This window comes from Corynebacterium sp. ACRPS, from assembly GCF_022346005.1.
Lineage (GTDB): Bacteria > Actinomycetota > Actinomycetes > Mycobacteriales > Mycobacteriaceae > Corynebacterium.
Map to the genome: position 1 here is coordinate 1 of NZ_JAKRMY010000014.1, position 55,624 is coordinate 55,624.

Annotated in this window: 54 protein-coding genes, 2 tRNA genes and 1 pseudogene; 38 read left to right on the forward strand and 19 right to left on the reverse strand. The window is 56.5% G+C overall.

Translation table 11 applies throughout. The annotated features are described in order from the left end of the window. Positions 1–178 precede the first annotated feature (178 nt). The gene (locus MHX65_RS08940) at positions 179–592 is read right to left on the reverse strand and encodes a hypothetical protein (protein WP_239269751.1); all 414 of its coding nucleotides are present in this window, start codon (positions 590–592) and stop codon (positions 179–181) included. A 795-nt stretch (positions 593–1,387) separates the two neighbouring features. Further along, a complete protein-coding gene (locus tag MHX65_RS08945; RefSeq protein ID WP_239269752.1) occupies positions 1,388–2,182 on the reverse strand; it encodes a serine hydrolase domain-containing protein in 795 nt (264 codons plus the stop codon). A gap of 145 nt (positions 2,183–2,327) precedes the next feature. On the opposite strand from MHX65_RS08945, the gene MHX65_RS08950 reads away from it, so the two are divergent. Continuing rightward, positions 2,328–4,028, forward strand: a complete 1,701-nt coding sequence (locus tag MHX65_RS08950) for an alkaline phosphatase D family protein (protein ID WP_239269753.1) — start codon at positions 2,328–2,330, stop codon at positions 4,026–4,028. Positions 4,029–4,155: 127 nt separating this feature from the next. Here MHX65_RS08950 and MHX65_RS08955 read toward each other — a convergent pair whose 3' ends face one another. Continuing rightward, complete coding sequence (locus MHX65_RS08955; RefSeq protein WP_239269754.1) at positions 4,156–5,244, reverse strand: alkene reductase; 1,089 nt, start codon at positions 5,242–5,244, stop codon at positions 4,156–4,158. A 155-nt stretch (positions 5,245–5,399) separates the two neighbouring features. Here MHX65_RS08955 and MHX65_RS08960 point away from each other — a divergent pair, with 155 nt between their 5' ends. Then, positions 5,400–5,987, forward strand: a complete 588-nt coding sequence (locus MHX65_RS08960; RefSeq protein WP_239269755.1) for a hypothetical protein — start codon at positions 5,400–5,402, stop codon at positions 5,985–5,987. Between the two features lie 3 nt (positions 5,988–5,990). Here the strand turns inward: MHX65_RS08960 and MHX65_RS08965 are convergent, their stop codons facing one another. Then, positions 5,991–7,589, reverse strand: a complete 1,599-nt coding sequence (locus MHX65_RS08965; RefSeq protein WP_239269756.1) for a mechanosensitive ion channel family protein — start codon at positions 7,587–7,589, stop codon at positions 5,991–5,993. A 107-nt stretch (positions 7,590–7,696) separates the two neighbouring features. Further along, positions 7,697–8,752 carry a trimeric intracellular cation channel family protein gene (locus MHX65_RS08970; protein ID WP_239269758.1) on the reverse strand — a complete coding sequence of 352 codons (1,056 nt, stop codon included), beginning with the start codon at positions 8,750–8,752 and terminating at the stop codon, positions 7,697–7,699. 30 nt (positions 8,753–8,782) lie between these two features. Between MHX65_RS08970 and MHX65_RS08975 the strand changes: the two genes are divergently transcribed. Continuing rightward, complete coding sequence (locus tag MHX65_RS08975; RefSeq protein WP_239269759.1) at positions 8,783–9,388, forward strand: hypothetical protein; 606 nt, start codon at positions 8,783–8,785, stop codon at positions 9,386–9,388. 42 nt (positions 9,389–9,430) lie between these two features. On the opposite strand, the gene MHX65_RS08980 is transcribed toward MHX65_RS08975, so the two are convergent. Then, a tRNA-Ile gene (locus MHX65_RS08980) sits at positions 9,431–9,504 on the reverse strand. A 95-nt stretch (positions 9,505–9,599) separates the two neighbouring features. Between MHX65_RS08980 and MHX65_RS08985 the strand changes: the two genes are divergently transcribed. The 8 genes from MHX65_RS08985 to MHX65_RS09020 all read left to right on the forward strand — a co-directional run bounded on the left by MHX65_RS08985 (position 9,600) and on the right by MHX65_RS09020 (position 20,735). Next, positions 9,600–10,541, forward strand: a complete 942-nt coding sequence (locus MHX65_RS08985; protein WP_239269760.1) for a DUF5067 domain-containing protein — start codon at positions 9,600–9,602, stop codon at positions 10,539–10,541. Positions 10,542–10,998: 457 nt separating this feature from the next. Beyond that, complete coding sequence (locus tag MHX65_RS08990; protein WP_239269761.1) at positions 10,999–11,814, forward strand: PTS sugar transporter subunit IIA; 816 nt, start codon at positions 10,999–11,001, stop codon at positions 11,812–11,814. A 10-nt stretch (positions 11,815–11,824) separates the two neighbouring features. After that, the gene (locus tag MHX65_RS08995; protein WP_239269762.1) at positions 11,825–13,414 is read left to right on the forward strand and encodes a PTS ascorbate transporter subunit IIC; all 1,590 of its coding nucleotides are present in this window, start codon (positions 11,825–11,827) and stop codon (positions 13,412–13,414) included. A 153-nt stretch (positions 13,415–13,567) separates the two neighbouring features. Beyond that, on the forward strand, positions 13,568–13,987 hold the full coding sequence (locus MHX65_RS09000) for an organic hydroperoxide resistance protein (RefSeq protein WP_239269763.1): 420 nt from the start codon (positions 13,568–13,570) through the stop codon (positions 13,985–13,987). Positions 13,988–14,122: 135 nt separating this feature from the next. After that, positions 14,123–15,592 carry a DUF3375 domain-containing protein gene (locus MHX65_RS09005; protein WP_239269764.1) on the forward strand — a complete coding sequence of 490 codons (1,470 nt, stop codon included), beginning with the start codon at positions 14,123–14,125 and terminating at the stop codon, positions 15,590–15,592. Continuing rightward, complete coding sequence (locus MHX65_RS09010; protein ID WP_239269766.1) at positions 15,592–16,242, forward strand: DUF4194 domain-containing protein; 651 nt, start codon at positions 15,592–15,594, stop codon at positions 16,240–16,242. The genes MHX65_RS09005 and MHX65_RS09010 overlap by 1 nt, the downstream gene beginning before the upstream one ends. Continuing rightward, entirely contained in the window at positions 16,235–19,606 is a 3,372-nt protein-coding gene (locus MHX65_RS09015; RefSeq protein WP_239269767.1) for an ATP-binding protein, read from the forward strand. Before MHX65_RS09010 ends, MHX65_RS09015 begins: the two co-directional genes overlap by 8 nt. After that, complete coding sequence (locus tag MHX65_RS09020; RefSeq protein WP_239269768.1) at positions 19,593–20,735, forward strand: DUF3322 domain-containing protein; 1,143 nt, start codon at positions 19,593–19,595, stop codon at positions 20,733–20,735. Before MHX65_RS09015 ends, MHX65_RS09020 begins: the two co-directional genes overlap by 14 nt. Before the next feature lie 785 nt (positions 20,736–21,520). Here MHX65_RS09020 and MHX65_RS09025 read toward each other — a convergent pair. The 3 genes from MHX65_RS09025 to MHX65_RS09035 form a co-directional block, all read right to left on the reverse strand. Further along, positions 21,521–21,904: a hypothetical protein gene (locus MHX65_RS09025; RefSeq protein ID WP_239269770.1), complete on the reverse strand. Its 384-nt coding sequence runs from the start codon at positions 21,902–21,904 to the stop codon at positions 21,521–21,523. A gap of 61 nt (positions 21,905–21,965) precedes the next feature. Continuing rightward, positions 21,966–23,135: an aminotransferase class I/II-fold pyridoxal phosphate-dependent enzyme gene (locus MHX65_RS09030; RefSeq protein ID WP_239269771.1), complete on the reverse strand. Its 1,170-nt coding sequence runs from the start codon at positions 23,133–23,135 to the stop codon at positions 21,966–21,968. Further along, positions 23,132–23,848, reverse strand: coding sequence for a 6-carboxyhexanoate--CoA ligase (locus MHX65_RS09035; protein ID WP_239269772.1), 717 nt, complete (start codon positions 23,846–23,848; stop codon positions 23,132–23,134). The genes MHX65_RS09030 and MHX65_RS09035 overlap by 4 nt, the downstream gene beginning before the upstream one ends. 254 nt (positions 23,849–24,102) lie before the next feature. Between MHX65_RS09035 and MHX65_RS09040 the strand changes: the two genes are divergently transcribed. The 21 genes from MHX65_RS09040 to MHX65_RS09135 all read left to right on the forward strand — a co-directional run bounded on the left by MHX65_RS09040 (position 24,103) and on the right by MHX65_RS09135 (position 47,163). After that, positions 24,103–24,175, forward strand: a tRNA-Asn gene (locus tag MHX65_RS09040). A 325-nt stretch (positions 24,176–24,500) separates the two neighbouring features. After that, positions 24,501–24,965, forward strand: coding sequence for a phage terminase small subunit (locus tag MHX65_RS09045; RefSeq protein WP_239269773.1), 465 nt, complete (start codon positions 24,501–24,503; stop codon positions 24,963–24,965). 4 nt (positions 24,966–24,969) lie between these two features. Beyond that, positions 24,970–26,586, forward strand: coding sequence for a hypothetical protein (locus tag MHX65_RS09050; protein WP_239269774.1), 1,617 nt, complete (start codon positions 24,970–24,972; stop codon positions 26,584–26,586). Further along, entirely contained in the window at positions 26,583–28,058 is a 1,476-nt protein-coding gene (locus MHX65_RS09055) for a phage portal protein (RefSeq protein ID WP_239269776.1), read from the forward strand. Before MHX65_RS09050 ends, MHX65_RS09055 begins: the two co-directional genes overlap by 4 nt. Next, positions 28,059–28,784, forward strand: a complete 726-nt coding sequence (locus MHX65_RS09060; RefSeq protein ID WP_239269777.1) for a VG15 protein — start codon at positions 28,059–28,061, stop codon at positions 28,782–28,784. Positions 28,785–28,876: 92 nt separating this feature from the next. Beyond that, the gene (locus tag MHX65_RS09065; protein WP_239269778.1) at positions 28,877–29,413 is read left to right on the forward strand and encodes a hypothetical protein; all 537 of its coding nucleotides are present in this window, start codon (positions 28,877–28,879) and stop codon (positions 29,411–29,413) included. Positions 29,414–29,443: 30 nt separating this feature from the next. Next, entirely contained in the window at positions 29,444–29,869 is a 426-nt protein-coding gene (locus MHX65_RS09070) for a hypothetical protein (protein WP_239269780.1), read from the forward strand. Between the two features lie 2 nt (positions 29,870–29,871). Next, the gene (locus MHX65_RS09075) at positions 29,872–30,930 is read left to right on the forward strand and encodes a major capsid protein (protein WP_239269781.1); all 1,059 of its coding nucleotides are present in this window, start codon (positions 29,872–29,874) and stop codon (positions 30,928–30,930) included. A gap of 18 nt (positions 30,931–30,948) precedes the next feature. Further along, positions 30,949–31,332, forward strand: a complete 384-nt coding sequence (locus MHX65_RS11675; protein ID WP_441303175.1) for a phage head-tail connector protein — start codon at positions 30,949–30,951, stop codon at positions 31,330–31,332. 172 nt (positions 31,333–31,504) lie between these two features. After that, positions 31,505–31,687, forward strand: coding sequence for a hypothetical protein (locus tag MHX65_RS09080; RefSeq protein ID WP_239269782.1), 183 nt, complete (start codon positions 31,505–31,507; stop codon positions 31,685–31,687). Then, positions 31,680–31,970 (forward strand): hypothetical protein, encoded by a 291-nt coding sequence (locus MHX65_RS09085; protein ID WP_239269783.1) that lies wholly within the window; start codon positions 31,680–31,682, stop codon positions 31,968–31,970. The genes MHX65_RS09080 and MHX65_RS09085 overlap by 8 nt, the downstream gene beginning before the upstream one ends. Positions 31,971–31,973: 3 nt before the next feature. Next, positions 31,974–32,351, forward strand: coding sequence for a hypothetical protein (locus MHX65_RS09090; RefSeq protein ID WP_239269784.1), 378 nt, complete (start codon positions 31,974–31,976; stop codon positions 32,349–32,351). Positions 32,352–32,429: 78 nt separating this feature from the next. Then, positions 32,430–33,422, forward strand: coding sequence for a hypothetical protein (locus MHX65_RS09095; RefSeq protein WP_239269785.1), 993 nt, complete (start codon positions 32,430–32,432; stop codon positions 33,420–33,422). Positions 33,423–33,473: 51 nt separating this feature from the next. After that, entirely contained in the window at positions 33,474–34,103 is a 630-nt protein-coding gene (locus tag MHX65_RS09100) for a hypothetical protein (protein WP_239269786.1), read from the forward strand. Beyond that, positions 34,103–35,380, forward strand: a complete 1,278-nt coding sequence (locus tag MHX65_RS09105) for a hypothetical protein (RefSeq protein WP_239269787.1) — start codon at positions 34,103–34,105, stop codon at positions 35,378–35,380. The genes MHX65_RS09100 and MHX65_RS09105 overlap by 1 nt, the downstream gene beginning before the upstream one ends. A gap of 368 nt (positions 35,381–35,748) precedes the next feature. Continuing rightward, on the forward strand, positions 35,749–40,575 hold the full coding sequence (locus MHX65_RS09110; protein WP_239269788.1) for a hypothetical protein: 4,827 nt from the start codon (positions 35,749–35,751) through the stop codon (positions 40,573–40,575). A 94-nt stretch (positions 40,576–40,669) separates the two neighbouring features. Continuing rightward, on the forward strand, positions 40,670–40,963 hold the full coding sequence (locus MHX65_RS09115) for a hypothetical protein (protein ID WP_239269790.1): 294 nt from the start codon (positions 40,670–40,672) through the stop codon (positions 40,961–40,963). A gap of 55 nt (positions 40,964–41,018) precedes the next feature. Beyond that, the gene (locus MHX65_RS09120) at positions 41,019–41,384 is read left to right on the forward strand and encodes a hypothetical protein (RefSeq protein WP_239269791.1); all 366 of its coding nucleotides are present in this window, start codon (positions 41,019–41,021) and stop codon (positions 41,382–41,384) included. A gap of 3 nt (positions 41,385–41,387) precedes the next feature. Continuing rightward, entirely contained in the window at positions 41,388–45,125 is a 3,738-nt protein-coding gene (locus tag MHX65_RS09125; RefSeq protein ID WP_239269793.1) for a tape measure protein, read from the forward strand. Positions 45,126–45,140: 15 nt separating this feature from the next. Continuing rightward, positions 45,141–46,013, forward strand: a complete 873-nt coding sequence (locus tag MHX65_RS09130) for a hypothetical protein (protein ID WP_239269795.1) — start codon at positions 45,141–45,143, stop codon at positions 46,011–46,013. Continuing rightward, a complete protein-coding gene (locus tag MHX65_RS09135; protein ID WP_239269797.1) occupies positions 46,006–47,163 on the forward strand; it encodes a Gp37-like protein in 1,158 nt (385 codons plus the stop codon). Before MHX65_RS09130 ends, MHX65_RS09135 begins: the two co-directional genes overlap by 8 nt. Here the strand turns inward: MHX65_RS09135 and MHX65_RS09140 are convergent. Continuing rightward, a protein-coding gene (locus MHX65_RS09140) for an IS3 family transposase (RefSeq protein ID WP_370657798.1) occupies positions 47,070–48,262 on the reverse strand; the annotation gives its coding sequence in 2 pieces (ribosomal slippage) (positions 47,070–47,980 and positions 47,980–48,262; 1,194 coding nt in all). The genes MHX65_RS09135 and MHX65_RS09140 overlap by 94 nt on opposite strands. A 396-nt stretch (positions 48,263–48,658) precedes the next feature. Between MHX65_RS09140 and MHX65_RS09145 the strand changes: the two genes are divergently transcribed. The 6 genes from MHX65_RS09145 to MHX65_RS09165 all read left to right on the forward strand — a co-directional run bounded on the left by MHX65_RS09145 (position 48,659) and on the right by MHX65_RS09165 (position 51,320). Beyond that, entirely contained in the window at positions 48,659–48,835 is a 177-nt protein-coding gene (locus MHX65_RS09145) for a hypothetical protein (protein ID WP_239269800.1), read from the forward strand. 238 nt (positions 48,836–49,073) lie between these two features. Next, positions 49,074–49,736, forward strand: coding sequence for a glycoside hydrolase family 25 protein (locus MHX65_RS09150; RefSeq protein WP_239269802.1), 663 nt, complete (start codon positions 49,074–49,076; stop codon positions 49,734–49,736). Between the two features lie 36 nt (positions 49,737–49,772). Next, on the forward strand, positions 49,773–50,153 hold the full coding sequence (locus MHX65_RS09155) for a hypothetical protein (protein ID WP_239269804.1): 381 nt from the start codon (positions 49,773–49,775) through the stop codon (positions 50,151–50,153). 28 nt (positions 50,154–50,181) lie between these two features. After that, positions 50,182–50,529, forward strand: coding sequence for an MbeD family mobilization/exclusion protein (locus tag MHX65_RS09160; protein WP_239269805.1), 348 nt, complete (start codon positions 50,182–50,184; stop codon positions 50,527–50,529). Between the two features lie 6 nt (positions 50,530–50,535). Further along, positions 50,536–50,814, forward strand: a complete 279-nt coding sequence (locus MHX65_RS11630) for an HNH endonuclease (RefSeq protein ID WP_370657799.1) — start codon at positions 50,536–50,538, stop codon at positions 50,812–50,814. 347 nt (positions 50,815–51,161) lie between these two features. Then, positions 51,162–51,320: a hypothetical protein gene (locus tag MHX65_RS09165; protein WP_239269807.1), complete on the forward strand. Its 159-nt coding sequence runs from the start codon at positions 51,162–51,164 to the stop codon at positions 51,318–51,320. Between the two features lie 270 nt (positions 51,321–51,590). Here the strand turns inward: MHX65_RS09165 and MHX65_RS09170 are convergent, their stop codons facing one another. From MHX65_RS09170 to MHX65_RS09210, 9 genes and pseudogenes are all read right to left on the reverse strand, one after another. Further along, on the reverse strand, positions 51,591–52,217 hold the full coding sequence (locus MHX65_RS09170; protein WP_239269808.1) for a DUF2335 domain-containing protein: 627 nt from the start codon (positions 52,215–52,217) through the stop codon (positions 51,591–51,593). A gap of 39 nt (positions 52,218–52,256) precedes the next feature. Continuing rightward, a complete protein-coding gene (locus tag MHX65_RS09175; protein ID WP_239269809.1) occupies positions 52,257–52,469 on the reverse strand; it encodes a hypothetical protein in 213 nt (70 codons plus the stop codon). Further along, on the reverse strand, positions 52,466–52,708 hold the full coding sequence (locus MHX65_RS09180) for a hypothetical protein (RefSeq protein WP_239269810.1): 243 nt from the start codon (positions 52,706–52,708) through the stop codon (positions 52,466–52,468). The genes MHX65_RS09175 and MHX65_RS09180 overlap by 4 nt, the downstream gene beginning before the upstream one ends. Next, positions 52,705–53,142: a hypothetical protein gene (locus tag MHX65_RS09185; RefSeq protein WP_239269811.1), complete on the reverse strand. Its 438-nt coding sequence runs from the start codon at positions 53,140–53,142 to the stop codon at positions 52,705–52,707. Before MHX65_RS09185 ends, MHX65_RS09180 begins: the two co-directional genes overlap by 4 nt. Beyond that, positions 53,135–53,416, reverse strand: a complete 282-nt coding sequence (locus tag MHX65_RS09190) for a hypothetical protein (RefSeq protein ID WP_239269812.1) — start codon at positions 53,414–53,416, stop codon at positions 53,135–53,137. The genes MHX65_RS09185 and MHX65_RS09190 overlap by 8 nt, the downstream gene beginning before the upstream one ends. Continuing rightward, complete coding sequence (locus MHX65_RS09195; protein ID WP_239269813.1) at positions 53,416–53,793, reverse strand: hypothetical protein; 378 nt, start codon at positions 53,791–53,793, stop codon at positions 53,416–53,418. Before MHX65_RS09195 ends, MHX65_RS09190 begins: the two co-directional genes overlap by 1 nt. 165 nt (positions 53,794–53,958) lie before the next feature. After that, complete coding sequence (locus tag MHX65_RS09200; protein ID WP_239269814.1) at positions 53,959–54,111, reverse strand: hypothetical protein; 153 nt, start codon at positions 54,109–54,111, stop codon at positions 53,959–53,961. 695 nt (positions 54,112–54,806) lie between these two features. Further along, positions 54,807–55,178, reverse strand: coding sequence for a putative PDDEXK endonuclease (locus MHX65_RS09205; RefSeq protein WP_239269815.1), 372 nt, complete (start codon positions 55,176–55,178; stop codon positions 54,807–54,809). Further along, positions 55,175–55,624 (reverse strand): annotated as a pseudogene (locus MHX65_RS09210) (hypothetical protein); the annotation flags it as partial. The gene MHX65_RS09205 and the pseudogene MHX65_RS09210, both read right to left, overlap by 4 nt.

The window sequence follows — 55,624 nt, forward strand, 5'->3', positions numbered from 1 at the left end:
CCCCGAAACCCACCCCCTTAGCGCACACTTTCCACCCGTAGTAGCCATGAATCTGCTGGTCTACGTGTCAATATGCAATACCTCACAGCAAAAAGGCCCAAGTCGGGTAAGTCGTGCGGCCGGAGCACGTGCGGATTCGCTCGAGCCGATTCCATTCGAGCCAACTAACTCGTACGTTTTAGCTAGAACACACGGTGGCACTAAACCCATAGCGCCGGGCAAGGTAGCCTACCGCGCTGTCCAACGCCGCAAGCTCCACCTCAGTTCCAGTAAGGACCTGACGGCAGCCGATGCCAACGCTTTCCGCACCCACGCCCGCGGCTTCACCATATACGAGCGCCTCCATAGAGATCTCGTCGCGGTACCACCGAGTACACCACTGGGCGGTCAGCGGGTCATCGCCTGGGACGATGAACTCCGATTCGGTGCGAATGCACCGATCCATGGCGCGTTCTACCTCTGGGCGCAACGCACGCGGCATCCCAGAAATTTTCAGCACACCAGTGACCACGACGGCCGCACCATTGCGGCTGGGCCACGTGTAGTTGGAGGCCGGTTGATCAACCGGCACTGGATTGACGCAAGTATTCATAGCCGATATCTCCCTCGACAAATCACCACTGCTATCCACACGCGTGGCGTGCGGCGCAGTGCAAGACGAGCTTCGTCTTCCCCAACGAACTGTCTTTTGCGTCTGCACCCAATTTTCCTGCGCCACACCACCCTCTACAACCCTCAACTTTCACTTCAACCCCCAAGATCTAAACCTCAACACAAAGTCCAGACTGTGATTAAAGTGACTAAAGAAATTGAAGTTACAACAGTGAAATTTGCCCCTTGAACCGCTTTCCCTAAAACAACGTCCCGGTACGAGTCGCTCACAAGGCAGTTAGCTGCGGAAACACTTGCCCAATAGCGCTCACCCCTAGGGCCTCGGCCGAAAACTACCCCAGTCCCCCTAGGGGCTAAGCTCTCCAAAAAGTCCCAAGTGGTAAACCCACGGCGGGGGTAGCCAGGCGCCAACCCCACTCTCATCCCCTGATTTGAAAAAGAGACGCACGCCCCCATCAGTAGAGCGGTCGATATTCATTTATTTTGTGTTAAAAACAGTTTGACACGATCCACGCACTCTGCTTATGCTGAGATAAATTCAAACAATCCCGTTTGAATTCTCCCTATTGAAAGGAACCCCCTATGTTTGATCTTTCTTCTGCTCTCGGATTCCAGATTCTCTCCCTCGTTGACGGCATCTTCACCCAGTTCGCCATGTTCCTCGAAGGCCTCGGTCTGCAGGTGTTCTAAAAAGAGCAGCTTTAAGCTCCCCACTCCACTGGAATGGGGAGCTTTTCTCGTTTTTCCTATTAAGGAAAATCTGCGACGGAGCCCCTTACAGCGCCTTCCAGATCTTTGTATTGGTTTCATTCCACAGTGGCTTTGCCCAATCACCAAAATCTCGGTCTGTCAATGCCACCATGGCGTAGTCGCCGGCCAGCCAGAGGTAGGTTCCGGACATGCCGAAGTGCCCGGTGGCATCGGCAGGCAGGGCTCCCATCCAGTGGTCTTTCTCACCGCGGATCTCAAATCCAAGTCCCCAGGTGCAATCCTTAAAGCTCCCATACCCGGGCACAATGCCGCGCAAACCAGGAAAGTGAACGCGGCGCATATCGGCCACAGTGCTGACATGCAAGATCTGCGGGTTTTGGATCTCGGCTGCAAATGCCGCGAGATCCTGCGCGGTAGAAACCAAGCCGTGCCCAGCCGAACCCTCTAAGTGGGTGTAGGACATGCCCAGCGGCTCACACGCACCTTCACGCAGGTACTCTGCAAATTCGATGCCAGTGGCATCTTCAACGATCTCTGCAGCCCACTCATAACCGGCAGAGGAATAGATGCGCCGCTCGCCCACTGGTTTTTGTTGTTCACGCGAATCGAACTTCACGCCCGAGGCGTGCGCGAGCAGATGCTCGAGGGTCGAACCCTCCGGACCGGCGGGCTGCTTCAAATCCACCGCGCCTTCCTCCACGGCCATCATCACCGCGTATGCCGACACCAGCTTGGTAACGGAGGCAACCGGAAATTGGCGCGATGTATCGCCTACCGTGTCTATCACCTCACCGCTGTGGATCAATGCTCCGGCCACGGTATCTACGGGCCATTGACTTATCTGCTGCAACTCGCTCATATCTTCCAGCCTACTGTGCTCTCGACCTCTGAATAAGGCGTGCCGATCGGTACGGAGGTAAACCCGTGGTTACTGATAAAGGAATTTTTGGTGTAATGCGGTCTGAGCGGTTGCAGGCCCTTTCAATCTTAGAAAACTTATGAATATGACAAGCAGAAACCACAGCACGCAATCAGAGATGTCTCATGTCAACCGCCGCAAATTCCTCCAAACCAGCGGCACAGTCGGCGCAGCCTTGGCGCTGACCACCACTGCCAGCACGGCCAACGCCAGCACTGCTCATGCACAAAGCAGCCTCTCCTCGCGCCCAGAACCGCACATGGTAGAGCCCACACTCGGTGAACGCCCCTTCCTGCACGGGGTAGCCTCGGGAGATCCCATTCCAGATTCTGTTGTCTTGTGGACGCGCGTGACCCCAGATGCAGATGCGATGCCTGGCTCCGGTGCAGGCGCGCCTACCACCGTGGAATGGGAGATTGCGCGGGATGAGGAGTTTAGGGACATCGTCAAGCGCGGCGAAGTCACCACCAATCCCGCACAAGACCACACGGTCCACGTGGATCCTCACGGCCTCGAACCAGAAACCGTGTATTACTTCCGCTTTCGTGCCCAAGATAGAATCTCCCCCGTGGGTCGTACCAAAACCGCACCGGCGGTTACGGCATCCCCAGAAGAACTAACCTTCGGTGTAGCCAGCTGTGCCAACTGGGAGTCCGGCTTCTTTCAAGCCTATGGCGATATCGCACAGCGCGGACGAGCCGGGCAACTAGATTATATGGTCTTTCTGGGAGACTATATTTACGAATACCCACAGCGCGAGTACGCCGGTTTCGGTCCAGTACGCCTGCACCACCCCGCGCACGAGATTACGACACTGGAAGATTATCGCACGCGCCTCGGCCGCTACCGCACCGATGAAAATCTCCAAGCAGCACATGCTGCCCTGCCGTGGATCGCGGTCTGGGACGACCACGAAACCGCAGACAATTCTTGGAGGGACGGCGCCCATAACCACACGGAGGGAAAGGAAGGCGCTTGGATCGATCGCCGCAATGCCGCGATGCAGGCCTACTTTGAATGGATGCCGGTACGGGCAAGCAATCCATCCGATAATGGCCATCTCTACCGGTGTTTGACCTTTGGCGATCTCGTGGAACTGACCATGATGGATCTGCGCACATACCGCGATAAGCAAATTCTCTTTGGCCCTGCCAGGATGGCCGCCGAGGGGCGAAGCATGCTCGGTTCGGAGCAGTACGACTGGCTGGTCAACAAGATCGACACCTCCGCCGCCGCGTGGAATATGCTGGGCAACTCCGTCATGTTCTCCCCCATGAACCTGGCTACCCTGCAGCGCGACGACAAACTGGCACCCGTATCGTCCTCACTGTCATCCAATATCACCGGCATTCCCGTCAACGGCGACCAATGGGATGGCTATTCGGCAGAACGCCGGATGCTTATCGATGCCCTTGCCAAGCACGACTCCCACGCCCTCTTTGTTACCGGGGATATTCACTCCGAATGGGCACACAATATCAGCAAGGATGGGCGCATCTTCGGAGCCGAAATGGTGTGCTCCTCTGTCTCCGCCCCCAATGTCAACGAACAGCTCCATCTTCCCGAGGACAACGAGCTTTCCAAGTTGGCAGAGCGCTACCTTTTGGAGGCAAACCCCCATACACGCCACGTAAACCTCGATCACCACGGATATAGCTATGTCACCATCCGCCCGGATTCTGCGGAAATGCACTGGCTGCGCGTTGAGGATCTACTCAACCCCACCGCAGCAGTAAACGAAGCCGTCACGCTGACATGGCGCCCGGATGAGGGATTTAGTTCTTAATATTAAGCGGGCAGTTGTTAACGCTCGCTAGGTTCACGTTCGATATAGAGAGTGAAAGATCCTCTCTGGGATATTTCACTCTCTATCACTCGCGCTCTCCCCCCCCCTACCTGCCGCGGACTACGCGTTAGTCCGCGGCAGTTTCATAATCAATGTAGCCGCGCTCGCCGCCGACGTAGAACGTGGCCTGATCTGGCTCATTAAGGGCCAGGCCTTCTTCCCACCGGCGTACCAAGTCCGGGTTAGCAATGAGCTGACGGCCCACGACAACGGCATCCACGTGGTCCAACTTCAGCTCGCGCTCGGCATCTTCCTTGGTGGTGACAGTGCCGAAACCATCATTCATCAGGACCTTGGTTTCGCCATTGGCACGAGCCTTCTTTGCCAAGGCCGAGATGAGCTCGCCTTCCGGCTCGGCGTGCAGGAAGGAGACATAAGCCAGGTTCAGCGGGGCAATGGCGTCCAAAAGTCCGCCGTAGGTGGCCAACATATCCGCCTCGTCATCTTCAACAATGCCTTGTACAACGTGGGCCGGGGAGAAACGCACGCCCACGCGGTCAGCACCAATTTCATCTACGACAGCACGAATGACCATCTCTGGCAGGCGCCACCGGTTTTCTGGGCTGCCACCAAATTCATCGTCGCGCTGGTTGGCAGACGGTGCCATGAATTCGTGCAGCAGGTAGCCATTCGCGTTGTGAATCTCTACACCATCAACGCCCGCGTCGACGGCCCGGCGTGCGGCGGCCCGGAATTCCTCAACGATGCGCGGGAGCTCATCGGCTTCTAGTGCGCGCGGTACCGGTGCATCCATCTTGCCGGCAAAGCCGCGAACCTGGCCGTCCCAATCCAGCGCGCTGGGGGCTTCTGCTTGGGCGCCATCAATAAGATCCGGGTGGCTGGTGCGGCCGCCGTGCATGATCTGCATGAACAAGACGCCGCCCTTGTCGTGCACTTCGTTGGCTACCTCGCGCCAACCGGCCGCCTGCTCATCATCGACGATTCCCGCCTGACCCGGGAACGCGCGGTTGGTCCATGCGGGGAAGGTTCCCTCCGTCACCACGAGACCAGCGCTAGCGCGCTGGGAATAATACTTTTTGTGCAACTCGCCGGGCACACCGCTGTGACCTGCACGCTGACGAGTCAGCGGTGCCATGGTCACGCGGTTATTCAACGTATAACGGCCAAGTTCCAAAGGTGTAAATAATGATGTCATGTCTACTGAAACAGCCCGGGTATCAAATTTGTTCCACCCTGTGGCCTGCTTTCTATAAATCCACAGCTAGATGCTGGTTTAAGTGCTAAAGTTTTCACCGTTCACACCGCCGATTTTTACCCGTTCTTATGATGTTGAAACGCCACACTTCCTTAATGCTTGCCGCCTTGTCCCTTACCATGCTGAGCGCCTGCGGTACCTCCGATGATTCCGATTCTGCCGAACCCGAACCTGCTTTTGTGCCGAGCGAGGCTTCCACGGCCCCTACGACCGTGACGGAAACCATGGAGAATTCTCCAGACTCCACCGCGGAAAAAGGCGATAAAGAAGGCGCCGAACATGGCGATGCCGGCTCGAATGATGACGCTCCCCCAGCTGGAAATCACACGCTTTACGCTGGGAAAATTGGCGGCGACTGCGGATATACCAACCAGGGAGACACCATCGAAGCCGGCGAGCATACATCCTGCGAATTTACCGGTGCTATTTTCGATGAAGCGATCAAGCACTCCTATCCATTCCGGCAGTCCGATCCGAAGGCCAACGGCGCGTATAGCTCCGAGATTTCCGTCGCCAGCCCCACCACCGGTAAGACCTATGATCTTCACTGTTTTATTGGATCAGATGGTCGCGCACTCATATGCGGAAAAGACGGAGACAATAGCTTAAGAGTCACCTACCAAGACGAGAAGAACGATCGCCGTTGGCCCGACCGCCTCGAGGTATACGGCGGTTTGCACTAGCGACTAGTGGGGTTCTGAAGGAATCGCGGTCTGTTGGCTATTTGCGGCCCCGCTATTTCCGTCTGCGCCCGAGTCTCCGTCTCCATTCCCTTCGCCATCGCCAGAATCGCCGTTCGAGTCAGCCGGCCCGTCTTGATTGCTGCCGTGCCCGTCTCCGGAATTAGGAGTCGAATTGGGGTCCTGGCTGGGGTAGCTAGGAACGGTCGGCGTATTGGTGGTCGTCGGTGTTGACTCAGCATCCGTCGGCTCGGTTGGGGTGCCGGTAGTAACAGGTTTTTCCGAGGGCAGATTCTCTTCAGATTCCGTCGGCGCCTCGGAAGAAGATTGCGTATCCCTTTCCTTCCAATACTCTGGCGATAGCCAACCTGCATCCGCGTCCTCTGGGTTGCTTGCCGCGAGGATGAGCAGCCCAACGACGAGAAGGGCCGCCACAAGGCCTGTGGTGGAGGCGCGCACGCGCCCGCCGATGGTGGCGATCTTCTGGAATCGCGTATTTGTCTGAATCGAGCGCCAGATCTTCCGGCGCGATGTCGCCTCGTCTTCTGCGGCATCTTCGCCCGCTTCATCCGTGACTGCCTGCTCATCGAGCTTGGTCTCAGCAAGCTCAACTTCCTCTGGGGCCAGTTCCTCTTCCACCGTGGGGTCATCCACTGGCGTATTGGGGCGGGATCCTTCCCCGGCATCCAAGGCGTCCTTGGCCGATTGCGCCGCGGCATGCTTTGGTTCTGCCGAATGCTTCTTTTTCTGTTCCTGCAGCTCATCAAAGTCGATGGCGGAACCGTAGTGGTCCCAGAATTCCGAAAGCAACGCCGAGCGGATAGCGCGCTCCACGGACCACTGGCGGGCGGGATTCACAGTCACCATGATGCGGTAGCCCACCTGCCACGGCTGACCGGCAACCTGCGGGCTGACCAATTGCGTAGCGGGAAGAACCGTGAGCTCGCCGGCGACATCGACAGAGATATCTGGGGCTTCAATAGCGTGCTCAGAAATCTCTTTGACACGGCTCGTAATCTCCGGCAAAGATTCGCCCTCGTGCACGGGGACGTTGATATTAACCACCGCACGGGACCATTCCTTGGAATAGTTGGTCACCACACCGGCAGAACTATTGGGGATGGTCACCAGCTCACCAGTTGGGGTGCGCACCTTCGTGGTGCGCAGGGTCAGCGTCACCACATCGCCTTCCACCCCAGGAATGCCAGCAAAGGAGACGTAGTCACCCACGCCGAATTGCTTTTCCGTGAGGATGAAAAATCCGGAGAGGAAATCCGAAATCACGGACTGGGCGCCGAAACCAACTGCGGCGGAAACTATCGTCGCAGGCACCGCAGCGCCCAGCGCCGGAACGCCGAGGTTAGTCAGCGCGGCGGCGACCAATAGGAAGTACGCAACCGCCTGGACGATGTAGACCAATGCTCCGGTCAGCGCCAGCCGTGCCTTCGTGGACTCTTCTTGCTCATCCAAATTATGTTCAATGATCCGGATGGCTAGGCGGCCCATGCGGGGCAGAAGAATGCCGATTATCACAAATGCGATGAGCGGCAAGCCATGGTCAACAATGAGGCCCCACAGCTCAAAAAAGAAATACCTCAAGTTCATGGTTCAAGGATATGGCACCTAGCTGAGAAATTGATGCCAGTTTTCTGCCAGAAGTAAGAAGGCAGGAGTGGGAAGATGGGGGCATCGGCAAGCAGATGCCCCGGGGCCTAGTCGCGCGATTGGTAGCGGTCCATCAGGCGATCAATCAGCTCATCAGTAAGCTTGTCATCTTCCAAAATCGTATCGAGCAGCCGCTGGGATTCCTCGCTGGAGGTCTGCTCCTCTTCCTCATAGGAATCGCCGCTAAAGTCCACGCCAAAGTCCATATCCTCAGACTCCGCTGGCGCCGTGCTGAACTGATCGACGTCTGATTCGAAGGACTGCAGAAACTCGCTGGCCTCCTCCGCCGCATCCTGTCGGCGCTTGCCGGAACGCACTTGCTTTTCGATGCGCCGTTGCAGCGCCTCTTCCATCTGCCGGTGGCGCCACGAGCGCACGCGGTGTGGCTCCAGCTTGCGCCCGACCGCGCGGCTCTTGTTCTCTGCCTTTTTCGCCAGCACCTTGACCTGCGCAGCCGTATCATTAATCGGCGCCCACTCCTGATTCGCGGGCACGCGCCACCCGGCCCAAATTCCCAGCAGCGCCAAGAAAATAGAGACCAATGGCCCCACGATCATGCCAACGGCCAACATATCGAAGTGGTTTCCCACCAGCACGATTACCGCACAGGCGATGGCTGGGATCACCGTGGGCTGATTATCGCCAAAGACGGCGGGCTCGCGCCCCATGGCGATATCGCGAATCATGGAACCGCCGGTAGCGGTAAACACGCCCATCATGATGCACGGAATTGGCGGCAGCCCATAGGTAATGGCCTTCACGGCGCCGGTGCCGGCCCATAGGCCGGAAACGACGGCATCGCCATGCGCCTGGATATAATCCCAGTTCTTGCCCTTAAAGTAGACAAAGCGCGCAATCAACGCACCCGTAAACGCCAGGTACAGGTACTCCGGCTCGCTCATCGCCGCCACGGTGCCGCGATTAATAAGTACGTCGCGCACCATGCCCCCGCCCAGGGAAGAAAACATCGCGATGAAGAAAAACCCGATGATGTCATACCCGCGCTTGCGCGCAATGGTGCCGCCGATAATTCCCATCAGCAATACACCGCTGACATCGGACCAGCGATAGAGGGATTCAATGAGCGGATCTACTTCTGTCATGCCGTTTATTAGACTGCACTGCTCACCCACGTGCAATTCGCCTGCCCACATGCTCTGCGGTACTACACTTTTCCTGTTCTACTGCCCCTTCTATCTCTCCCGGCATTCCGCATAAAAAAGATTCTCGCGCTCTTTCCTGCACTCCTGCTGGTTGGGTGCTCGTCCACCCCCGCTGACGAGGAGCCCAATTTCACCGGTACCAGCCCACACAGCGCCAGTTCAGACAGTGATGCGCTTGCCGATGCCGCGCCTGCCAAGCCTTCCAAGCTGCAGAAAGCGGAGAAAGACGATGATTCCGCACTCGCTGCGCAGGTAGGCGGTATTTGTGGCATCCGCGATTACGCACAAATCATCGCCGATGATGCCACCGACTGCGCCTTTGCCCTAGACATTTATAAGCACGCAATGGATGCCCCATACAGGCTCGAAACCCCTGATCCAACCGTTACTGCAGCCTGGCAGAGCGACATTGCTGTAAAGAACCCGAGCTCTGGTGAGAGCTACGATCTCCACTGCATCATGGCCACGAATCAAAAATCCGTCCATTGCAGCTCCCAAGAAGACGAAAATATCGGCACCCGCATCGAGCTGACCGCCAGGCCGATTTTCTCCGAGCGCGTGCACACCGAATACTAAGAAGGAGGCGCCAGCATTGCTTGCCGACGCCTCCTTCTACCGTGGGGCCACCGGGGCTCGAACCCGGGACCGACGGATTATGAGTCCGGAGCTCTAACCGACTGAGCTATAGCCCCACGCAGATTGCACGCCTATTTGGGCGATTATCTGCCCTCAAAAGATTAGTCAAAGAGCGGCCAAAGACCAATTTGCCCCCTTCGCTATTGAGTATTTGTACGCTTCCTACCCCCTGAGGGTAGAAGTTAATTATGCGCAACTACTCTCTTCTCTCATTCTCGTCTCTGCACTTACGCTTTCCTCCTGCTCGGATAGCGGTAGTGAGAGCTCAAAGACAAGCGACTCCAGTAATTCCGCGTCCGATGCACAGGTTGATGCGAAGTCCGTAATTGGAACGTGGAAGCAAGAGGACAGCGCTTCTGACGATGGCTGGATAGAGGCCAGCATCACTGATGACGTCATCACCATCGAATGGGTCATGGACAACGGCGAAAATCGCATGATCTACTGGATTGGCACTTTTGATGCCCAAGCCGCTGCATCCGGTGAGACCGTTACCTCAAACCGCGATACAGTTGCCACCGCCTCTGAGTGGATGGCCGCTTCGTCAGACAAGAAAGATTTCTCTATCGATGACAACACCTTAACTTTCAAGGTCGCGATTGAGGATAAGGAATTCACCACACATATGAAGAAGGTGAAGGATGATCCGACAACCGTTAATGAGCTAAAGAGCACAGATTTTAGCCAAACCTTTGAAGATGGAGTCTTGGATGTTCCAGCCGCCAAGTTCAAAATAACCGATCACCGCGTTATCAAGCCCGGTGAGCCTGGCAATGAAACAGGTGAAAAGCCACTTCTCGTCTTTAGCTATGACGTAACGAATAAAACGGATGAAACCCTGACTACCACCGACTTTGTCGCGTACTTCACCGCCATCCAAGACAATGATCCGAATAAGGTAAACGAGCTCGACGTCGGTTCCTATATTGATCCTGAAACTTCCGATACTCAGCTTGAACAGATTAAAAAGGGAGGCACTGTCGCCGGAACAATCGCCTACGAGCTCGATGATCTAACGACACCTGTGGACCTTGTTGCATCTAGGTCCTTTAGCCAAGATGAAATTGGCCGCCAAACTTTCGAGCTCGATTAACTGCCCGGATACAACGCGCGTAAATCTTCCGTTCTAGCCACTACAGGAAGCGAAGCCCGCCGAGATGCAAAGCCCGAAAGAAAATCGAGCCTATTTCTCACTGGGGCGGGCAAAACTTGACAGGCAAAACCAGCTCCCTCCCGTATACAACGGGAGGGGCCTGTGGTAGTGCTCAAAGCAGCATTTTCGCTGTGTTTCTCCCCGCGCCAGCGGGGATTTCTCATTTCCGCTCCCTTAGCACGGGTCCATTTCTAGGTCCGGCCTTTCCGAAAGCACACGGCTTCCCCTTGTATTGCGACCAATCCAAAGGACTATAGAGCCAATCCGACCACCCTTTGAGCGGCTCCAACCACCCCGTGCATACGTTACCCCCTGCTTTCACCTCCTATTTCGCTGCGCCCTAGAATCATGAGTGACATTCACCCTGATGCCACTATTTCTGTGATGGGAGATACACATGGTCACACTAGATTCCCTCTTGGTGCCCGGCGCCGTGGAGATACATGGCACCGCCAAGGACTGGAGAGCAGCCATCCGACTGGCAGGATCACTGCTGGAAGAAGCGGGCACGATCACCGCAGACTACACGGAAGCAATGGTGCAATCTGTAGAAGAAACGGGCCCATACATTGTGGTGTCACCTGGTTTCGCTTTTGCGCACGCACGGCCTTCGGAGGCGGTAAAGGAAACTTCTTTATCGTGGGTCCATCTGGATAAGCCGGTGGAATTCGGGCACGATTCCAATGACCCTGTTGACCTCGTCGTGGCATTTGCCGCACGGAGCGACTCCGAACACCTGCAGGCGATGAAACAGCTAGCAAAGCTGCTAGCCACCAAGCGTGATGAACTTAATCGTGCAGAATCCGAAAAAGAGCTCCGCGCAATCCTCACGGCATCGACTTCGAGTAAGAAGCGCACAACTTCCGCAGCACCGGCGGAGTCAACGGCTCGTCCAGCAAAGCAAACGGCCGCAGATTCTGTCGCGTCCAAGGGAAAAATCCTCACGGTATGCGGCAACGGCCTAGGCACGTCTTTATTCCTTAAGAACACCCTGGAACAGGTACTTGATGAATGGGGCTGGGGGTCATACCTGACCGTGGAAGCCACCGACACGATCTCAGCCAAGGGTCGGGCGAGCGAGGCGGATTTCCTTCTCACCTCCGGCGAAATCGCTGCCACGCTGGGCGATGTCGGCGTTCCCGTATACGTCATCCAAAATTTCACTTCCACTTCCGAACTAGATGCGGCTCTTCGCGAGCTCTATGACATTTAAGGAATAACGCATGGATATTCTTCTGGCCATAGCCAACTTTCTCGTCAACGAAATCCTCGCTGTACCTGCTTTTCTCATCGGCATCATCACCGCCGTCGGCCTAGGTGCCATGGGGCGCGGCGTCGGCAAGACCATCGGCGGCGCGATTAAAGCCACGCTGGGTTTCCTCCTTATCGGCGCCGGTGCTGGCCTAGTATCCGATTCGCTAGAACCACTGGGTGCCATGATCACCGGCGCGACGGGTGCACAGGGAGTGGTGCCGACTAATGAAGCCATTGTCGGTATCGCGCAAGACCAGTTCGGCAGCCAAGTCGCTTGGATCATGATTTTGGGGTTTGTTGTCTCCCTCATCTTGGCCCGTATTACACCGCTTAGTTATGTCTTCCTCACTGGCCACCACGTACTTTTCATGGCCACATTGCTGACGATGGTGCTCGTTGCCACTGGATATCCTTCGTGGGTCATCGTCGCCTTTGGTGCGGGACTGCTTGGCATTTTGATGGTGTCTTTGCCCGCTATAGCCCACCCCTTTACCCGCCGCATTACCGGCGATGATTCCGTGGCAATTGGGCATTTTGGCACGGCTGGGTACTTGGTCGCAGGTGGCGTCGGCAAGGCCGTAGGCGGTAAGGGCGATAAAATGTCGCCTTCATCTGAGGACCTGAAACTCCCAGAGGGCTTGCGCTTCCTGCGCGATTCGATGGTGGCGACGGCTCTTTCTATGGCACTGATGTACCTTGTGCTCGCGGTATTATTTATTGCGCGTGCAGGGTCCGATGAGGCTTTCACCGCCTTCCCGGATGGCGCCACCGATGTGGGCAATTACCTCATGCAATCCATAACGCAGGGCCTACAGTTTGGCGTGGCCGTTGCCGTCATCCTTTTCGGTGTCCGCACCATTTTGGGCGAGCTTGTCCCCGCCTTCCAAGGTATTGCGGCAAAGGTGGTTCCCGGCGCGATCCCAGCGCTCGATGCCCCGATTGTCTTCCCTTACGCTCAAAATGCGGTGCTCATTGGTTTCATTTTCTCCTTCACCGGCGGACTCGTCGGCTTGGCTGTGCTATCACTATGGCTCAACCCGGCTTTTGGCGTTGCCCTCATTTTGCCCGGCCTCGTGCCACACTTTTTCACCGGCGGCGCGGCCGGTGTGTACGGCAATGCCACCGGCGGGCGCCGTGGAGCGGCTTTGGGTTCCTTTGCCAATGGCCTGCTCATTACTTTCCTGCCCGCCTTCCTGCTTAGCGTGCTGGGATCTTTCGGCGACGCCCATACCACCTTTGGCGACGCCGATTTTGGCTGGCTTGGCCTGCTGCTCGGCTGGTCCATCCAAGCTGGCGGTGTATGGAGCGGCATTCTCATCGCAGTGATTGGCCTGGCCATCCTCGCGGTGGGTTGGGTGTGCCAGCGCAAGCTTGTCGATACCCACTGGGACCCCGCACCCCATCGACCTTCTCCGGCAAAGACGGCCGAAGTAGTCGGCGCCGCTGCGCCCACCACGGGCGGTGCCGCCGAGAGTGCTGGGAAATCAAGCCAATCCAAGCGCTACCCCAAGGTACTTCCGCCCGAAGGAGCACCCACTCCCCCGGCGCGGGTTGAGTAGGCCTGCGCCGCACACTTGAGCCGTACCACCTTTCCTAGCGCGTCCTTTCACTTCTTAGGTCGCTGAACTGGAAAAACACCGTTAGGAATTCTGAGTACAATCGGCGGCTGTACTCACCGCTAGTACGAAAATCACTTTAGAAAAGGAGTAATCATGGATACCCTCTACACCACTGAAGCACTCGCTACCGGGGCAGGCCGCGACGGCCGCGCCGTAGTGCAAAATTCGGACCTTGACTTCAAGATGGCCACCCCAAAGGAAATGGGCGGCGATGGCAACGGCGCCAACCCGGAGCAGCTCTTCGCTGCTGGCTATGCCGCTTGCTTCCACTCTGCCCTGCAGGCGGTGGCTCGCAGCGAGAAGGCTGAGTTGGGCGATTCTTCCGTCGGTGCCCGCGTGTCCATTGGCAAGGAGGGCGAAGGCTTCAAGCTCGCCGTTGAGCTCGAGGTCATCATTCCCGCCCAAGAGCACGACAAGGCACAAGCGCTTGCCGATGCCGCCCACCAGGTCTGCCCCTACTCCAATGCCACCCGCGGCAATATTGACGTCAACGTCACCGTTGCGCAGGACTAAGCAGGACTAATAAGGACTAATACAGTCTCTTAGTCCTCGGCCCGCAAGGGCCACCATGCGCGGGCGGATCCACTGATTCGAATAAGTGAGTCAAACTACGCTGCATGTGTCCGGCATAGCTGGCAAAATCGAATCATGTCTGTTGAAGCTCGCGCCCTTTCACTGCGGCGGTTATTACATGATTCCGCGGCAGTGCGGCTGCTGGCGGCCGATAATGCCCCGGTGATTTTGGCGCTGATTGCTGAGTATTTTCCCCGCGGCACTCGCGCGCGGCCGGCGGCAGAAGTATATGAGCTGATGGTCACCGATTTTGAGGTGCTCGCCAGTGAATTCTCAATGCCGCGCACACCGCAAAGTTATTGCAATGACTGGGTAAAAGCTGGTTGGCTAGTCCGTAAATCTGGCAAGAGCTCGCGCGGTGAAACCTTGGAACCGAGCGAGGAAGCGCTGTCCGCGCTCGAGGCCGTTGAGCGTTGGGAAACGCCGGTTACTACGGTCACGGCATCGCGTGTGGAATCTATAGGCTCGGCGCTACAACGCTTGGCGCGAGATACAAATGAGGATATTTCGAGCCGCGTCGCCAGCTTAGAGGCGGAGCGAGACCGCATTGAGCGCGAAATTGAAAAGGCTCATTTAGGGCAGTTTGAAAGGCTGACTGCGGCAGAGACGCAGGAGCGCGTCCAAGACGTGCTGAACATGGCCATGGCGGTGCCAAGCGATTTCGCTAGGGTGCGCCACGAACTCGAAGCCCTCAATCACCGGTTGCGTCGCCAGCTTTTGGATCCAGAAGGTTACCGCGGCGAAGTGTTCGAGGAAATTTTCAGCGGTGTAGACCACATCGCGGAATCGGACGCTGGGCGCAGCTTCCGCGGATTCTATTCCTACCTCATGGATAGAGAACGCAGTGCGTGGCTAGATCAGTGGATTAAGCAAGTTTTAGAAAGCGAGGTCGGCCAAGAGCTGGCGCCAGAAAACCGTCGTCAGCTGCGGAATCTCTTCCGCGATATGGAAGAAACGAGCTTCGAGGTCAATCAAACGATGACTGGCCTGGCGCGCAGCTTGCGCAACTATGTCTCTTCGGAACAATTCGCAGAAGACCGGCGCATGATTGAGCTACTGCGTGAGGCACGGGGCATGGCCATTGATGCAGCACAGGCATCGGAGTTAAAAGCCTTTCACCGCATGGAAACGCCCTTGCAGCGCATCGGTATGTCCATTCACTCCGTCTCGCGCATCCAACTAGCCAACCCAGGACGCGAGGTCGTGGAAGAAGCACCGGAAGCCTTCCAGCCAGGCCAGGAGAACGCGGAGGCGTTGTACGAGTTAGTGCGCGAGTCAGAGATTGACTTTGAGGAACTGCATGCGGCGATTCGCGGGGCCGTCGGCAAGGCGGGTCCGTGCACGATTGGCCAAGTATTGCAGGCGTACCCACCCACGCAGGGCCTGGCCAGCGTCGTGGGATTGGTACATATTGCGGACCAGCACCCGCTACCGGCTTTGCATGATGCGCACGAGAAGGTCACCTGGACTGAGGAAGATGGGACCATTCGCGCGGCGTATATCCCTACTATGTATTTCGATAGCACCACCGTTGAGGAGTTGTAGTGAGCGCTACTGATAATCACCGCGTCGATTCGGCGCATGAGCCCCCGCTGTGGGAAAGCGATAAAGGATCGCTGACCTATAACTCGCGCCGCGCCTTGGTGCAGCTTTTGAAAGGTCCGCTGGTGCGTGCGCACAAGGAACCTATCTTATGGTCCGCCATCATCTCGGACGAAGACAACCTGCGTGCCCGCTTGCATGAGGTATTCCTCGAGCTGGTCGTCGATGAAGCGGAAGGGTTTGCGTTTACCCGGATGGTAGAAGAGGAAACTCTGCCCATTCCGCAGGTACTGCGCACGGATAAGCTCAAGCACATCGATACCGCCATCCTGCTGAACCTGCGCCAAGAACTTGGTCTGGCGCTGCCCGGTGAACGCGTGATTGTGGATGTAGAAGATCTCCGGGAGGGCATTGGCTACGTCCGCGCGGTTGATAACCGCGATGAAGCCGGGTTCAATAACCGCTTCAATGCGGCGATTAAACGCATCCGCAATGAATACTCGCTGCTCAGCGCCACCGAGACAGAGGGGCGCTACGAGGTTTCACCCGTCTTGCGCCAGCTTTTCGATGCCGCCACGGTCACCGCCATCCGGGATGAATACGCCCGCCTCGCAGAAGCCGAGGGCGACCAGGAGGAAGCTTCCGATGACTAACCTGTATCCAGGCCAATTCCGCATCAGTCGTATCCAGCTTATTAACTGGGGTACTTTTCACGGCTACTTTTCCATCCCGGTAGCCCGCAAGGGCTTCCTCATCACCGGCGGATCCGGTTCGGGTAAGTCCACGCTGCTTGATGCGATGTCTGCAGTATTGGTGCCGCAAAAGGACCTCAAGTTCAATGCGGCATCGCAGCAAGACCTCGGGCGGCATAATGGGCGCACCCTCGTTTCCTATATTCGCGGGGCGTGGCGGCAGCAAGAAAATGCGCACACGGGTGAAATCGCCCCGGAGTATTTGCGTGAAGGCGCAACTAACTCGGTGGTGGCGTTGACCTACGATAATGGGGCTGGCACGCAGCACACCCTCATCGCCATCTTCCGCCTCAACGGCGGTGAAAATTCGGTGAGCCAAATTAAACGCCTCTATGGGGTGGTGCAGGGAGATGAGGACATCGATAAGCTCAGCCCCCTACTCACCCGCAGCCTGGATACCCGCAAGATTAAGGCCATGTACAAGGGGCCTGGTGCGTCATTTACGCCGACGTACACCACGTTTGCGGATCGCTTCCGCAAACGCCTGGGCATAAAGAGCGAGCAGGGGCAGGTCCTGCTGCACCGCACGCAGTCCGCCAAATCTCTATCCAGCCTGGACCAGCTCTTCCGGGACTATATGCTCGATACGCCGTCTACCTTCGAGCGGGCGGAGGAGTCGGTGGAGCAATTTGAAGATCTGCGCCAGGCATACCTGCGGGTAGAGGACGTCAAGGCCCAGATTGAGACGCTGGCTCCACTCCCCCAATTGCACTCCCAGCGCACCACCGCGGAGGCGGATAAGCACAAGGCCGAGGCGATGAATGAGGCGCTGCCGGCGGTGCGCGCCCGCTTGGTGGCAGAAGAACTGGATTATCGCATCCGCGCGCTGACCGCCCAGCAAGCAGAGGCACACTCTGCGGCCGAGGCGCTCGAGGCGGAGGTCACGCACCTTGACGATGCCGAGCGACGCGCCGCCGTAGCCGTCTCCCAACTCAGTGCCGGCGAGCTGGCCGCCCTAGAAGCCAAAATTGAAACCGCGGAGAAGGAAATTGAGCACCGCTCCAAGGAGTTTCACCACCTTGCCGCTGCCGCCGACCAGTGGACCGACCACTTTGAGCTCAACCCGCACGGCTTCGCCGAACTGCAGGCAAATGCCCACCTGCGCATCGCGGACTTCGAGGCTGACTCGGCCCAGCTTACTGAGCAGCAGCAAGAAGCCGGCGTGGCCGCCCGCGATGCAGCGACAGCATCCGCGTCCTTAGAAAGTGAGCTGCACTCATTTAGCTCGCGGCGCACCAATATCGATAAGGCCCTGGTAGAGCTGCGCACCCAACTCGCGCGGGATACTGGCTATGCCGAATCGGAGCTTCCCTTCGCTGGCGAGCTACTGGATATTGCCCCGCAGCAGGCGGAGTGGGAACCGGTGATCCAAAAATTGCTGCACGGATTCGCCGCCACCCTGCTCGTTCCGGAAACCGCGCGGGAAGCCATTAACCAGTGGGTCAATTCTCGCAATGTGGGTACCCGGCTCGAGTACCGCACTATCCCGGAGTTTGCACCGGCGCCTGCGCCCGCGCGCAGCCCGCAACAGCTCATCCACAAATTGGAGTTCCAGGATCACCCCATGGCGCAGTGGGTGCGCCACCATATTTCGAGCCGTTTTAACTACGAATGCGTCAACTCGGTGGCGGCGCTCGAACAGGTAACCAAGACCCCGGCCGTCACACGCGATGGCTTGGAAAGCCGGCCTAAGGACAAGGATGGCTCGACGCGCTTTATCAAGGATGATCGCACGCGCTTTACAGGCACGCGGTGGTACCGAGTAGGTTCCACCAATACTGCCAAGATTGAGCTCCTGCGTTCCCAATTGGCGGAAGCGAAAGCCACTGCTCGTGCCATGGCTAAACAGGTCCACGAGCTCAACCGGAAGATGGATATCCTGCGCACGCAGCGCGATAAAGCGCAGCGCGTACTGGAGACTAAGTTCCAGGATATTGATACCGCTTCTGCGGAGGCGCGCAAACGCGATTTGCAAGAACAGTATGATTCTTTGGCTTCCTCCCCAGAGGCGCAGGCATTGGCCACAGCACACGAGCAGGCCAAGGAAAAGCTCACCGCCGCCCGCGCCCAACTGAACGAAGCACAAAAACACCTCGGCAACGTGGAAGGCGAGCTAAACCGCTCCACCCAGCGGCGCCAGAGCATCGGAACAGTGCCCACGGTGGCGGATCAGGGCATCGCCAAGGCGGTCGAAGAGGCTCTGCACAAGGGCAGAAGAAAACTCACCATCGATGACATCGATGCCCGGCGCGATGAAGTACAGGCCAGCCTGCAAGAAACCGCGCGCAGGGCCGCGCGCCGCATCGAGGAGACGAATGCCAAGATTGTCTCCGTCCTGCACAAGTACCTATCGCAGTGGCCGGCGGAAGCGGCGGATTTGGAGCCACAGGCCAGCTTCGCCGGCGAAGGCATGGAGAAGCTGAAATTCCTGCGCGCGGACCGCTTGGCGGATTTTCGCGCTCAGTTCTTGGAGCTGCTCAATGGCACGACGGTGCAAAACCTATCGCACCTCGCCTCCTCCCTTCGCCATGCCCGTAGCGATATCGAACAGCGCATGGAGTTTATTAATAAGTCCCTGGAGCGCACGCCCTTCAATGGGGACCGCACCCTGCGCATTGATGTAAAAGATGCCCGGGGCCAGGTGGTGCAAGACTTCCAGCGGGATCTCGATGCCGCAACGTCCCATAGCCTGGCGGAGATTAGCGCCGATGAGCCCGAAGCTGCGGTAGCGCGCTACCACGCCCTGGACAAGATTCTCAGCCGCTTGGGCTCGTCTGAGCCGGAGGATATTCGGTGGCGAAACCTGGTTCTGGATACCCGCAAGCACGTCAGCTTCATCGGCCGCGAGTGCTACCCCGATGGCACGACCGCCAATACGTATCAGGATTCCGCCTCTCTTTCCGGCGGCCAGGCCCAAAAGCTGGTGTTCTTCTGCTTGGCTGCGGCGCTGCGCTTCCGCCTGGCGGAGCCGGATCAGGACGTTCCTACCTACGGTTCCATCATTTTGGATGAGGCCTTCGACCGCGCCGACCCGGCCTTTACGCGCACCGCCATGTCCGTGTTTGCGTCCTTTGGTTTCCACATGATTTTGGCAACGCCATTCAAACTCATTCAGACGCTATCGCCGTACGTGGATGGCACCATCGTGGTCAATTACGACGAGCCCATTATCCAAGGCCGCCCGCAGGCGCGTACGGGCTATTCGCTTATCGATGCCACCTCCTACTCCCAGGAATCCCCGGAGTCCACCGATGCGGATGCCTAATGACCTGCACACCCATGCGGCAAAATACCTGCGCAACCACTTTGCGGAGGCTTTGTCGACTCCCGATTCGCTGAGTATCGATTGGCCGCTGCACCCGCCAACGGCCGCCAACGCCGCGCGCGATGTCCCCGCCACCCAGGAGTTCATCCGCGCCTGGCAGCGCTGGCCGCACCAAGAAGAGATCCACTACGAACCGCGCAATTGGTCCCGCACGGGCCTAGGCACCAATTCCGTTCCCACCCGCGCAGTCCTTACCGGTGCGCCCCGCATCGCCGCGGCCGCAGGCCTCAGCGCCGAATACTCCCGTGCGCAACAGCGCGCACACGACATCGCCGCGATCTTCCCCGACTCCCCTGCATTCGCCGACGCCGTGTACCGCACCTATGCCCAGTGGAAGGAGCTAAACGCATACGATCTGCGCTGCTTGACACCATGCTTGACTTGGCTGCGCGCCCACCCGGACTCCGGCGAGTGGGAGCGCGCCGTCCCAGTTGAAGGAGTAGACGGCAAATGGATAGGCACCCACCGCCGCCTGCTGCTCGCCCTGCTTTCGCCCTTTGGCATCACGGATTTGGGACTGCGCCGCACCGATGCCCGCCTGCGCCTGCGCTACCTCAACCACGCCCCAGCGCTGTCCGATATCGAGGTTCCCCTTTCCCAGGCTGCACAGCTCTTTCCCGCCGCTCCCCCGCGCGTTCTCATCGTAGAAAACAAGCAGACCTTCCTAGCCCTGCCCCTGCTTTCCGATGCCGCCCCACCCACCATCGCCATCCTCGGCGCCGGCCATGCCGCCCGCCAACTTCACGCCCTTGCCTGGCTCCACGATGCCGAAATCACCTACTGGGGCGACCTTGACGCCGCCGGCTTCAGCATCCTCAACGGCGTGCGCGCCCACTTTCCCCACACGGAGTCCCTGCTCATGGATACCGCCACCGTCACCGCGTTCCGCCACCTCGCGGTCCCCGATCCCGGCGACGGCTCCGCAGCACTTAGCCACCTCACCACCGAAGAGCAGCGCGCCTATCGCCACCTTTTCACCGAAGGCAAGCTACGCATCGAACAGGAACGGATTCCGTTCGCGCATGCCACTGACGCGATTCAATTTATATTCGGAGGTCATAAGGTTTAGTAGTGCAGTCTAGTTCCGTCCTTCCCATAACCGCTACATTCAACGGAATAGTCTCCTTCAAAAGGAATAGAGTTGTTTAAACTTTTCATCGACGAGTCCTACCGGCGCGATCATTATTACGTTGCCGGAGTATTAGTAAACGAACGTCAAGAGAGGGTTTTAACCGACCGCTTGGACTATCTGGCATACCAAGCTCAAATGCGAAATCATTGGAAGTACTCGCCAGAATTTCATGGGCATGCGCTAATGAACGGCCTTTGAAGACTGGGTTGACCTGCGCGAGCGCTTTGGTGCCTGTATCTCCATATATCAATCGGTAATGCACTCGGTCCAAAATTCCGGTGCCCTGGTATTTCTGGAGGGCGTGGATATAAGGCGTCTGCACTCGCGATATCGCTATCCACAAAGCCCACACGAAATCACCTTGCGACATCTCTTAGAACGAGTCAATGAATTTTGCGCCGCAACAGGGAAGAAAACCACAGCAGCAAGTCTGTGAAGCGAGCAACTAAACGTCTAGTCAAAGCGTTGGGGCCAGCACTAATTCATGAGCGTAAGTGGAATCCCTAAATAAAGCTCTGGAGCCTACGCGGCTCCAGGCGACAACGTTCCGGTAACCGGCTCGTCGTACCACTTGTTTAACCGTTTAGGCTGACAGATTTCAACAGCAACATTCGTCGGATTTCCCCTAGTCGTGGTCCGGTGGCACAAAAATCGCTGCAGAAATCATCTGGCGCAGTGGTCGTTACTCGCAACGCCTTAATCCGCCATGCTCGCCTCACCTATCAAGGCATCGCAGTCCACTCTATGTCTTCGAAGCCCCAGTCGGAGAAATGCCAGGTGATGGTCTCGGTGGCATCGATAAGCGCGTGCTCCATTGTCTCTTCATCGTCGCCGGTAACGGAGAGCTCGAGCATCACTGAAGTATCTTCTTCGTCCAATAGCCCCACGTCCAAGGGGCCGCCATCATCGAGGCCGGACACAAAGCGCGCGGTCCAATTTTCGCCGCCAAAGAAACTGGAGTCCTCTTCTATAGCGTGCTTTTCCTCCAAGTCCCAGATAGCTTCAATAATGTCCCAGTTGCCGGTAATTGCAGCGGACAGCTCGGCGTCACGCCCGTACAGCACCAGCTCGTGGAGCCACGAATAGTCAATGATAAAGCTGCTCATAATGCCTGCCAGTGTATGCGACGAGAGCCTACTCTCTGAACGCACTCACCGAGCGTTTTGCTTATAAACCCAGCTGTTCAAGTTCTGTGCAGAGGGCATCGATTTGTGCGCGCGTATGGGTTGCCATGAGGGTAACGCGGAGTATCGCAGCGCCACGTGCAACAGTGGGCCACCGGATTGCCGGGACGATAAATCCATGGTCAAGCAGTGCAGCGCTAGCGTCCATTGCGGCGGCCTCATCGCCCACGTGCACGGGGATAATCGGCCCTTGCTGTGGCGTAGTCCCGCGTGTGCTGTGCCAATAAGCAATATTGCCTTGCAGTTGGCTAACCAGACTGGGATCAGACTCAATGAGCTTTAACGCCGCGAGCACGGCGGCCGATGTTGCTGGCGTGGGAGAGGTAGAAAATACGAAGGACCGGGCTTGTTGCCGCAATAGCTGGGCAACCGGCTTGCTCGTTGCCACGAGGCCGCCTTCGGCGCCAAGCGCCTTGCTAGCGGTAATAAGCTGAATATCGGGCTGGACGCCGAAATATTCTGGGAGGCCAAGGCCGCGGTTGCCGACGGTGCCAAACGAATGGGCATCATCGACCATAAGCCAAGCGCCGTGTTCGCGTGCCAGCCGCGATAGCTCAGGCAAGGGTGCAAGCACCCCGTCCATGGAAAAGAGGCCATCGGTAATAACCAAGGCATACTTGGTGGTCCTGGTGACCAAAGCGTTTTCTACAGCGCGGGTATCGCGGTGCGCCGTAACGACGAGGGAGGCGCCACTCGCCTTTGCGAGCCGGCAGCCATCGATGATACTGGCGTGGTTGCGCGCATCGGAAACAATGGTGAGCTCGGGCGAGGCCAACGCCTGCAACGTCGATAGATTGGCTTGGTACCCGGTGGCAAAGAATACCGAGTCTGGATACCCAGTCAGCTGGGCCGCAGCGGCTTCTACCGCAACGTGTAATTCAGACGTGCCGGTGGTCAAACGCGAGCCGCCTGAGCCTGCGCCGTAGTGATCAACGCTGTCCTTTACGGCGTTTTTAATCTCCGGATGCTCTGCCAGGCCCAGGTAATTCGACGAGCTAAAGAGCACCGCGTCTTTGGCCGTCTTCCCGGTGGCCGTCCGCAAGGAGCTTTCCGGGACTTGCCCACTTCCAAAGACCGAAGGGCTGCGCCATAGGCCGTCTTCTCTCCACTTATCCAGGCGCGCAGATGCGACTTGTTCTAGGCTCTCGTTCACTTTTCTGCCCCAAAATCCACGAGTACGGCGCGGCTTTCCAAATAATCAATCAACGCTTCGATATCGGCACCTGGTTTGATAATGAATGCCCGCGCCCCCTCATCCGACCCAGGCTCTTTAATGTGTGGAAGACGGTGGTACGTGCCATCTATGCAGACGTAACCGGTGGTATAGGCCGGATCATCAGACACACAGACTTCTGCTAGAACGTCAGGATGCGCGGCGACCTTGCTCGCCAGAACAATGGCTTCACGGGCCGCGTCCTTGCCTTTGAATTCCGCGTCTTGAGCGTTGTGCGCGTCCATGTGGCTCACACGGACGCCGCGCTGTGCGTCTGGCTCGCAGCGCGTGCCAGTATCGGCCGCAATGAGCATCGCACCGCGCATATTCCTAGCGGTAAACGTCTCTTCAATGACTACTTGGGAATGAGCGGTCATTGAGCGCAATAGTTCCTCGATGACGTCCCTAGCCTGCGAGGGCGATTGCACCGCTTCTTCTTTTACTCCTACGGAAGGGACGTGCAGAATATCGGACTCGGCCAAAGCCTCCACGGTGATGAAGGTATTTTCCGCCATTCCCTTCGGGTGCGCCAAAGCACGCTCGGATAGCGCCGCACAGACCGCCGGAACCTCGTGTTCCCTGACGATTCGCTCTGCTCCCGAAATGTGCTGGCCTGCGGAATCAGACCGCATTCGCACTGAGAAATAAGTCATAATCTGAGGGTACCGGACGTATTGAACGGTGTTCAGGAAAAGAGAAAATTGGCCAGCCTCGACCAGGCTCCAGGCGGCGCTTCCCACACAGGAATACACAGGCCCTACGCTTTCCGATGCTTCCCGTCTCACCCTACGTCCTACGCCCCTAAATTTTTCCGGCTAACCAGGCGATTTGTGTGAAAACGGCGTTAGCCTATATAGTTAATTCTCGTTGCACGGAGAACGGCACGTTCGAAGTACAACATGGATATTCCTCCATAGCTCAGTTGGCAGAGCATTCGACTGTTAATCGAAGGGTCACTGGTTCGAGCCCAGTTGGAGGAGCATTGTATCTACCCCCTTTTACCAGTAAAAATGCTGGTGGGAGGGGGTTTCTTAGTTTTTCGTTTCCAGTCGTTTCCAGTGGTTTCCAGCCGTTTCCAGTGGTTCTTGTCGTCAAAATGTCGTCAAAATGTCGTCACGTTTTCACCCCAAAATCTGCTGCTAAAACCACCCAAACCAGCACCTGCCCCAGGACATAAAAATGACTCCGAGCCGACGAAACATCGACCCGGAGCCATCTCCCCCGAACGGCAGCTGCCACCAAACATCATAGCACACTATACTAGAACTGGACAGCTAACAGCACACGAAAAATCTGGGGGAAGCAATGGCAGGACGCGGTCCCGCACCGAAGAATCCAAAATCACGTGCGAGAAGGAACCAACAAAACATCGAGCAACGCGAAATCGTTGTCACTTTCGTACCGCAGCCCAAACTCACCGATATCTACGGCCCCACCAACCCGGCCACAGACGAGGCCTGGACCAACCAGACCCTACGTTTTTGGGACACCCTCGCAGAATTCCCGCCGCTGAAAACCCAAGGCCTCCAAGAAACCCAGTGGCTCGATTTAGCACGCACCATGATTCTCGACGACGCCTACAATCGCGGAGACACGAAACTAGGACCAGAACGCCGCCTACAGCTCGCCCAATACGGCATCACGCCTGACAGTCTTGCTCGCCACCGCATCACCATGGCGACGGCAGACGAAGCTGAGGACAAGCGCCGCGCCTCTCGTGCCGCAGCCGACGTACGCGGCCGCTACCGCAGCCTGAAGGCGGTGGATTAAACCGATGGCATTCAAACCCCGAGAGCCCGGGGAATTCCCCTCACTCGGCTGGGAATGCCTCGCCTGGATTGAAGAAAACCTCGCCCAGCCAGACTGCGCCGAATACCAACCTCTAGTACTCACGCCTGAACAAGCTCGCTTTATTCTTCGCTACTACAAACTCGACCCTGAGACTGGGCAGCGTGTCTATACACGCGGCATTCTCTCCCGCCCCAAAGGCTGGGGTAAGTCACCAATCATGGGAGCTATTGGCGCCCTAGAAGCACTAGGACCAGTGTGCTTCGGCGGGTGGGACGCATCAGGGCAGCCTGTGGGGGTTCCATGGTCTGAATTCACCACACCGAAAGTACAGTTTGCCGCGGTCAACGAGGACCAATCCAAGAATGCCTATGGACCACTGCTAGAGATGCTGCGAGACGGCCCAGCTATGCGAAACTACGACATTGACCCAATGGAGACGTTTGTCGCTCTCCCCAAAGGCCGCATCGAATTCATTACCGCGGGAGCATTGTCAAAAGAAGGCGGCAGGCCTGTATGGTTTTCTGCCGACCAGACCGAAGCGTGGACCCAGAGCAACGGTGGCGTGAAGCTAGCTGCAGTGCTACGTCGCAACACAGGCAAGCTAGGCGGTCATTCTATCGAGACTCCTAACGCCTATAGACCAGGCAGTGGTTCGGTTGCTGAGGAAACGTTTAAGGCCCTCGAACTGCAAAAGCAGGGGCGACTTAAGCGAGAGACGATTCTGGTGGACCACCGTGAAGCGCCAGAGGATACGGACTTAGCTGACCATGATTCCCTTTACCACGGACTGGTTCATGCTTATGGCGATTCCGCTAGAGATAATGGTGGCTGGGTGGATATTGAGCGCATCATTACCGAGATTTGGGACCCGTCGACTGACCCTTCTGATGCGCGACAGTTCTACCTCAATCAGATTGTCTCTTCGTCCGATTCCTTCCTCTCCCACCTCGAGGTAGATGCCATTGAGGACAGGGATAAGGCTATCCAGCCAGGCGACAAGATTGTATTGGGCTTTGACGGCTCAAGAGGCCGTGTGCGTGGTAACGCGGATGCGACCGCGCTGATTGGCATGCGTGTGACAGATGGGCATTTGTTCGAGATTGCGGTGTGGCAGTCGAAGACGCCCCGCGACCCGGTCTGGGAACCGGACACACGCCAGGTTGATGCCGTCGTGCGTGACTGCTTTTCTCGTTACCGTGTCGTGGGCATGTACTGCGACCCGTCCGGCTGGACGGAGCATGTTTCCGCGTGGGAAGCGGAATTCGCCCCGAAGCTTAAGGTGCGGGCCACCTCGTCGCATCCGTTGATGGCGTGGCCGAGGGGCAAAAGTGCCGCGGTATACCAATCGCTAAGCGAGTTTAGGCAGGCAGTAGTCAACCGCGACATTACTTACGACGGCGGACCGTACCTGCGCGCACATCTTTTGAACGCGAAGCGCAGGGAGACACGTACTGGATATTTGCTTTATAAGTCGTCTCCAGAGTCTGCTGATAAAATTGACGCAGCGTATGCCGCAGTCATGGCCTATAAGTGCTACTTGGATGCTGTCTCGCACGGGGTGACGAAAAAGAAGAAAAAGAGGGGGTCGTTCATTTTATGATTCGGGGGCTAACGCAAAATGAAGAAGATATTCTAAGTGTATTAACAACTGAGGTCACAGGACACCGGCAGGGTAATAAGCAGCTGGCGTCATACTATGACGGGACGCATCGAGTGCAGCGCATTGGCGTTGCGGTGCCGAACTCATTGTCGGATATTGGGGTTGTTTCCGGATGGCCGGCAACTGTGGTAGATACCTACGGTGATTTGCTACGCATGGATGGGTTCATATCACCGGACTATGGCGAGGAGATGCGGCTAGTCACGCGTCGGTTTAATGTTCCGCTTCGAGTGTCTGAAGCCATTTTGGACATGCTGATTTTCGGCCTGGGCCTATTAGCTGTAGAGCCCGACCCGCACGGCGTATTCCGCTTGCGGTCAGTATCGCCTTTGTCTGGCTCACTATTGTGGGATGACGCCACCAACGGTCCAGTGGCCGGGTATCGCCGCTCGGGAGTTAATTCGGAGGGCGTGTACCGCGAGGTGCTCTACCTGCAGGGCGAGGTCATTGTCATTTCCAAAGACTCAACCGACGTGGGTACGGTGCGCTCAGTGGAGCGATTCGACGTTCCTGGCGGCGGATTCCCTATGTTCCGGCTGCGCAATCGCCTGCGCACATCGCACTGGTCGGGTCAGTCAGAAATCACCCCGGCCGTGCGGTATCTGACAGATGCAGCTGCCCGCACGTTAGAGAACATGGAGTATAACTCTGAGTTTTATGCCTCCCCACAGCGATGGGCTACCGGCGCCTCACCTGAGGATTTCGGCTACGACCCAGAGGGCATGACGGAGTTCGACCGCGTAGAGATGGGCTGGCGGACTTCTATCGGCAAGATGCTTGTCCTCAACGGCGATGAGGACGACCCCAAGCAGCCCAGCGTCGGACAATTCGCATCGTCTCCTCCTACCCCATTTATCGAGCAGGTACGCGCCTACTCTCAGTTGATTGCTTCTGAGTCAAAGATTCCGGCCCAGTATTTTGGTTTCATGACGGAAAATCCGCCCTCGGGTGACTCGATTCGCGTGTGGAAAGAGCAATTGATTCGCGCATCAGAGATTAAGACGGAGTTGATGAATCCAGACCTGTTGGAGCTGGCTCGCGTACTCGTGCAGCTTTCCGACTTCGACAATGACGTCGATGTTGAAAGCCTCGTCGACGGGCTCGAAGTGGATTGGCGCGACCCCGCCACCGAGTCCAAGGCCGCCGACGCCGACTGGGCGCTAAAGCTGCTTACTTCCGGTGTGCTCGCCCCCGATTCCGAGGTACTACTGAAAAACCTGCACTTTTCAGCCGCCGACCGGCTCCAAATCGAGCAGGAAAACCGCAGTAAACGCCTCTCCCAGTTGGCAAAGGTACTCCAAGCTTCGACACCACAAGACCAAGAAAATACCGAATCGTCACACCAAACCCCCGACCGGGTGGCACCGTCACCGCGTGAAAACGCCAGCGACGACGCCAAGGAGGCACGCTAGATGAACGCGGTAGACCCACAACGCCCTTGGGCTTCAATCACACCCGTCGTTGATTCCATAGCTCGCCAAGCCGTTACGGACCTCAATTCACGCGCCCTCATCATCCCGGACATCACCGCCGACCCCTACCGCCAGAAAGAACTTCTTCGGCAAATGGTGCGCGAAGCCATCGACTCCTACGGCACAGCCGTTTCTGATGCCACGATGGCGTGGCTAGAAGAACAAGAAGACTACATGGAGATGCGGCCGGTGGAATGGAAGCCACGCCGGGTGGATTCCGAGCAGGTTGAGGCTCGAATGGCGAAGGATTTCGCACCGTTATTCTTTGAAGAGCAAGGTTATAATCGCACGTTGAATTCGATGGGGTTCATCGTCGCTGATGAGTTGTATTCCAGGCAGCGTAAAAACACTGAGCATACGGCGTGGAAAGGCGGTGGGTCGTGGGCTCGTGTTGCTCATCCTGGGGCGTGTGCGTTTTGTACGTTGTTGGCGTCTCGAGGGTTTGATTATTCGTCTCAGTCGACTGCTGGTGGTGGGTATTCGGGGGCGCATTTTCATGACCATTGCCGGTGCCTTGTGATTTGCCGTAAGCGCGGCCATGTTGAGCTTCCAGAATCGACGATTAGAGCGCAAAAGATTTATAAGAAGGCTCAAGAAGAAGTTGATAGCACGGACCCCGATGTGTTGTTGCAGGCGATGCGTCAGGTGGGTGACCTTAGGAAATGAACAGGTGTGCTATTCTTTGGGGTGGTTACGGTTTGTATCCGGAAGGGATGAATGAGGCCGTAGTCCACAAACTGAACATTTAGGGGGACGCTGTGTCGCACGAGGACGCAAACGCTGACAATTCCGAAAAGGAAACCACCAGCGGGGATACTGCAACCAACGCCGCAAAGGCGGAAACCGAAACCGCATCAACTGACTACCGTAAAAAGTACGAGGACATGCGGGCCCACTCTCGCACGTGGGAAAACCGGGCAGAAAAATCGCTAGCAGACGTTGAGCAGCTTACCGCGGACAAAGAGAAACTCGAATCCACGATTAAAGACCTTCAGGCTGAGCTTTCGACGGCCCATAGTCAGGTTGAAGATGCTCAGCATAATCGGGATTTAATTATCCACATCGCGGGGCTCGGCGGCGACGTAGAGCAACTATTCGATTCGAAAAGCTTCTGCGCAGCCATTGATAAGCTCGACGCTGACGATGACGATTTTGAATCCACGCTTAAAGACCTCATCGGCAAGCACTCCCCCGCCGCCCCTGCATCGTCGCGGCTTACCTGGGAATCACCGAATCAGGGTATTTCTCGGGGTGAGGAGCTGTGGCAGAGGCGTAAGAAGCGCCAGGGGGCGTAGTCCGCATTCATCACATCATCGGGGGATATTATGCACTTTCGGCCAGAATTTGACCGTTACTCTCCCAGCGACCTGTCGTGGCTGGGCTCTCGCCACGCAGTAGACAACGCCGAAACCGGCACGCTGGGCGAAAAGACTACCCATATTCGCACGTCCGTCCTACCCTCTGGCACCGCCTTGCACCGCGAAGGCGACTACTGGGTGCCAGTCACGTCCAAGACTCAGTCCGTGGACGGGTTCCTGCTGACGGACCAGGACAATAACCCAGGCGAGGTTGTGCCGATTGTCTGGCACGGCCGTGTTCGCGTTGACCGCCTTCCGGATTCCAACAATCGCGTGAACATCGCAGAATGCGACCACGCAGAATTCACGTTCGTGCACGAACCGCACGGTTCTTTGTGGAATGAGGATGGCTCCACCAACTTCGATGCCATCGGCGACGTACGGGAGGATTAATCATGGGTTCGACGCAAATTTGGAACGAGGTCCTCTCACCTGAGGACCTGACTATCTACGCAAACCACTATCTAAACGACCTGCAGGCCGCCGGTGGCTCCCTGTCTGCTTACTTCCCAGACCAGCTAATTAACGACGTGTTCTTCAGCTGGATGACCGAGCAAGACACCGGACGCCTGGCTGAGGTGCGCTCTGCAGACGCTGAGACGCCGATTGGCTCCATGGGCGGCGGCCAGAAGGCCATGATGCAGATGCCTCTGATTGGTCAGAAGGTCCGCATCAACGAGATGGACCAGCTGCGCAGCTTCCACCAGGGTGATTCCCGCTTCCAGGAAGACGACATGACCAAGGCCACCGAGACGGTCGTCCGCGCAGTCGCCAACCGCGTCGAGGTAGCCCGCGGTGACGTTCTCACCACCGGCCGTGTCCGCTATTCGGAAAACGGCGCCATCGTTGACGCCGGCATTGGCCGCGATGAGGAATTCGAGGTCACCCCGAAGAAGCACTGGGATGACCAGGATTCCGGCGCCCTGGAAGACATCATCTCGTGGGCTATGGCTTATGAGGACGCCAACGGCACCAAGCCGGGCACGATTATTGCTTCGCCGAAGGTCATCCAGAAGCTGCAGACGAATAAGCAGTTCCGCGATGCGGCGAATACCACCGGCGAGTTGGCTCGTGTCTCCTCTGGCGCTATTAATGCTGTACTGCAGGACCAGGGGCTTCCGGGGATTACGTCGTATTCTCGTTCCGTGCGTGATGGTAAGGCTGCGCGCCGGATTCTGGATGAGAATACGTTGTACTTCCTGCCGCCGGAGACTCAGTCTGGTCTGCTGGGCTATACGGTGTGGGGTCAGACGGTGGAGATGAATTCTCCGGAGTACAACCTGTCTGGCGCTGGTCAGATTGCGGTCGGTGCTTGGCGTGAGAACGACCCGATGGCGTATTGGGTTCGTGCTAACTGTGCTGTGCAGCCGATTCTGACGAATCCGAATATGGCCATGGTTGCTCACGTGGTTAAGCCTGGTCCTGCGAAGAAGGCTGGCCGTAGCGCTAAGTAGTCCAGTTTGGGGGTTCACGTGGACACATATTGCACGATTCTTGACGTTACTGACCGTTTGACTATTGAGCCGGATGAGGACGATAAGAGCCTTATTGTGGCAATGGTTGATGAGGCGACGGTCGCTATTGATGCTTATTTGGGTAAGCATTTTGATGAGTCAGTTCCGGCGGCGGTTCGTGTGGTGTGTGCCCGTGTGGCTGCCCGCGCTGTCTCTCGTGGCTTGTCGTCTGCTCCTGTGGGTGCTGAGTCTCAGTCGTTTACTGCTGGCCCGTTTTCGACGAGTCAGAATTTTGGGTCGAATTCGAATGCTGGCGGTGTGTTCTTGACGGCTGAGGATAAGCGGATGTTGCGCTCGGTTGGGGGTGGTCGTCGTGGCGCGTTCACGGTCTCACTCTACTGAGTCGGGGTACCCACTCCCCTACCTTGTGCAGGTTCGCCGTCGTGAGGATTCGGGGGAGGATTCTTTAGGTAATCCGGTAACCAGATGGGGTGGTCCTCAGGTTGTGCGGGTTGCTGGTTGGTCTATTAGCGATTCCCCGGAAACTGGCCCGGATGATAAGGATGTTCGGCGTGTGGATTGGGCTGGCTCGTTGTTTGCGCTTCCAGGTGATGTGCATGCTGGTGATTTAGTTCATCTCGGTGGTGTTGATTTCTTGATTGCCGATGGTGGCCATGATTTCACGCATGGGCCGTGGTGGGACCCGGATTTGGCGGAGTATAAGCTGCGTATTTTTGAGGGGGTTGAGCGTGGCTGACAGCTTTAAGTTCAAGATGAATCACCAGTTTTTTAATCGTGTGCTCAAGGAATCATCGGAGACTAAGCATCTAGTTGATGGCAAGGCCGAGGAGTTCCGTTCGAAGGTTGGCGACCATTATGTCGTGAAGCCTGCTGAGCAAGGCCGTGGCCGCTGGCGTGCGTTGATTGTGCCTACGCCCGGTGATTGGGAGGCCTACGGGCATGAGAAGAAGCATAATGCGTTGCAAAAGGCTGTAGGCGCCTACCCGGTCGCGTCGAAGTCTCCGAAGAAGGGAGCATAGCTAATGCGGCATCCTTCTGCGATTGTTGTCTCTTGCCTGAAGCGGTGGCTTAAAGGTTCCGAGTTCGACGGGGTGTATGTGGCGACCAAGGTCCCGGATGAGCTTGACGGGCCCATGGTTCAGGTTGATGCGGCGGCCCCTGACCGGGAAACGCCGGTGACTGACCGTACTCGCATCATACTTTTGGCCTACGGCACCGATGATGAGTACTGCGTGGACCTTCTGTCCGCCTGCCTGGAGGGCATGGAGGTTTCCTACCGTGCTGAGGGGGATATTTTGGATTGGGATACTGATACCGACCCGTATATTTTCCCTGACCCGGATAGGCCTTCTGCTATTCGTTGGCAGGGCGCGGGCACCTTGTGGACGGCGTTAAGTTAAGTATTTTTCATGTATAATTTGTGGTGACTGCCCTGCTTGGGGTGGTTACTCGGGGTAAATTTTTTTGGGGGAATTCGCATGTCACGTATGCGACAAAATATTGTTGTCGGCGCGCCCGAGGTCAAAAGCGGCGGCGCCGCATGGATTGGCATGGCGGGCATCAACCCGCTGCAGACGCCACACTCTGCCTCTATCAGGGTGGCTTCACTGCCGGCAGTCAACAAGTTCAGCCCCGCTGGCTACATCAGCGAGGACGGACTAACAAAGACTGTCGACCGTGATACCGAAAAGGTTGTGGACTGGAATGGTGACACCATGGCAGTGTTGCAGTCCAACCACTCGGTGCAAATCAAGTGCAAGTTCCACGAGATTGTCAATTCTCACGTGGCTACCGCCGTGATGGGCGAAGGAAACTTCCGTTCCCGTCATGATGGACGAGCAGTCCAGATGATTGACAACGCGACGGAAACGCCCTACCGCTCATTCATCTTCGACATTCACGGCGGCGAAGACCTGAAGGGACGCTTGTTCATCCCGAATGGTCGCGTCACCGAGCTCGACGACCAGGTGTTCTCGCGAGGCGAGGTCGTAGGCTTCGACGCCACGATTGAATGCTTCCCGGATGAAAAGGGAAACAACCTCTACACCTACATTGACCGCCGCAACGTCAAGAAGGATGATGATGACCGCTTCCCAGATGATGGGCTGCCGGTTGTATCCCTGGCAGAAATTGAAGACATTGTGCGCAATGCTCTGAATAATCTGCCTATCTCGCCGGACTTGGTTGCGGGGTTGTTCTACTCGCTCATTGACGGCAAGGGTGGGTTGGACCTTGAGTTCATCGACAAGCTCGCGAAGCACCTTGCTCCGCTTAACGGTGTCGACGATTTGCTGCAGCTGTTGTCTGACCTGGTGGAGGGTAAGGATGCGGCCACGTTGATTAAGGACGTGGAGGCATTGCCGTTTACTCCGCTGAATCGTCATAATCGTTGGGCTCAGGCGGTTGTTGACCTGCTCACCGGTGCTGGTGGGCGGCAAACGATTGATGACCTGACCGGCGGCATCATCTAAACACCAAACATTTTCGGGGAATTGTAAACACTATTTTTGGGGGTAAATTTCATGGCTGATAAGGATAGCCTGCTTTCTCAAATCACTAACTCCATCCGCGACCTGCAGCAGCAGGGCGGCGTGGAAAAGGACACCGCTGATTCTCTCACCGGAATGTTCTCCAACTTCAACGGCATCATCGACAAGATTTCCGAGTCCATCCCACAGCAGGTCTCCATGCTGGGCCGCACCGTCAAGGACGCCAAGACCCTCGCCGATGACCTCAAGCAGATTCTCGGCGGCCCACTGGTATTCCCAGGCACCGGCGTCCCCTCTGCCATTAAGGGCATCGAAGACGCCAAGACTCGCCTGCATGACCTCGTGGCTGAGCAGTTCGGCGATGCTGAAGCTCTCCCAGACAAGGCCGCAGAGCGTGTAAAGGAACTCGCAGACCACGCCGGCACGGTCGGCTCCGCTGTGGACGAGTTCGTTGGTTCTTCCTACGCAAAGAAGCTCTTCGACGGCATCACCCCGGGCGATGGCTTCCCGGAACTGGTCGGCAAGTTTGATGCCCTCCCTGAGGCTGACCGCAAGAAGCTCACGGACTTGGTCACCGGCATTGGTTCCTCCGCCCAGCCAATCGGTGCTGCCCTCGTGGACATTCTGCGCGCATTCAACGAGGACAACAAGGAGGAAAAGTAATGGAATACAAGTACACTGACCGCGATAACTTCGGTGAATTCAACCCCACTCACCTCGTGGACCGTCTCGAGTCTGCCGGGGTTATCCCGCACGAAATGGCAGACGCACTCTCCCAGGCTTCTAGCGCACTGCTGAACCTGGGTGACGATACTCGCGGCGAGGTTGAAAAGGCTGTTTCTACCCTGGTGGGTGAGGCTGAAAGCGGCCAGGAAGTCCTGGATACTCTCAAGGCGAATATTGATACCGCTATTCATGAGCCGGACCCGCTGAAGAAGGCTGCCGATTTTAAGTCTGCGGCTGATGAGCTCGTTGATGGGCTTGAGGGTCAGCTGAAGGATCTGGGGTTGGAGAAGGTTTCTGACCTTTCTGATATTCGTTCTACTGTTCGTGATTTTGCTGAGGCGTTGGATACGCTGAACGCTTCTGCCCCGATTGCACAGGTGGTCAAGAAGCTACCTGGTGGTGCACTGCCTGGCCATGTTCTGGAGGCTTTGGCTGAGCTGCGACAGGATGAGCTTGATGAGCTGGCGAAGCACTTTGACGCTGTCACTGAGCGTGGCGGCAAGCTTATCGGCGAGTTGGCTTCCTTGGGTGCTGATGAGGCTGTGCGTAAGGCTGTGAAGGCTGCTGAGGGGCTGTCTCCTTTGCTGGCTGTGGCTTTGGCTGCGGGCTCTGTTGTTGCCCAGGGTGCTGAGGCGGTCAAGGGCATTGTTGATTTGGGCGTGGCCTTAAAGGCTGCTGTGGTCAAGGGCTTGTTTACCGCGGGTAAGGGTCTTTTGGCTGCTCCGGTTATCGCGCAGTTTAAGGCGGCGAAGAAGCTTCCGTTTATTGTTGTTGCGCTGCAGATGTTTAATCATCATGAGGTGCGTCAGGCGCTGCTGCATGTCTTTAACGAGGTGCTTATTAATTCGCTGACGGCGTTTAATACCAAGGCTGTGGTGAAGGCTGTTCGTGCCGCGGTGGACTTCCTTGTTCTGTCTACCCCGATTCGCGTTGTGGTTCGTGGCAATAACCTGTTGAAGATTCTCAATGGGCTGAACATTGGTCGTATCCTATTCAATGTGTTCTTGCTGTCTCGCGTGCCTCAGCTGGGTCATCTGCCGGTTCGTGGCTTGGGTCTGCGTGGCGTGGAGACTTTGGCCGCTGGCTTGTTTGCTAACTGGCGCGTGCTGAAGACTGTACTGGCTCCGCTTGCGCTGAAGCCGGGCGTTCTTATCGGTGATGCGGTGGCATTGATTGTGGTCGCGTATCTGGTTGTGGGTGCGTTGACTGTTTAATCAGATTCAGTCGAGTAGGGGCTGAGGGTGTACTCCCTCGGCCCCTATTCTTGTGCGTTGGTCGACTGCCGGGGCTCGGGATGGTCGATACTGTGTTTTATACTGGGGTTGTATTGTGACGCTATTTTGGGGGTTTTATGCGTAATCGGGGGAATCTTGTTCACGGTGTGCCGGACGTGTCGGCTGGTGGTGGTGCGTGGATTGGGCAGGCGGTGTCGAGTCCTTTTGCGGTGCCATTGTCGGCGAGTGAGCCGCTGCGTCGTTTGCCGGGGGCGGGTATGGTTCCTGCTGGTTACGTGTCTGCTGATGGGGTGTCGGTGGATACGTCGGTAGATTCTGAGGAATCGAAGTCGTGGTCTGGACTGTCGATGAGTACGGTTTCCTCTCCAGATGGGGTGAGCCTGTCGGTATCGTTTATGGAGCTGGGTAATTCGGCGGTGATGCGGCTTACTCATCCTGATGGTGGCGTGAAAGAGCTGTTTGATTCTTCGCGTGTGAGGGTTGAGGAGCGTCTTGATGGGCAGTTGCCTTATCGGTCGTTGAATTTTGATTTGTTGGCGGCTGATGGGCAGCGTGTGCGGTTGTTCGTTCCTCGTGCGGTGGTCACGTCGATTGATTCGCAGGCGTTTAACCGGGCTGAGTTGGCCGGCAGTGTGGTGACGCTGTCGTGCACGCCGGATTCTAATGGTGTGTGCTTGTATCGCCTGGTGGATAGGGCCCCGCAGGAGCCTTCTTCGCGTGAGGATATGGGGCCGGATTTTGCGTTTGCTGGCAAGGTGCGCGAGTGGGTGGACTATATTACTGGCGATGGCCGGTTGACGAATCTCGGTGCGATTCGGGTGAATGTGTCTACTGCTCTGGATATCATCTCTCGTATTTCTGAGCGGTCGTTATTGGATGCGGTGGACCAGCTGATTAATCGTGTGGAGCACACGGTTGCAGATATGACTGATTCGGAGTTGCTGCGCATTATTGCGGATTGGGCTCCGCGTGACCTTATTAGCGGCGCGAATCTGGATAATTTTCGAGCTGCGTTTGACCATGCGATGTCGTGGATTCGCAGGCGGAGTAAGTCTATTGCGCATGCGGTAAAGAAGATTGCCACACTGTGGTCGAGCGTTGGTGTTGGTGGGCTGATTGCTGGTTTGTCCAATGGTGATGTGCAAAAGGCTATTGGTGATTTTGTCGCTACGATGGGGGCGAATTGGCAGGATTGGCTTGATGCCATTATGCGTGGGGATGTTGACCATCTGATTGATAATGCGATTGCGTCGGTGGATTTCCCGGCTTTGGGTGATGCTTTGGCGAATATGGTGTCCTCTGCTGGTTTCGCGCAGTGGTCTGGTCCTATTCGTGCGTGGGCTGGGCGCCTGGGCCAGGTGTCTGGTGATGTGGGCAAGATGGTTGGTGATGCGCTGCGTGGCTTTTTGAACCGGCAGAATATTACTGACGTTAATGAGTTCATTCGTGATGCGATGCGCCGGTGGAATGATATTTCTGGTGATTTCATTAAGCGGATGACCTCTGGTGAGATTTTGTCTGATATTGCTCGTGCGGGCAGTAATCTTTATCGGGCGGCGCAGCGTTTGTGGGATTCGGTTATTGATATTGTGCGGGATAATTGGGGTGTTTTTAACCCGTCGAATCTTGTGAAGGCGTGGAATGCGTTTTTGGGTTCGTTGGATCCGGCTCAGTATGGCGATATTGCGAACAGGTTTTTGACGGACTGGAATAATCCTGCTGCGTTGGCAAACGATGTTGGCCTGTTGGCCAGTGCGATAGCCAGCGATGTTGGTCAGGGTTGGATTGCTGCGTTGAATGCGTTGAATCTGGGGCAGGTGATTCCGCAACTGACTGGCGCGTGGGACGCGTTTTTAGATGGCGTGAATAAGGCCATTGCGGAGTTGTCGACGCAGGACTTGGTTCTGGTTGGTGCGATGTTGGCGTTGCCGGTGATGGCTTTGGCGGCCGGGGCGGCGTTGACGTTGGTGCTGTTGGTGTTTGGCAAACCATTGCTTGCAGTTCCGGTTGCTTTGGCGACGGCGGGACTGTTGTTGGGCATGCTGGTTGTGGCCTTGAAGTTTTTCGGCTTTGGGCTCAGCGGCGTGGTGCTGCCGTGGGCGGCGGACTTGATTGTGATTGCCCTTTTGACTGGGCATCCGTTGGCGGCGTTGTTTATTTTTTGGTCTGTGGTCAATGGTGCGAAGTTCATCATTTTGGATTTCCCGCTCGTGGTTATTGCTGGCGCGTTGCCGGTGACGTTGAAGGCCGTCGTGTTGTTTTTGGCTGCTGGTTGGGTGCTTGCTCATCTTGCGGTGTTGGCCGCGGTTGTGTTGTTCGTAGTGACAAAGATTCGTCTGTTGTTGCGGATTACTCAGCCGTTGCGGACGACTGGGCTGGAAAAAGCTGTTATTGCGGTTGCTATTGCGGTGACTACGTTCGTCATTGTGGCGTTGTTTGCCTCGACTGTTGTGGGGCTGATTATCTTTCTGATGATTCGTAGCTCTACTCTTTCTGGCCGGTCATTGTTGTTGAATTTGGTGCGCACGGTCATTATTGGCGGTATTTTCGTCCCGTTTGTTGGGGTAAGTATCGTTGTGTCGTTGCTGCGGTTGTTGCGGTTCCGGTTGGATACGGTTCCTCCGGTGGTGACTGCGGTTGCGGTGTCGTTGCCGATTGTTCAGGTGTTGGTTTTTCGGTCTTTGGTGACGGCTCGTTTGGCGGGTAAGCAGCTTCGTGCGGCGGTGGTTGTTATTCGACCGTTAGCGCGTTTTGTGCTGGCTGCATTGTTTTTGATGTTTACTACGGTGAGGGCCTTGTTGCCGGTGGCCGGGTCTGGGGTGACGGCGTTTGTTACGGCGATTGTTGCTATTCCGGCGTCGATTATTTTTTATGTGGCTTCTGTGGCGTGGGTTGCGTCGAATGTAGCGGCGTTTCCGTTGCTGAAGAAAGCTGTCGCTCCTGTCATTCTGGCGTTGGGGGCTGTGGTTGCTGTGTCGCTTTTGGCTACGGCGGTTGCTACGCTTTTGCTTCTGCCTGTTTTGGCGCCGCCGGTGGTTGCTGCGGCGGCTGCTGTAGCTGCTGCTTTCGCCACGGTCGGTGTTACTGCGGCACTTTTTGTGGGCCACCAGGTAGCTTTGGTTGCTGCTGGGCTTCATGGTGGCGGCCAGTTGCTGCTTCGTGCGATAACTGCGGGGGTCATGCTTGCCGGCATGGTGTTTATGACCACCGGTATATTCGCGGGGATTGGCCCGTGGGTTGTTCGCCTGGTGCTGCGTGGTGTGGAGGCTGTACGGTCAGCGGCTTCGGTTGGGTTCATCCCAGTGTTTGCGGCTCCGACACGATTGTTGTATCCGCTTCGTAGGGTGGGCACGTCGGCTATTGGTCTCGTTACCGGCTTGGCGTTTCCAGTAGCGTTGCTGACACTACCGGTACTGTTTTTGCCGTTTAGGGGCATTATTTATCGAGTTGCTGTCCCACTGACGATTTTTAGGTTTATCTTGAAGTGGAACATCCTGTTCCACAGTGTGTATGCATTCAACCTGATTATCTTGCTTGCGTTGTTATTAGTCGCTGCAGTCGCTTGGGTCGGGTGGGTGTTAACGGGTGGTCCTGCTAGCCCTGCTTCGGCACCATTCTGGTGGGCTACAAGCGGTGCATCGATTCTCGCCGGGCTGCTTTTCGTACTGATGCTCTTAATCTACATACCTCTCTATCCTGTCGATAAGGTGCGCCAGATTATCACCCCGATTGCCTTACCATGGACGTTCCTGGACGCATTCGGCGTGGATACCGTCACCACACTCGGCATCGGGCTCGCCCACATCGTGGCGCGCACCAGAGGCATCATCGGGATTCTATTACGCCCAATCCTCCCCCTCCTGGTGGGTATCCTCGGCTCGAGTGTTATTGCCGCGGCACGCTGGATGGGCTGGAAGGTCCCCATCCTCGGGGCTCGCCTACTGACCCCAGTAGCTATCGCCTTGGGTGTAAATCATCGGTTCATTATCGCAGCGCTTGTTACTCTCACGTGGGTTGGGCAGCGAATCAAACGGTGGCCGAAATTCGCCCTCAGTAGCATTGCTACCGTCGTTTCTGCCATCGTGGTCGCACTTGCTACCGCCCGCGGTGTGCGCCACCTACTGTTGGATGTTGGTGTTATTGCTGGCGCGTTCCCGTGGATGAAGGCTCAAAAGCTCGAGCAGCTCGCATTGGGGTTGATGGTTGCTGCTGTAGTTACTGTGTTCGTGGGTGTGCCATTGCTTCTTGTGGCGCGGAAATTGGCTAAGCCGTGGAGGATATTGGCCAAGGTGTCACTGCTGACGATTGCGGTGACGTTTACTGCGGCGTCGTTGACGATTGTGCCTGGTGTTGCCGGCGCCATTATTTTGTTCTTGTCGGTGGCAGCTTTCCTGAGCATGGTCGCCACGCACCCACGAGTACTTTTGGCCCCATTAGCTGCACTGCTCACGGTGGTGACGGGGCTTGTTCTGGCTGGCGCTTTAGCCTTTCTTGCGGCTGGTACTCCGGTGCGTGCTGGTAGGCGGCTGTTTAGGCGTCTTCGTGTGGCTGGTGTTGTGGCTGCGGCGCCGATTCTTTTGTGGGCTGTGTTGATTTTGTCGGCTTCTTTGCTGATTGTTGCGGTTGCTAGTGTCTCGCATGCGGTTCGAGCTGTTGACCTTATATCTTCCATTGTGGTTTTCGCCGCGGTGGTGGCAACGCTAGCCGTCGTCATTGGCTCGTTGGCGCTGACGTTGTTCAACCGTGTGACGGGCGTCGTAGTTGCTGGTGTTGTGACTGTGGCGTTTATTGCTGTCGCTGGGCTGATTATCATGTTGGGCCTGGTGCCGATCTACCTTCGTGTGGTCAACACAATCGCATTTCCTCTTGTGGGTATCCCCTTGGATATTTTCAACCTTTTAACGCGTCACTCACCATTGGGTAGGCTGCTGCGACTGTGGGTGATTGCCCATTTGGCGGTGCTGGCAGTCGTATCTCTGGGGCTAGTGGCGCTCGTGATTGTGCTCAATATTGCCGGAACACTGACAGGGCTCGCCACTTCGGCTGGTATTGCAACAGCGATCGTTTTGTTGTACCTGTACGTGTTTATTCCAATTGTCGTTGTACTCATTTTGGCTTACTTCGCAGTTACAGTAGCTATCGGTTTGTTCCTAGCTAGCGCTGGTATGGTATAGGGTGCATGGTTTGCAGTAGTCTCCTTCCAGCAAGGTAGGAGGCTACGAAAGCCCACATGTAAAACACGTATTCGATTCGGGGGAATTGTTTCTTATGGCTGCAAAGAAAAACGCCAAGAAAAACACCACAAACGCAGACAACTGGTTCAGCTACACCACGAACAACGGTGACAAAATCAGCCTGCCACCTATCGACTCCATCATCACCGTAGGAGACCGCCGCCGCGCCAAACGAGACGGACTCGACGACGAAGACTTCTCCTGGATGATTCTCGAACGCGCCGCCGATAAATCCGAAGACGGCACCCTCGACGCCATCGACAGCATGCGCATGGACGAATTCAACACCTTCATGCAGGACTGGAGCGAAGGCGGCGACAAAAGCTAGCCTCAGTGAAATCGTCTCCCTCATCGACTCTGTAGACTCCGACACCCGATTCGCTATGGCAGTCGAAAGGGAACTCATCGAAGCAGGCATACGCTGGCGGTGGATAAACGACGGCACAGACCGCGCCTCGTGGAATGATGCCATCGCCCTTATCGCCACCGCCGGGCCAGACTCAGCATTGGTGCGCAATGCGCAAAGGAAAGACTGGGAGTGGAATCTCACCAATCAACTCCTGGCGCATATTGCTGACCAGCAGGCGATGAGTGCCTGGTCAGGCAAGGGGCAAAAGCCTAAGCCGATTCCCCGCCCGGGTGTTGACGATTCGACCACTGAGACTGCTGGTATTCAGGCAGAGGGACTTACGAAGGAAGAAATGGATAAATGGCTGGGCGATGACTGGCCCGGCGTTGACGGGGGTTAATTCATGGGTGCAAACTTCGATGTTGGTACCGGCTGGGTCAGTATCGTGCCGAAAATGGGGGACTTCTCCCAGGTACGCAAGCAGATTGATAAGGCGGTCGTCAGCCCTTCTGGCTCGTGGGGTGAAAAGCTGGGTAATAAAATCACCGGCGGGCTGAAAAAGACGATGAAGGCTGGTGCTGTCGCTACTACCGCTGCCGCTGGTGTGAGCGCAGGCAAGGCGTTCAGCGATGGTTTTAACCGTCTTGCTTCGACTGATAAGGCTGAAAAGGCCCTCGAGGGCTTGGGCTATAAAGGCAAAGACATCGACCAAATTATGGGCAATGTCAACAAGTCCATTGAGGGAACGTCCTTCCTTATGGGCGATACTGCCCAGGTCGCCTCCGTCATGCTCAGCTCTGGTATTAAACCCGGCCAAGACCTCCAGGACACGCTGAGTCGTGTTGCCGACTCTGCTGCCCACTCGGGCGTGTCCATGGGCGAGATGGGCTCAATCTGGTCGAAGGTTGCTGCCCGTGGTCACGTTGATGGTGAGGTTATGGCTCAGTTGATGGACCGAGGAATTGGTCTGCAACAAAAGCTTGCCGACCAGATGGGCGTGACTAAAGAAGAAGTCACCGACATGATTAGCTCGGGCAAGGTCTCTTTCGAGGACTTTTCCAATGCCATGAACGACATGTTCGACGGCGCCGCCCAGAAGCAACGTGAAACGTTTAAAGGTTCCTTCGATACTATGGCGGCGTTCGCGTCGCACGTGACTGCGGCATTCATCCAGCCCTTCTACGATGGCATGATTCCCGTGTTCAATGCGTTGTCGGATGGGTTCGAGAGAATCACTCCTCAGATTGGTGATTTTGCTGGGCAACTCTCGGATAAGGTTGCCCCGGTTTTTGACCATTTGGCCGATGAAGTCATTCCGAAAATGTTCGATGCTATTGCGAACATTGATTTTGATTCGGTGATGGATTCGTTTTCCTCTATGGGGGATGTAGCAGTCCAAGCGTGGCCTGCAGTTGAGCAGCTTGGGAGCTCACTGGGGCAGCTTCTTAGCGCTATTGCGCCTATTTTGCCTTCGATTGTGACAGCTATGGGGTCTATCGCTGTGGGTAGTTTGCCTGCCATTGTCGACCTTCTCAATGCTCTTGCCCCGCTGATTTCCACTGTCGTTGTCCCGGCTGTTGAGATGCTTACTGACCAGATGGCGAAGCATCCGGGTTTGGCTGCTGCGGCTGCTGGTGGGTTTATGACGTGGGCTAAGGTTATTGCTCCGATTACTCGCGGGTTTAAGGCGTTTAAGACCGGCGGTGACATTATCGCGTCGTTTGGGCCGAAGTTGGGCCCTGCGATTAAGGGTTTTATGGGGTTCCGTAAGGCTTTGGGCGGAATCATGAAGGTTGGGCGAATCATCTTTACTGGGTTGCGTACTTTGCCTGCACTGTTGGCGGCTATTTTTGAGGCGAACCCAATCGGTCTTATTGTCACGGCTATTGCTGCTGTCGTTGCAGGTATTACGCTCTTTTTGACGAAGACTGAGGCAGGGCATCAAATCTTGTCGAAGATTGGTGATGCTTTCCGCGCGTTTTGGGATTGGCTTCAGCCTATCTTTTCTACTATTGGTGAGTGGTTTGCGAAAGCATGGGGCGTAATTCAACAGGTAGCCCCGTACATTATTACCGCCTTGTTTACTCCCATCATGATGCAATTCATGCTGGTTAAGTCAATCGTGATGCTGGGATTTGAGGCCATCAAAGCAGGCTGGGAGCTACTCGTAACCGGCATTCAAGCTCTGTGGGAAAACGTACTCAAACCCGCATGGGACGCTGTCGCACAAGCAGTGCACATCCTGTGGGAAGCAGCTATCCAACCAGTCCTCAACCTGATAAAGCAGCTCTGGGAAGCTGTCGTAAACGGCATCAAGGCCCTCATCGATACGGTACTTATCCCAGCGTGGGACGCGATGAGCCAATTCCTGTCTGCTATCTGGAATAACGCTATTCAGCCAGTATTTAACGGGATTAAAGCCGTGTGGAACATGGTTGTCGACGGTATCAAGGCCATTATTGACAACGTCCTCCTCCCCGCTTGGCAACACATGTCAGACTTCATTAAAGGCATTGTCGATGCACACGTTCGCCCTGCTTTCGACCGCATGAAGGAAGGCGTTGACCAAGTAAAACAATGGTTTGAGAAAGCCGCCGATGGTATCAAGTCTGTGTGGAATAGTGTCTGGGAGACGATTAAGGATATCGCTGGGAAAATCACCAACATTGCTTACAACAACGGCATCCGCCTCGCGTGGAACGGTGTAGCCAAGGTGACCGGCGTTAACGAACTACCCGAGGTCAGCTTTGCTACCGGCGGTGTCATGCCCGGCTACACCCCAGGCCGCGACATACACACCTTCTTCTCACCCACCGGCGGCACCCTCAACCTCTCCGGCGGAGAAGCCATCATGCGCCCCGAATGGACCAGAGCAGTCGGCGGACCCGCCGCCGTAGCACGCATGAACGCCACAGCACGAGCAGGCAAAGGCACCGGACTATCAGGCTCCTACGCCGACGGCGGCGTCCTCGGCGCCATCAAATCCACCGCAGGCAAAGCCTGGAACGTCACCGACGACGTCATCAACAAAGCCATCGAACTCGGCGGCGACTTCGCCAACGCAGCAAAGAAACTCTTCGACGACAAAATCAACGCCGTCAAAGAAAACCTCGGCATCAACAGCGGCACCGACCTAGCCAAATCCGTCGCCCCCGCCTACCTCACCAAAGGCGCCACCACCGCCTGGAACTGGCTCAAAGACAAAGTCACCGCCGTCGCCAAAAAAGTCAAAGAACACCTAAGCGTCGGCGGCGACGTCAACAAATACCGCGGCCTCGTCACCCGCCTGTTGAAAGAAAAAGGCCAACCCACCTCACTTACCGACACCGTACTACGCCGCATGCAACAAGAATCCGGCGGCAACCCCCACGCCATCAACGACTGGGACTCCAACGCCGTCGCCGGCACCCCATCCAAAGGCCTCATGCAAACCATCGACCCCACATTCCACGCCTACAAAGACCCCGGCTTCGACGACATCTGGGACCCAGAAGCCAACATCCGCTCCTCCATGAACTACGCCATGTCCCGCTACGGCTCCCTCTCCGCGGCTTACGACAAGGCTGGCGGCTACCACACTGGTGGCGTACTCCCCGCATTCCTCCGCGACTCCGGCGGCGTACTGCCCAACAACTCCGTCGCGGTCAACACGTCCGGCGAATCAGAATGGGTTCTCAACTCGCAGCAAATGACCAACTTTGCCGAGGGAATCACCTATGCAGCCCAGCACCTCGATTCCACCGCCAAGGCCTTCTCGGACGGTGTCGAAGCATGGCTTAACGGTCAAGAAGAACGCGTTGGCGCCCCCATCGAATGGGGCTCACAATTCCTCGGAGACGTCCTCGCTGACATCACCGACGACATCGGCTCCCCTTGGGGAATCGACGGCACCAACGCCCCAGACATCCTCGACAATCAAGGCCGCGTCAAAGTCGCAGAAGCAGGAACCGCCGACGACCCCGGAAAAACCGCCCTTCCACCAGTCGAAGTTCACCTCAACATGAACGGCGACAACATGGAAGTCTCCTCCGACGATGTACGCCGCGGCGTCAACCAAGCCCTCGACGACTATCAACGCCGCATCGAAGCACTCGAACGAGGCGTCAGAATCAACACCTTCACCACCCCAATGGTCGTCTAGCAGGAGGACATCACCATGGATATTCAACTCACCGACTACAAAGGCCACACCTGGCACCTCGCCGGCGCCCAGGAAGGCGACGAAGGCGCCACCCTTACCAAAATCTCCGGCACCGACGGGAAACTATCCGACCACCCTATCCCCACAACCCAACACTTCCCCACCCACACCTACGACACCACCACCCCAGAGCCCATCACCCCAACTCTGACCGTCAGCATCACCCACACCACCAGCCTGACCACTGAAACCAATATCCGCCGCTTCCTCGACGGCCTCGACTTCTACAAACCCGCCATCCTCACCTTCCACCAACCCCGCCAACCCGAACTCCAACTCTTCGTCCACCTCGAAACACCCATCGGCCTACCCGAAGAAACCGCCCCCAAAGACACCACCACCATCGAAATACACCTCACCGCCCAAGACGGCCGCTACTTTGGGCCCGAACACACCTCCACCGGAATCACCACCATCGAAAACACCGGACAACTCCCCCTCTGGCCCACCATCCACTGGCACGGACTCACCGCCCGCGTCACCGAAGACAAAAACGGCCCCATCATCCTCCCACCAGCACTCGGCGCCACCGGCCTCATCTACCACACCAACCCCGACACCGGCGGACTCGTCACCGACACACACGGCTACCCCAACCACAACGCCTGGGCCACACTCCGCGGCATCGCCTGGACACGCCCCATCATGCCCGGCGACGCCACCGCCATCGACTGCCACAAATGCCACATCCACTGGCGCAACGAATACCTACAACCATGGGCACAAACAGGAGGAATAATCAGCAATGCAGGAACATCAAACAATTCAAATGGCCGCACTTGGGCAACGGCATCAGGACGACCACACGCCGTTCGTCTATTTGACTGACAAATACCTCACCCCACAAGCCATCATCACCGGCTACACCAGCCTCAAAGCCAACGACAAAGTCAACGACGCCGGCACCTTCACCCTCGAAGTACCCGCCAACCACCCCGTCGTCGACCTCCTCATCCCACCACTAGCCTTCGACGGCGACCCCAACTCCACCCTGCGCAAACTCACCGACATCCAACAATTCCTCGTCGTCGAATACGGCCACACCCGCTACACCTACTTCGTCGACACCATCATCGACCACGCACAACAACACGACCCCACCGTCGAAATCACCGGCACCTCCATCCACGACCTGGCCAACTACCTCGTCATGGAATCCAACCCACTCACCCTCAAAGCCATCCAACCCAAATACATGGACGTACGCGCTGGCGACTCCCTGCGAGTCATTAAAACCTTCATCTTGATGAACCTGCGCCGCCTCTACCAATTCGACTTACTGCCCGACGCTGACCCCTGGTCGCCCATTGCTTGGCGTGATTACGCAGACTGGCCGATTATGGTCAATCCACTGCATAAATCCACCACGACTCCCTGGACTGTACTTGCCGCTCGCTTCGACTCGCTTGCCGACCTGACCAAAGAAACCCTCGACGCCGCCGGACTCCGTCTGACCATTACACTCTGGATGCCCTGGGACAAGCAACCATTCCCCACCCACACCCGACTGTGGAAGCCGACCTTCATCATCGACATCGTCCCCCTCACCAATGACTCCTCCATCGCCGGACACGTCAGAGAAGGCGTTAAAAACATCAGCCGCCGCTGGGACCCCGAGGACAACGTCTCCACCGTCGGGCTTGGCGACCGCACCAACCCAGACGGCTACAAACCCTGGATTATGCTCCGACCCACCCACATCGACTACGCCACCAGCGACGTCACCATCACACGCTCCAAATACGCAGACGTCACCGTCGGAGGGAAATCCCCCAACGCCATCAACCAACTACTCAAACGAGCAACCGCCACTTTCGTCGGCGGCGCCATCGCCGGCGCCAAAAACGGGCCTGACCCCCGGAAAGTAGACACGTCGGGGGTTAGCTATGCTGCTTGGGTCAGTGTAGCCGATGTGAGTGCTTCGAAGTCGTCGGGGGCTAGAAGGTTGCACCAGGAGTGCCGTCTGCGCGTGTTGTAGCGCATACACCACCGGAAGATCTCTTGGCGGCAGACAATGGGATTGTCAAAGACTTTCCGATCACGCAAAACTTCACGCTTTAAGGCGGCATTAAAGGATTCTGCCAGGGCATTATCAGCACTCGTACCTACCGCTCCCATGGACTGGCGCACACCAAGATGGGCGCAGTGGTCCCTAAATACCTGTGAGGTATACACACTGCCGTGATCAGAATGGAAAATTGCCCCGTTAAGGCTTCCGCGGACTTTCCTGGCATGAGACAAAGCTTCGATAACCAGCGATACCCGCATGTGATCCGCGAGTGCATGACCGACAAGTTTGCGAGAGTAGACGTCGATGACCGTAGCTAGGTACATATTCTTGCCGCCCTTACACGGCAGGTAGGTGATGTCGCCTACGTACACGTAGTTCGGCCTGTCAGCGCTGAATTTACGGCCTACTAAATCTGGCATGACGCGGTGACCAGGCTTACGCCTGGTAGTGATGCATCGACGCCGTTTAGTAAAGCCTTGAAGTCCCATGGCTTTCATGATGCGTGCAACTTTCTTGTGATTGACCGGGGTATACACCGGGTCTTCCTTAAGGCTTGCGGCGATGCGTTTAGCCCCATAAAGACCATGCTCATCATCAAAGATGGTCTTGATTCTTGCACCAATAAGACCATCGGAATACATCTTTAACCTGCGTTTTTCGCGGGTTTTGACCCATTTGTAAAACGAGGAGCGATTGAGCTTTAACACGTGGCACATCCGCTTAACCGAGTACTCGGTTCGGTGGTCATCGACAAACTGGAAGCGGATTACCAGCGTGTCTCTTCGGCAAAATATTTCGCGGCCTTGCGCAGGATATCGCGTTCTTCGCGCAGCTTAGAGACTTCTTTTTCTAGCTGGCGGATCCGTTCGGAATCAGTCGTCGCCTGGGCCTTGTCACGCAGGGTCTTCGTGCGGGCGCGTTTGCCGGTGCCGTACTGCTTGATCCAGGAATAAAGTGAGGAACGATTGACTCCAAGCTCTGCTGAAGCCGCGTGAAGTGAGAGGTCCTCATTGTTTTCGTAGAGGGCCACAGCATCACGTTTGAACTGTTCGGAGTACCTAGGCATGGTGGTAGATTACCTTTCTTCCCAACCCAACCGGGCTGGATATCAGGTGTCTACCAAACAGGGGTCAGGTCCAACGCCTGGCCTGGAAACGACAAACAACTCGACGACCTACAAAGCAAACTCGAAAAAGCCACCGGCAAACTCACCGAAGACAAACTACTCGCCTTCACCCACCACCAAGCCACCCGCAGAGCACGACACCTCGGCCCCTACCGCCGCCGCGAACTCGTCGCCTCCGGAGAAGGCTTCACCATCGAAGGCCAACAACAAGCCTACGAAGCACTCGCCAAAGGCAAAGGCAACCTCTCAGCCTCATTCAAACTCACCGACACTTGCCCCTACCAACTCGGCTACGAAATAAACGTCGGCGACCAAATCGGCATCCAATGGCGAAACATGAACCTCTCCACCTGGATTGATGAAGCCACCATCAGCCACACCCCCGGAACATCACCCAAAACTGAGCTCGCTGTCGGTGAAGCACAACCCCGCCAATCCGCCCTCCAACAACTCAACGAAAACCAAAAACACATCTCCGCCACAACGAAAAGACTCAAAACCCTCATAGGGTAAAATCACCACACAGGAACACCAGTTCCACACACAACGGGGGGATAAAAACATGGGAGTATGCCTAAACCGCGACACTCCACCAGGCGCATGGGTCGTCAACCAACCCATACTCAACGCCACCAACCAACTACACGCGCTCTTCTTCGGCCCAGACGACTACACCACCGGCCGAAACGCAATCGAAGCGCTCACACCAGCCCTACACAGCTGGCTCAACAAATAAGGGGGAAAAATAATCATGCCACTCTACGGACTCGATGTATCCGAACACAACAACGGACTCAACCTACACACCGCACAACAAGAAGGCTACGACTTCGCCATCATCCGCATCTGCGACGGAACCTACACAGACCCCATCTTCTCCTCCCACCTGAAAGACGCAGAAACCGCAGGACTCATCACCAGCGGCTACTGGTACCTCCGCGCCCCCTCCGAAGGCACCACCATCGCCCAACAAGTCAACACCATCGACCAACAACTACAAGGCCGCAAAGACCTCCCCATCTGGATAGACGTCGAATCAGTCGACGCCAACCGCAACCCTCTCCTTTCCGGAAACGACGTCTGGGCAGCAAAACACGAACTCGAATGCCGCGGCTACACCGTCCCCGGCATCTACTCCGGCGCCTGGTACTGGGAAAAAATGATAGGCGGCGAACCCTCCATGGACGGCCTCGGCGCCCTCTGGGTCTCCAGCTACGGCACCAACAACCACGGAACCGCCGCACAACTCTACCCAGGCGACAACAGCCCGCGCTGGAACTACCCACTCGGCAACCACACCCCCGACATCCTCCAATACGGCTCCAACGGACACGCAGCCGCCTACCCCGGCGTCGTAGACATCAACGCCTACCGCGGCACCCACGACGACCTCAAACGCCTACTCGGCCACTAAACCCCGGCACACACGCACCAGAAAGGAGAATCAATCATGCCTAAGCACGCACAAAACATCATCCACCCACAACAATTCCAACTCGACCGCGGCATCACACACTCCCCCTGGTACCTACGCCAAACCATCTACACCGTCACCGGCCTCATCGCCCTGACCGTCACCGCATTCGGCATCGCCAGCCCCGGCCAAGTCGATACCTGGCTGCAAAACACCAGCAGCATCACCGCCACCCTCGCCAGCGCCCTGGCCGCCATCACCACCGGCGAACACTCCGACTATCGCCCCGCCCCAACCCAACCACCACAAGACAACCCACAGGACACTCCACCAGCGCCACAGCACCCCACACCCAACCACCCACAAGGAGCAACACCAGGACACCCCGCACCCAACCCACAACAACCACCCCAATAACCCAACAACACACCAAAGGAGGCACACAATGACACCACTAACAACCATCATCGCCACAGGCACCACCAGCGCCATCACCGGCATAGCCTCCTGGATAACCGCCACCATCAACGCCCACTCAAAAGAAAAACGAACCCGAGAACAAACCCGCTACCCCGAATGGAAAGCATTCGTCGACACCATCCAACAAGAAACCCACCAACTCACCGACCGAGTCAACAACCTCCAAAACCAAGTCGACACCCTCCGCGACCAAGTCCACACCCTCAACCACAAATACAACACCGCCATCAACCACATCACCGAATGGCGCCAAGCACACCCCAACGACATCCCACAACACCCAGCACCCACCGCAATCAAACCCGACCTCTAAACCACCATGAGCAACAAAAACCCACACCACCCAGGAACACCACACCACCTACGCCAACAAATCCGCAACCGCGACAACCACACCTGCCAACAATGCGGCAAACCAGGCCACGAAGTAGACCACATCACCCCAATAAGCCAAGGCGGCACCCACAACCCACAAAACCTCCGCGTCCTATGCCACGAATGCCACCGAAACAAAACCACCCAAGAAACCCGCACCGGCAAAACCAAAAAGAAAAAACTCCTCCACCTCCCACAACAACCACACCCCGGACTCACCTAAACCCCCACAACCCACGCCCCAACAAACCCACAGACTGGACTCTCACCAAGAAACCACTAAGATAACCACGGACCTGACCCCTGTTTGGTAGACACCTGATATCCAGCCCGGTTGGGTTGGGAAGAAAGGTAATCTACCACCATGCCTAGGTACTCCGAACAGGGGTCAGGTCCGACGTAGGACACGACGGAATGACCCAAATCATCACCCGAGAACTCCAAAACCACTAACCACCTAACAAAACTGCAACAACCCACCCCAAAAGTTGCACACCACCACACCCCATCACGTAAAGTGCACACCATACACAACAAAACACAAACCCAAACACGAAAGGAAAAACAACAATGATTGCAGACATCGCAACCACCGCACACGACGCAGCACACAACGCCATCTCCACCAGCTGGGACGCCCTCGAACAAGCAAGCCTCTTCACCCGCAAACTGCCATACATCATCCCCGACGCAGTCAACGAATTCAACCGCAACATCCTCGGCTTCTAAAACACCAAACCAAAACAACCCCCGAGACCACCACACCTCGGGGGTTTACCCATACCCTCACCTGGGGGTAATCCCCTCCCCCACAACCCGAAACCCCCGGGCGACCAAGGCGTTTAGGGTGTGTACGGGTCTGGTCGGTGGGGTGTGTGAATAAACAGCCTTGTTCCAATCATGAGCCGGTTACAAGGCTTGTTAAAACGACGAATCCCCTCAACGAGTGTTGAGGGGATATTTTATCGTCGGGTCGGTTATAGCACAGTGCGTGACAAACTATTCGCTTTCTTCACTTTGTCCAGTAGTGGGATAAATCTTAAAGCCATCCTGGCTAACTTTATAGGTTACGACACCACCAGCAGCAGCGACGATAAGTGCAAGAATCGACGGAACAGTCTTGCCATACCAGGCAAGAAGAAAGGTTCCCATCAATGCGAGGAGCGTTACTAGCGCAAACACAGATTGTTGCCGACGCTCCAAAATTCCGCGGTTATCGATAGAACGGGCGACCGCTTTCTGAACCTCAGCATCAGCCATTGCAGATTGATGGCGTGTATCTAGCGCAGTCTCCGCCATCTTGATGATTCTATCGGCCGCGCCAGGCAACACAGATTCATAGCCTGAAAAGTCTTGAACCGCAGGCAAAGGACCCGAACGCGCTGCGAACATCGCTTGAACTTGGGCACTCTCTACCTGCGGTCCGTCTGGCTGATTTTTTACCTCGGAATCGGGATTTTCTGCATCGCGTCGTTCAGCGCTCGACCCGTGTCGTTCCAGCTCTCTGTCATCAGAGTCTCCGGACGGGCGATTGACACGCGGAATATTTTCTCCCCTGTGCTCGTTGTCGCCAGGAGTTTCCGAGTTCTCCCGCGAGTTTTCATACTCGACCGAGTCATCCGACATCACCACTCCTTCCATCAACTGTTTACGGTAACTAAAATTTTAGTCTGGATTCCTACAAATTGCTTCTCGGACGTTGGAAACTTCATAGACGTTTTTGCGTCCATCCAGCTTGCGGGCTCGGATCTTTCTACGCTCCGCCCACTTTCTTAAGCGTTCGGGGGTGACATCGTACCCCTTTTGTCTTAACTTGTAGGTGAAAGTTTTTGCTGTGAGCCAGACTTCCTGCGGTGTCATGTCTGCGAGGGTTTTCATGCTTCGCTCCATTCTGTGGTGTAGCGGCGCATCAGGGTGCCGGGGGCTACGTCGAAATAGTGTGGGTCTTCGAAATCGCCGTTCCAGCTGCCGCGTGGGTGGGGTTGGGCGGTGATTTCTTCTGTGTCCATGTCTGCGATGGTTTGTAGGGCGCGGCGTACGTGGACTTGTGGCACATGGCCTGTGTATCGGTCTTCTCCGAGCCAGCACTCCGCTTCCTCGGGCGTCATCGGGGTCATTGGTTCTCCTCTGCGTGGTTGGTGGCGGCGAGTAGGGCGAGGCCTATTTTCCGCATTTTGGCGGGTGCTCCTTTGACTCTGCCTGCGGCGGTACTTAGCAGGACTTCGCCGTCGAAGATGTAGATTGAGGCGATGTCGTGGACTTCATCGTCTTCGACGAACCAGCCTTTTGTGCCGTCATCGAAAGGAAAAGTGGGTTCGGGCAGGTCGGGGGCGCGGAGTCGGATTACTTCTTGTGCGAGTTCCGGGGCGAGGGCGGCGAGAGACACATCTTCGTCTCGGCGGCTCCAATCGACGGCCTGGTCTGCGTTCCAAAGAACTCCATCCCCGTTTCGGTAGGTAATCACGTCATAATTGGTGTCCCCTACTTTCCACGGGCCGGGTGTGGCCTGGTCGAGTAGGTGTTTCAGGTTGGTGGTGGTGAGGTCACTCATTGATTTTCCCTTCGATGAAGTCGAGGTAGCTTTCCCATTCGGGTTGCTCTTGGTTGAGCTGTTCTTTTTCCTCCGGCGTGAGCTGGGCGCGGATGTGGATGTCGGGGCGCGCATCCTGTATGAGTTGTGCTCGGGTGCGCCTGCTGAGGATCGTCCAGTGGATCCTGACCCACGCGGTTGTGGCGCGGGTGAAATACGATTGCCTGTCGCGGCAATATCGCATCGCGCTGATGATGATGTGCTGGTTATGCGGTGGCAGCATGGGGTCGGGCATTATTCTCCCTCCTGGAGTACGTAGCGGCGGCCAGTCGGGGTGAGCTTGTCGGGAGAGGCAAAGGTCAGTAATTCCCCCTTAAATCCCTGTCGGATGTAGTAGATTTCTTCACCCCCACAGATTTTGGACAACATGACCACCTTGCCCAGGCTGCAATGCTCGGCTTCTGCGAGGTAGTGCTTATCGTCGTCCCATTCGATTTCGGCCATTGTGGGGCGTGGGAGCGGTGGGAGGAACTTGAGGAGTAGTTCATCACGCCGGAGGGCTTCTTTTATGTCTGCTTCGGTGTGCGCCACATCGAGTTCATGCTCAATGTAGTCTTTGACCACCTGGTGAGCTTCGATGATTTCTTGGCGGGTGAAGTTTAGTTGTCCCATAGTTGGTCGTCCTTTCGTAGGTCGTGTAGTTGTTCGTACCAGCGTTCTTGGCTGTCGAAATTGTTTTCTAATTCTTCTTCGTCTGGGTCGTTCGTGTCATCGAACGGAAACGGTCGAGCCATGGGCTAGTCCTTCCAGGTGATGGTGATGTGTGCGCCGGCGGGATTAGATTTCTTCCCAGATGATTTCTGGGTGGTCAATTAACTCGTCGATGATGTGGTCAGGTGGCGTCACCTTGTGATGCGAGTTGATGTCGTGCTTTCGATGGCACGAGGTGCAGCGGGGTGAGTACCTGTCTTGGTCGGTGGAATATGCCATGAGAAAAGTGTTTTTAACGAGGTCCCAGTGCTCATTTGGGCAACCTCCGTCGTACGACCATTCGTTAGCTTGATTCCCACAGTCGACACATTTGTACTGCGATGCCCTGCCCCGGTCATAAAAAATGCGCTTGTGCATTCCGTCGTAGCTAGGGAGTTTCATACGCTTGCGGCCTGTTCCGCGTCCAGGACCTTGGGCTAGTGGGTTGCCGTATTTTTTCGCCCGGTAGCCGTGGTAGTGGCAGTAGCCGTTTGCGTGGTAGGGCCGTTCGCATCCTTCCACTTCGCAGTCGCGTTTTACTTGCTTGTAGTCACTCTTTCCAAGCGGGTCTCCGTACTTCCGCCAACGCAACCAGTGTGCGTCGCACCATCCTCGCCCTTTAGCGGGCTTTTTACATCCTCTGATTGAACATTGCTGGGGTTTGGCGCACTGGTTGCAGAGAACTTTTCTCCCGTGGTCTTCGGGGAGTTTGGTTTTGCATTTTTTGCAATGGCGGTATGGGGTTCCCGTTTTATAGATGCGGTTGTAGTGGATTGAGCAATATTTGCTTGACGCTGAACGGGCCTGTCGGTTGCATTCTTGAATCGTGCAGAGGGTACGCTCATTCATAGCCCTCACGCTCCTTACTAGCGTTGTTTGGGTTAGGCCTCTGGTGAGCGTTGGCGCGCCCCTAGGGGCCGTTCTTATTCTTCCAATTATAGCACATCAACTGGGCTTTTAAGTAGTTTTATGAGGTCTTCGACTTCCATAATTGCCCATTGTTTTCCGGGGTTGGTTGTGCCTCTTCGCTTGGCGATGACTACGCCGACGTGTGCGTTGTCGTTGTCGGCTTCTTGGTGGGCTTCTTTGGTCCATTGGGGGAGGTTGAGTTTGCCGCCGTAGTCCTTGCATTCGATGGCGATTTGGCGGTTGTGTGAGTCGCGGACGTTGGCGATGTCGCCGCAGTCCTTGGCCCCGGTTTTGACTCGGCGGTCTATGCGGTCGTCGAGGTTGTCTCGAAGGTGGTCGGCTATGAGGCGTTCGAATCGTGCGCCTGCTTGTTTGGCTGTGTTTCGTGTTCTGCTCAAAATGGTGGCTCTTTTCGTTTCTGGCGGGTTTGGGTGTTGTTTTGGACTGATTGCCCACGGGTGTCCTGTTCGTCCGCCTGTGGGGCCGCTGGGCGGGTTTTTGGGCCTGTTTCGGCTTGGTGGTCGCAGTGCCATGCTTCGCCGTCCTTGTATCGCATGCCGTTGTGGTCGCAGAGGTCGCAGGCGTCGATGGCGGCGCGGCGTTGCTTCTTCTCCTCGGCTTCGGCTTGGGCGCGTTGCTTCTTGGCTTCGGCGCATCCCCAGCACGCCTCTCGGCTGGGGTTGCCGTCTGGGTGCTTTTGGCAGACTCCGTTTACGGCGAGGGGCCGTGCGGCGTGAGCCGCCGCCAACTCGTCGAGACTTTCAGGGGTGGGGGTCGATGCGCCCGATTCCGAGCCGTCGTCAGCGCCTGTCTGGTTTCCCCTTCTCCCCCGAACCCCCTTAAC

Bases quoted from the DNA above. Each gene is read 5' to 3' on its own strand.
- MHX65_RS09045 (WP_239269773.1), top strand. From the start codon at position 24,501: ATGGCAGGACGCGGTCCCGCACCGAAGAATCCAAAATCACGTGCGAGA.
- MHX65_RS09150 (WP_239269802.1), top strand. From the start codon at position 49,074: ATGCCACTCTACGGACTCGATGTATCCGAACACAACAACGGACTCAAC.
- MHX65_RS09165 (WP_239269807.1), top strand. From the start codon at position 51,162: ATGATTGCAGACATCGCAACCACCGCACACGACGCAGCACACAACGCC.
- MHX65_RS09090 (WP_239269784.1), top strand. From the start codon at position 31,974: ATGCGGCATCCTTCTGCGATTGTTGTCTCTTGCCTGAAGCGGTGGCTT.
- MHX65_RS09170 (WP_239269808.1), bottom strand. From the start codon at position 52,217: ATGTCGGATGACTCGGTCGAGTATGAAAACTCGCGGGAGAACTCGGAA.
- MHX65_RS09070 (WP_239269780.1), top strand. From the start codon at position 29,444: ATGCACTTTCGGCCAGAATTTGACCGTTACTCTCCCAGCGACCTGTCG.
- MHX65_RS08965 (WP_239269756.1), bottom strand. From the start codon at position 7,589: ATGAACTTGAGGTATTTCTTTTTTGAGCTGTGGGGCCTCATTGTTGAC.
- MHX65_RS09185 (WP_239269811.1), bottom strand. From the start codon at position 53,142: ATGAGTGACCTCACCACCACCAACCTGAAACACCTACTCGACCAGGCC.
- MHX65_RS08940 (WP_239269751.1), bottom strand. From the start codon at position 592: ATGAATACTTGCGTCAATCCAGTGCCGGTTGATCAACCGGCCTCCAAC.
- MHX65_RS09130 (WP_239269795.1), top strand. From the start codon at position 45,141: ATGGATATTCAACTCACCGACTACAAAGGCCACACCTGGCACCTCGCC.
- MHX65_RS09190 (WP_239269812.1), bottom strand. From the start codon at position 53,416: ATGCCCGACCCCATGCTGCCACCGCATAACCAGCACATCATCATCAGC.
- MHX65_RS09000 (WP_239269763.1), top strand. From the start codon at position 13,568: ATGGATACCCTCTACACCACTGAAGCACTCGCTACCGGGGCAGGCCGC.
- MHX65_RS09180 (WP_239269810.1), bottom strand. From the start codon at position 52,708: ATGACCCCGATGACGCCCGAGGAAGCGGAGTGCTGGCTCGGAGAAGAC.
- MHX65_RS08995 (WP_239269762.1), top strand. From the start codon at position 11,825: ATGGATATTCTTCTGGCCATAGCCAACTTTCTCGTCAACGAAATCCTC.
- MHX65_RS09050 (WP_239269774.1), top strand. From the start codon at position 24,970: ATGGCATTCAAACCCCGAGAGCCCGGGGAATTCCCCTCACTCGGCTGG.
- MHX65_RS09200 (WP_239269814.1), bottom strand. From the start codon at position 54,111: ATGGCATATTCCACCGACCAAGACAGGTACTCACCCCGCTGCACCTCG.
- MHX65_RS09015 (WP_239269767.1), top strand. From the start codon at position 16,235: ATGACTAACCTGTATCCAGGCCAATTCCGCATCAGTCGTATCCAGCTT.
- MHX65_RS08990 (WP_239269761.1), top strand. From the start codon at position 10,999: ATGGTCACACTAGATTCCCTCTTGGTGCCCGGCGCCGTGGAGATACAT.
- MHX65_RS08945 (WP_239269752.1), bottom strand. From the start codon at position 2,182: ATGAGCGAGTTGCAGCAGATAAGTCAATGGCCCGTAGATACCGTGGCC.
- MHX65_RS09105 (WP_239269787.1), top strand. From the start codon at position 34,103: ATGGAATACAAGTACACTGACCGCGATAACTTCGGTGAATTCAACCCC.
- MHX65_RS09120 (WP_239269791.1), top strand. From the start codon at position 41,019: ATGGCAGTCGAAAGGGAACTCATCGAAGCAGGCATACGCTGGCGGTGG.
- MHX65_RS09115 (WP_239269790.1), top strand. From the start codon at position 40,670: ATGGCTGCAAAGAAAAACGCCAAGAAAAACACCACAAACGCAGACAAC.
- MHX65_RS09195 (WP_239269813.1), bottom strand. From the start codon at position 53,793: ATGGGACAACTAAACTTCACCCGCCAAGAAATCATCGAAGCTCACCAG.
- MHX65_RS09005 (WP_239269764.1), top strand. From the start codon at position 14,123: ATGTCTGTTGAAGCTCGCGCCCTTTCACTGCGGCGGTTATTACATGAT.
- MHX65_RS08955 (WP_239269754.1), bottom strand. From the start codon at position 5,244: ATGACATCATTATTTACACCTTTGGAACTTGGCCGTTATACGTTGAAT.
- MHX65_RS09145 (WP_239269800.1), top strand. From the start codon at position 48,659: ATGAACCTCTCCACCTGGATTGATGAAGCCACCATCAGCCACACCCCC.
- MHX65_RS09025 (WP_239269770.1), bottom strand. From the start codon at position 21,904: ATGAGCAGCTTTATCATTGACTATTCGTGGCTCCACGAGCTGGTGCTG.
- MHX65_RS09100 (WP_239269786.1), top strand. From the start codon at position 33,474: ATGGCTGATAAGGATAGCCTGCTTTCTCAAATCACTAACTCCATCCGC.
- MHX65_RS09155 (WP_239269804.1), top strand. From the start codon at position 49,773: ATGCCTAAGCACGCACAAAACATCATCCACCCACAACAATTCCAACTC.
- MHX65_RS09055 (WP_239269776.1), top strand. From the start codon at position 26,583: ATGATTCGGGGGCTAACGCAAAATGAAGAAGATATTCTAAGTGTATTA.
- MHX65_RS09175 (WP_239269809.1), bottom strand. From the start codon at position 52,469: ATGAAAACCCTCGCAGACATGACACCGCAGGAAGTCTGGCTCACAGCA.
- MHX65_RS09075 (WP_239269781.1), top strand. From the start codon at position 29,872: ATGGGTTCGACGCAAATTTGGAACGAGGTCCTCTCACCTGAGGACCTG.
- MHX65_RS09110 (WP_239269788.1), top strand. From the start codon at position 35,749: ATGAGTACGGTTTCCTCTCCAGATGGGGTGAGCCTGTCGGTATCGTTT.
- MHX65_RS09020 (WP_239269768.1), top strand. From the start codon at position 19,593: ATGCGGATGCCTAATGACCTGCACACCCATGCGGCAAAATACCTGCGC.
- MHX65_RS09060 (WP_239269777.1), top strand. From the start codon at position 28,059: ATGAACGCGGTAGACCCACAACGCCCTTGGGCTTCAATCACACCCGTC.
- MHX65_RS08960 (WP_239269755.1), top strand. From the start codon at position 5,400: ATGCTTGCCGCCTTGTCCCTTACCATGCTGAGCGCCTGCGGTACCTCC.
- MHX65_RS09125 (WP_239269793.1), top strand. From the start codon at position 41,388: ATGGGTGCAAACTTCGATGTTGGTACCGGCTGGGTCAGTATCGTGCCG.
- MHX65_RS11630 (WP_370657799.1), top strand. From the start codon at position 50,536: ATGAGCAACAAAAACCCACACCACCCAGGAACACCACACCACCTACGC.
- MHX65_RS09035 (WP_239269772.1), bottom strand. From the start codon at position 23,848: ATGACTTATTTCTCAGTGCGAATGCGGTCTGATTCCGCAGGCCAGCAC.
- MHX65_RS09095 (WP_239269785.1), top strand. From the start codon at position 32,430: ATGTCACGTATGCGACAAAATATTGTTGTCGGCGCGCCCGAGGTCAAA.
- MHX65_RS09160 (WP_239269805.1), top strand. From the start codon at position 50,182: ATGACACCACTAACAACCATCATCGCCACAGGCACCACCAGCGCCATC.
- MHX65_RS08970 (WP_239269758.1), bottom strand. From the start codon at position 8,752: ATGACAGAAGTAGATCCGCTCATTGAATCCCTCTATCGCTGGTCCGAT.
- MHX65_RS08950 (WP_239269753.1), top strand. From the start codon at position 2,328: ATGACAAGCAGAAACCACAGCACGCAATCAGAGATGTCTCATGTCAAC.